The following is a 56,804-nucleotide window of genomic DNA, read 5'->3' as shown; positions in this document are numbered from 1 at the left end:
CGTCCTCTCCGCCCTCTTCATGGTCAGTTCGACCTCGGTGCCGCCGTCCGGCACCGCCCGCAGCCGGGCCGTCCCGCCGTTGCGTTCCATCCGGCCGATGATCGATTCTCTTACGCCCATGCGGTCCGCGGGGATCGCGTCGGGATCGAAGCCGGGTCCGCGGTCGCGTACGGACACGAACACCTCGTCGCCCTCCACCTCCGCGAAGACCTGCACGGCCCCGCCCTCGCCACCGTACTTGGCGGCGTTCACCATGGCTTCCCGCGCGGCCTGCATCTGGGCGGACAGCGCGTCGTCGAGCGGGCAGTCGCCGACCACGACGACCTCCAGGGGCACACCGTGCTTGTCCTCGACCTCCGCCGCGTTGCGCTTGACCGCCTCCGCGACCGTCTCCGGCTCCCCGGCGTCATCGGCGGCGGCCGGCTTGTACAGCCACGCCCGCAGATCGCGCTCCTGGGCTCGGGCGAGGCGCCTGACCTCGCCCGCGTTGTCCGCGTTGCGCTGGATCAGGGTGAGGGTGTGCAGCACCGAGTCGTGGACGTGGGCGGCGACCTCGGCGCGCTCCTGGGCGCGGATGCGCATCAGCCGCTCCTCGGACAGGTCCTGCGTCATCCGGATCAGGTAGGGGCCGGCGAGCAGCGCGATGCCGACGAGGACCGCGAGCGCCGCCTGAAGGATCGAGCCGAGGTGTTCGGTGGCGCCCTGCGTGACGAAGATGCCGGTGACGCCCGCGCCGACGAGCAGCACCCCGGCGGCGGCCCGCGCCAGGTTCAGGGTGCGCCTTCGGCGGCCGACCTCGGCCCAGCGGGCGCGGCGCGCGTTGTCCGCCTGCCGCCACACGAGGGCGACGCCGGCGCCGACGAGGACGGTCGGGATCAGATACGCCTTGGTGTTGCCGGTGAGGTTCACGTTCTGCACGAAGATCATCGCCACGACGACCATCAGCAGCAGCGCGAGGATCTGCCCCTTGTCGGGGCGGCGGGCGACCAGTCTGCGGCGGCCGTCCGACGACGTCTCCGTGGTGGGCGCCGGGGGGCGGTCCGCGCCGACCCCGCCGACGCCGAGCGGCACGAAGAACCAGAACGCCGCGTACAGCAGCGCCCCCAGTCCGTCCGCCATGAACAGGCCCATGAACACCAGCCGCAGCCACACCACCGGCAGCCCGAGGTGACCGGCGAGCCCGCGCGCGACCCCGCCGAGCCAGCGTCCGTCGCTGGAACGGTAGAGCCTGCGCGGCGGCCTCGGGTCCCGCGCCTCGCGCGGGTCGTCGGTCAGGGGGAGGGTCGCGGCGTCCGGCATGCACAGATCGTCACACGAGGGGGACCGCCGGGGCATCAGGGTCGGGCCCCGAGACGTCCCTGATCCCGCCCCGCGCTCCGGGCCGGGAGCCCCGGCCGGCCTCAGGGGCGATCTCAGGGTCCAGCCAGGGTCGTCCCTGCTCCCGCCGCCGCCCGCCGCCCGTCACCATGGACGCATGACCCAGCAGCCTCACCACGCGGTACCCCACGCCGGGCAGGAGTCCGGCGCGGGACAGGAGAGCGGAGCGGGCGGCGGCGCGGGGCCGGGCCGGGAGCCCGCCGCCGTGCTGCGCCGGTTCCGCAGGGACCCGCGCCACAAGACGTTCGGCGGGGTGTGCGCGGGCCTCGGCCGGCAGTGCGACATGGACCCGGTGATCTTCCGGATCGGTCTCGCGGTGCTCGCCGTGACCGGCGGCGTCGGCCTCATCTTCTACGGCTTCGCATGGCTCCTCGTGCCCTGGGAGGGCGAGGAGGAGAACGAGTTCCGCAAGCTGCTCACCGGCCGCGTCGACGGCTCCGGGCTCGCCGCGATCATGACGGCGCTGGTCGGCTGCGGCGTCTTCCTGTCGATGCTGAACAACGGCAGCGCGCTCACCTTCTCCGCCGTCCTCTCCCTGCTCCTCGCGGGCGCCGGGTACTGGTCGCGGCAGCGCCATGACACCCCCCGCCCCGACCCGGTCGCCGAGCGGGCCGTCGCCGACGCGCCGCCCGAGGCGCAGGCGCCGCCGGTCGCGGGCGCGCCCTCGTGGTGGCGGGACCCGATCGTCAAGGACGGCTCGCACGTCGGCGGCACCGGCTACTTCTGGGGGCCGCCTGGCGCCGAGGAACTGTCGCCGGCGTACGCGGCCGCGCACGGGCCCGCCCCGGCCCGGCCGCCCGCGCCGCCCCTGCCGCGCGGGCCCCGGGGCATCGGCGCGCTCACCTTCCTGCTCGCGCTCGTCGCGGGCGCCCTCGGCACGGGCCTGACCTGGCACGACCGTACGCTCGGCGGGAGCCTTCAAACCGGGTTCGCGTGCGCGCTCGGGGTGTTCGGGCTCGGCATCGCGCTCAGCGCGTTCCTCGGCCGTACGAGCGGCGGCTCGATCGTGCTCGCGCTGCTCACGGCGGGCCTGCTGACGACGTCGGCGGCGCTGCCCTCGGACATCACCACGCACTGGATGCGGACCACGTGGGCCCCGGCGGGCGCGCAGCGGCTGCACGAGCGCTACGAGGTGGGTTCGGGCGTCGGCACGCTCGACCTGTCGAAGGTGGCGGTACGCGAGGGCGCCACCGCGCACACCTCCGTCGAGGTCGGCGCGGGCCGGGCGCGGATCGTGCTGCCGCACGGCGGGACGGTGAAGCTGCGCGTGGAGGTGGGCGTCGGCGACCTCCGGCTGCCCGGCGATCCCCCGCAGGACGTGGACGTGCGGCCGGGTCTGGAGAAGACGGTGACGCTCGCGCCGCCCGCAGGCGCGAAGGACGCGGGGGTCCTTGAAGTGCGGGTGCAGGTCGGCATCGGACAGGCGGAGGTCTCTCGTGCGGCATGAATTCCAGCCGGGGCGGCTCCTCGCCGGCCTGGTCCTCGTCCTGACGGCGGTGCTGTACGCGGGCGACGCGGCGGGCGCCTGGTACACGCCCTGGTACGTGGCGATCCCGCTGGTGTGCGGCGGGCTGTGCGGGGCCGCGCTGCTCGGCTCGACGGTCGCGCTCGTCCGCGCCAGGGGCCGCGCCCGCGAACGGCGCGCCCAGGACTCCGTCTAGTCCGGGTCCCCGGTCCTTCGGGTGCGCCGGGTGCGCCACCAGGCGTCCAGGGACCAGCGGGGGGCGCCCGCGAGGATCAGCGGCAGCCAGGCCATCAGGTACGCGAGGTCGTTGCCCAGGTAGTACGGGTGGGCTGCCCAGCTCACCGTCAGCCACAGGCTCAGGGAGATCAGGGCGCCGCCCAGGGCCGCGATGCGGGCGAGGACGCCGAGGAGGGTGCCGAGTCCTACGGCCAGTTCGCCCAGCGCCAGCGCGTAGCCGGAGGCGGCGGGGGCCTTCAGGGCGAGGTCCACCAGGGCGGGGAGGGCGGAGATGTTCCGTACGGCGTGCATCTGGTCGCCGATGGAGCCGGGGCCCGTCGCCCGGAAGAACGCGGGGTCCGTCAGTTTGTCGAGGGCGGCGTAGACGAAGGTGACGCCGAGGAAGAGCCTCAGCGGCAGCAGGGGGTTTCGGGCGAGCGCCTCACGCCATCCGCTTACGTACGTCACAGCCGCCGCCCTCCGCGTCGCGCGTCCCCCTGACCTTATGTACGCCGAGCCCCCACCCCGCGTTCAACAGGCCCCCCGCTCCTCAATCGCCGGAGGGGCTGGGAGTTTGGCGCAGAGGTCAGCCCCCTCAGGGGCGCGGGGCGCCTGGAGATCGGCGCTGAGGTCAAGCCCCGCAAGGGGCGCGGGGAACTGCGCGAGAAGCCCCACCGGGGCTGCACCCGAGGCACAACGTGCACTTACCCCGCGCTGGGGGCCGCCTTGCCCACCCGTGCCGCCCCAGGCGGCAGACTGCCCAAGGCGGGGGCGGCTCCCCACGGCACCGGCGTTGAACGCCCCGTAAGGGGCGCGGGGAACTGCGCGGCCAGCCACGACGAAACCCAGTGAAAGGAACCGGACGGTTCAGGACATGGCCTGCCAGAGGGGCTGGTAGTTGATCCAGGCGACCAGGTCGGAGCCTGTTTGATCGCGCGTGGCGACCGCGAGCCGCCGCTCGATGAACACCACCCTCCCCGCGGCCCGAGCGGCAAGCTGCACCCGCGCACACCGCTCCATGGCGATGAACCACCAGGCCGCCGCGTCCACGGACTCCCCGACGGTCAGCACCCCGTGATTCCGGAGGATCAACGCCTTGTACCCGCCGAGCGCGACAGCGACCCGCTTGCCCTCCCCCGCGTCGACCCCGACCCCCGTGTACTCGTCGAGCAGCGCGTGATCCTCGTAGAAGGCGCACGCCTCCTGCGTGATCGGTTCGATCAGCTCGCCGAGCGCGGACAGCGCCCGCCCGTACGTGGAGTGGCAGTGCGCGACCGCGACGAGCCCGGGCCGCGCCCGGTGCACCTCGGCGTGCACGGTGAACGCCGCCTGGTTGACGTGGAAGCGGCCCTCGACGACCTGCCCGTCCCCGTTGGCGAGGACGAGGTCGTCGGCGGTGACGTGCGCGAACGGCACGCCGAACGGGTTGACCCAGTAGCAGTCGTCGTACTCCGGGTCGCGCGCGGTGATGTGCCCGGAGACCCCGTCCTCGTACCCGAGCCGCCCGAAGATCCGCAGCGCGCCCGCGAGCCGCTCCTTGCGGTACCGGCGTTCGTCCGCGGCGGAGTCGTGCACGGGCGGCAGCGCGAAGTGGAGCCGGTCGGTGGGGATCGGGGCGGGGGGCTGCGTCGACATGCTGCGGAAGGTACCTCCGCCGCCGCGAAGACGACAGGGGCCGCCCGTGAAGAAAAAGGGACGAAAGATGTCGGGTTTCCGCGTCAGACTCGGCGTATGACGTCGAACGAGACATCCTGGGCCGCCTTCTCCGCCGCCGAACCCGCGCTCGCCACAACCGTGGAGGAGCGTTTCACCGCCTACGTGCACCATGTCCTCGCCACGCTCCGCAAGGACGGCTCCCCGCGCACGTCCGGCCTTGAGGTGCGGTTCCTGGACGGCGAGCTGTGGCTCGGCATGATGCCGGGCTCGCTGAAGGCGCGGGACCTGATGAGCGACCCGCGTTTCGCGCTCCAGGCCAACCCCGGCGAGGGCCAGGGCATGGGCGGCGGCGACGCGCGGATCAGCGGCCGGGCCGTCCTCGTCACGGACGCGGCGACGCTGGAGCGCTACACCGGCCAGGTCGAGGTCCCCGACCCGGGCGACTTCCACCTCTTCCGCGCCGAACTGTCCGAGGTCACCCGCACGTACGTGGAGGACGACCGCTATCTCGTCGTGCGGGTGTGGAAGCCGGGCGAGCCGGTGCGCACGATGAAGCGCGCCTGACCGCTCCCGGCGCCGAAAGCGGACGTGCCGCCCACCCGGCTGGGGTGGACGGCACGTCCGCGGTGCGTACGGGAAGGACTACTCCCACTCGATGGTGCCCGGGGGCTTGCTCGTGACGTCGAGGACGACGCGGTTGACGTCCTTGACCTCGTTGGTGATGCGGGTGGAGATCCGCGCGAGCACGTCGTACGGCATCCGCGTCCAGTCCGCCGTCATGGCGTCCTCGGAGGAGACCGGGCGCAGCACGATCGGGTGGCCGTAGGTGCGGCCGTCGCCCTGGACGCCGACCGAGCGGACGTCGGCGAGCAGCACGACCGGGCACTGCCAGATCTCGCGGTCGAGGCCGGCCGCGGTCAGCTCCTCGCGGGCGATGGCGTCGGCCTCGCGCAGCAGGTCAAGGCGCTCCTTGGTGACCTCGCCGACGATACGGATGCCGAGGCCCGGGCCGGGGAACGGCTGGCGCTGGACGATCTCGTCCGGCAGGCCCAGCTCGGCGCCGACCATGCGGACCTCGTCCTTGAACAACTGGCGCAGCGGCTCGACGAGTTCGAACTCGATGTCGTCGGGCAGGCCGCCCACGTTGTGGTGGGACTTGATGTTCGCCGTGCCGGTGCCGCCGCCGGACTCGACGATGTCCGGGTAGAGCGTGCCCTGGACGAGGAAGGCGACCTCGGGGCCCTCCTCCTGGAGGATCTCCAGCTGGGCCTGCTCGAAGACGCGGATGAACTCGCGGCCGATGATCTTCCGCTTGGTCTCCGGGTCGGAGACGCCCGCCAGCGCGTTCAGGAAGCGCTCGGAGGCGTCGACCACCTTGAGGTTCGCCCCGGTCGCGGCGACGAAGTCCTTCTCGACCTGCTCCGTCTCGCCCTTGCGCATCAGGCCGTGGTCGACGTACACGCAGGTGAGCTGCGAGCCGATGGCCTTCTGCACCAGGGCCGCGGCGACCGCGGAGTCCACGCCGCCGGACAGGCCGCAGATCGCGCGCTTGTCGCCGACCTGGGCGCGGATCGCCTCGACCTGCTCCTCGATGACGCTGCCCGTGGTCCAGCTCGGCTCGATGCCGGCGCCGCGGTACAGGAAGTGCTCCAGGACCTGCTGGCCGTGCGTGGAGTGCATGACCTCCGGGTGGTACTGGACGCCGTACAGCTTCTTCTCGTCGTTCTCGAAGGCAGCGACCGGGACGACGTCCGTGGACGCGGTCACGGTGAAGCCCTCGGGGGCGGCCGAGCAGGCGTCGCCGTGCGACATCCACACCGACTGCTCGGTGGGGGTGCCCTCGAAGAGCGTGGAGCTGGCCTTGGAGACGGTCAGGGGCGTACGGCCGTACTCGCGGGCGCCGTTGTCGTCGACGGTGCCGCCGAGGACCTGGGCCATGAGCTGGAAGCCGTAGCACATGCCGAAGACGGGGACGCCGGCCTCGAAGATCTCCCGGTCCAGGCGGGGGGCGTGCTCCGCGTACACCGACGACGGGCCGCCGGAGAGGATGATCGCCGCCGGGTTCTTGGCGAGCATCTCCGCGACCGGCATGGTGCTCGGCACGATCTCGCTGTAGACCCGGGCCTCACGGACTCGGCGGGCGATGAGCTGGGCGTACTGCGCACCGAAGTCGACGACCAGGACGGTGTCGGGGGTGGCGGGGGTCGCTGATGACACGGGTTGCCTTCCGGCGGCTTAGCGGGGGTCGTACCCCGGATTCTACCGGGTCGCTGCGCTGGGCTTGGTGGTGGTGAGCGGGGCGTGGGGTGGGGGTGCGGGTGTGGTCCCCGGCGCCCTTCGCGCCGCCCGGCACTGGGGTAGTCGCCCACCTTTCGGCCGGCGGGACCCGATCGCGCAGTTCCCCGCGCCCCTATCGGGGTGCACCTGTGCGTTGTCTGCTGCGGGCCGGTGGGGCTTCTCGCGCAGTTCCCCGCGCCCCTGAAGCATGCACTTCGTGCAGCTTCCCCAGGGGAGGAGGTGGCGACGCAGTCGCCCCTCCAGGGGCGCGGGGAACTGCGCGGCCAGCCACGACGAAGCCGAAGACGACGAACCCACCCGAAGGGGCACTTCCTCAGGGGCGCGGGGAACTGCGCGATCAGCCACGACGCGACCGTCAGACGGAGATCCCGCCCCCGGAGGGAGAAACGCGGAGCGTATAGTGCGGGGCATGTTCTTGAGCGTCTCGTTCTTTTTTGCCTATGGAAGCCGGCCCGCCGGTTGCCGTAGGCAAGACGCTTGAGCGCAGACAAGCGACTTCCCAGGCGCCCCGGGCCGACAAGGCCCGGGGCGTCTGGCGTTCCCGGGACATGTCGGACCCGAGGGCTCCCCCAGCACCCGAGGAGCCACAGATGACGAAGATGAAGACGGATACGGCGACCATCGACGCCGCCCGCGACCGCATCGACGCCCTGGACGACAGGATCATCGGCCTCGTCCAGGAACGGATGGCCGTGTCCGCCGTGATCCAGGAGGCCCGCATCACCTCCGGAGGCCGCCGCGTACACCTGTCCCGCGAGATGGAGATCCTCGCCCGCTACAGCCAGGCCCTGGGCAAGCCCGGCACGGCCCTCGCCATGACCCTCCTGGAGCTGAGCCGCGGCCGGATCTGACGGCCCGGGAACAGCTCGGGACCGGCCCGGGACCGGCCCAGGACCGGCCAGGGAAAAGGCCCCGGAACAGGCTCGGAATCCAGTTCGGATCCGTCCTCACCCGTACGGCGCGTGACCGCTCGCCGCGGCCTTCGTTGGTCCCGTTGTCCGTGCCAGCCAGGGGCGGGCCGATCGAACCACGCGTGGCTCCGCTGGAGCGATGAGACGCCACGGTCATCACGCCGTGCGCGTCGTGGGACCTCGCTTCAGTGCAGTGACCGGACCGCAGGGGACAGCAGCCCGGTCACCCAAGAGAACGGCCGGTCCCGGGGACGCCCGGGGCCGGCCGGCCTCCGGAACGAATCCGCGGAACCCCCCGTTCCGCACACCCCCGCACGGGGCGCCGGACTCCCCCACACCGGCACCCCGGGTCCCCTGCGCCCCCGTACCGCGTCCGTGCCCGAGCGCGTCCTCGTACGCCCGACAGACCACTCGCGACCACCCGTACCACCACCCCCCACCAGCGGCGCTACCCCCCGGCGCCGCTCGTCCGGCTCCGACGCCGCCCTGACGTCGGAGCCGGCACCGAAGGGCCCCGCGGCCAGCGACGCGGGGCCCTTCGGTCCGCCCGGGACCGCGTTACGCGGACCGCTTCTCGACCTTGGTGACCTGCGTCTTCAGGACGTCCTCGGGGACCTCGGCGTCCTTGCCGCCCAGCGCGTTCATCGCCTGGACGACGATCAGCGTGGAGCCGCTGCGCACGACGCTGTACGCGAAGCGCATCTTCTGGCCGTCGACCGTGCCGGCCATCGTGTACGCGACCGCCTCGTCGCCGAGCGCGGGCGCCTTCGCGGGCTTGACCTCGCGGTAGTGGTAGTCGGTGTGCTCGTAGCCGTCGCAGTGGGCGCTCTGGGCGCGCAGGTCGGCGACGATCTTCTTGGCGTCGGACTCCTGGTTGCCGAACAGTCCGACCCGGAGCAGCGTCGCGTCGGTCTCCTTCTCGGAGATCACCGAGCGGGCCACGCGGGCGCGGGCGTCGGGCTCGGTGCCGAGCAGGAACAGGTCGGCGAGCGCCTGGCAGGACGCGGGCTTGGCGGGGACGCTGACGTCGGGGATCTCGTCCTCGTCGGTGGGCGTCACGCGGTAGCCCTTGAGGTCGGCCTTGGTGACGGCGGCGGCGGTGAGCTGCGCCTTCGTGAGCGGCTTCGCGCCGGTGTCCGCGGGCTTCGCGGCGGTCGCGGACGGGCTGCCCGCCCCGGCACCGCCGGGCTTGTCACCGCCGGGCTTGTCGCCGCCGTCCGCCCCCGAGCCGCAGGCGGCCGTCGCGGTGAGCGCCGCCGCCACGCAGGCCCCTGCCAGTGCGCGTCCCAGAGCTGACTTCACCGTGATCCCACCTCGTCGTTCCGGGGCGCGGCCTCGACGGCGGCCGTGCCCGTTCCCTTTCAACGACACGGCAGCGGCGGAAAGGTTGTGGTGATCCACTTCACATAAAGATCCTGTGAGGTCGAGGACAACCTTGTTCGGGTCCGGCGGGTCACATCGGGCGTACCTACGGCCATGCCCGCGACCGCCACGCGGAGGGCTCCACCCTGAACATCGAGGTCCTGATGAAGCTCCGCCGCGCACTGGTGACGGCTGCCGCCACGGCCGCCATAGCCCCGATCGCCCTCCTGTCCGCCCCCGCCGCGTTCGCGGAGGGCCCGGACACGACCCCGGCCGCGGAGACGTCCTCCTCCGCCCCGGCGCCGTCCACCCCCGCGGCCGAGACGCCCGCCGAGACCCCGCCGAGCACCCCGGCGGTGACGCCGTCCGAGTCGACGCCGGTCGCGCCGGAGACGACGCCATCGGCGTCCGACTCCGTCACCACGACCCCGTCGGCGAGCGTCAGCACCTCGCCGTCCGAGAGCGACGAGCCGACGGACGAGCCCACCGACGAGCCGGGCGACATCTGCGCCGACTCCAAGGTCGACATCAGCATCACCGGCCTGCCCGGCAAGATCGCCCGGGGCAGCGGCTGGCACACGTTCTCCCTGAACGTGGCGAACGACTCGGACTCCACGCTCAGCGACCTCGGCTACTTCGCGGGCGCCTCGCCCGACAAGGACGGCGAGGACCTCTTCACCAGCAAGCAGGTCCGCCTCCAGGCGTTCGACCCGGAGAGCAAGACCTGGGAGAACGTCAGCGAGGACGGATACGCGGCCGGCTTCGTCGGCTACTCCGACACCCTGGAGCCCGGTTACGAGGCCCAGGTCCCGATGCGCGTGAACGTGACGTCCGCCGCCCCGGTCGGCGCCGCGTTCTCGCTCGGCGCCTCCATCTACGGCGACGCGGACGGCGAGTGCACCGGCTACGGCGAGGTCGCGTACAAGTTCCAGATCGTCTCGTCCGGCACCGACACCTCCGGCACCAAGCCGCAGGAAGGCGGCAAGGCCCCCGTCGCCGACAAGCCGGCCGACCGGTCGAACGCGCCGAAGGTCTCCGGTGAGCTGGCCGAGACGGGCTCCAGCTCCATGCTGCCGACCGTCGGTCTCGTCGGCGGCATCGCCGTCGTCGCGGGCGTGGGCGTCGTCTACTCCGTGCGCCGCCGCAAGGTGAGCACCGAGGTGTAAGGGCCCCGGCCCTGCCACGCGAAGGACCCGCACTCGGAGGGGGGTGCGGGTCCTTCGCGTTCCACGGGCCCTACGCGGGCGGGCCGTTCAGGAGGACAGTTCCTTCTTTGGCTCGTCCTTCGGCGGGACCTCGGGCATGCCGAGGAACGGCAGCCGCAGCGCCCCGAACGCCTCCTCCGGCACCGCCGGCGACTTCGGCTGCACGGGCGCGAGCCGCCGGTACGCCTCGCCGGGCGCCGGACGCGGGTCCTCCTCGCCCTTGTTGGGCCAGTACGACATCGCGCGCTCGGCCTGCGCCGTGATGGTGAGCGAGGGATTGACGCCCAGGTTGGCGGTGACGGCGGCGCCGTCCACCACCGAGATGCCGGGGTGCCCGTACAGGCGGTGGTACGGGTCGATGACGCCGGTCTCGGCGCTGTCGCCGATGGGGCAGCCGCCGAGGAAGTGCGCGGTCAGCGGAGTGCCCATCAGCTCACCGACGTTGGAGCCCGCGAAGCCGTTGATCTCGGCGGCGATGGCGGTGGCGCCGTCCGTGGCGGCCTTGATCTGCTTGGGGTTGGGCGCGCCGTGGCCCTGTTCGGCGGTGAGCAGTCCCTTGCCGACGCCGTCCGGTTTCAGGTACGTGGTCAGGGAGTTGTCCAGCGACTGCATGACGAGCCCGATGATGCTCTTCTCCGACCAGCGCCGGTTGGAGAGCGAACGGGCGAGCTGCGTCGGGTGCTTGACCGCGTTGGCGAGCCAGGCCGCGACCCGCGACGACCCTTCCGCGTACGGCACCTGGAGTACGGAGAGGCTGCCCATGGCGTTGGAGCCGCGGCCGTAACGCACCGGCTCGATATGGGTGTTCTCGTCCGGGTGGATGGACGAGGTGATGGCGACGCCGCGGGTGAAGTCGGGCCGCTTGCCGTGCCGCGCGCGGTATCGCCGGTCGGTGGTCTGCGCGCCGACGAGGGCCTCGGAGTTGGTCCGGGTCAGCTCCCCGAGCCGCTTCGACAGATACGGCAGCCGCCCGTCCGCCTTCATGCGGTGCAGCAGCGTCTGCGTACCGTACGTGCCGGCGGCGACGATCACCTTGGGGGCGGTGAAGGTGCGGCCTGCGCTCTTGGCGCGGTTGTCGGTGGGCAGGGTGGCGACCGCGTAGCCGCCGCGCGAGTCGTCCGTGACGGAGACGACCGTCGTCATGGGGTGGACGGTGGCGCCGGCCTTCTCGGCGAGGTACAGGTAGTTCTCGTTGAGGGTGTTCTTCGCGCCGTGGCGGCAGCCCGTCATGCACTCCCCGCACTCGGTGCACGCCTTGCGGGAGGGGCCCGCGCCGCCGAAGTACGGGTCGGCGACCTCGCCGCCGGGGGACGCCTTCGCGGTGCCGTCCGCGTCCTCGCCGTCACCGAAGAACACGCCGACCGGCGCCATGTGGAAGGTGTCGCCGATGCCCATCGACTGGGCGGCCGCCTTCAGGTGCACGTCGGCGGGGGTCATCGTCGGGTTGAGCCGCACGCCGAGCATGCGCCGGGCCTGGTCGTAGTACGGGGACAGCTCGTCCTGCCAGTCCGTGATGTGCCGCCACTGCGGGTCCTCGAAGAACGGCTTCGGCGGTACGTACAGGGTGTTGGCGTAGTTCAGGGAGCCGCCGCCGACGCCCGCGCCGGCGAGGACCATCACGTTGCCGAGCAGATGGATGCGCTGGATGCCGTACATGCCGAGCTTGGGCGCCCAGAGGTAGTTCTTCAGGTCCCAGGAGTTCTTCGGGAGCGTCGCGCGGGTGAAGCGGCGGCCCGCTTCGAGGACGCCGACCCGATAGCCCTTCTCCGTCAGGCGCAGGGCGGAGACGGCTCCGCCGAAGCCGGATCCGATGACCAGGACGTCGTAGTCGTACCCGGGGGTGTGCTCGGGCTGCGCCATGGGGCGTCTCCTTGTGCGGCGGGTCGGGCGGTTCTGGGCAGGTCTGGGTGCGGGATCGGTTCTGCGTGCGGGCGGTCTCGTCGCCGGGTGCGGGTGGGTGGGGGTTCTCGCGCAGTTCCCCGCGCCCTGGAGGGGCGGCTTCGCCGCCGCCTCCTTCCCCCGGACGACAGGACCGCTACTTCAGGCGGAGCTTCTTCATCAGGCTCAGGCTCGTCGTCATGAACTTGGCGTACGCCTCGTCGTCCATGCCGAAAGACGGTGCCATCGGCATCACCCGCTGGTGCGCGACCGTCTGCGCCTCTGTGTACTTGAGGATGCCCTCGGAGCCGTGCCGGCGGCCGAGGCCGGAGTCCTTCATGCCGCCCATGGGCGACTGGACGCTGCCGTAGGCGGGCGCGTAGCCCTCGTTGATGTTGACGGTGCCGGTGCGCAGGCGGCTCGCCACGTCGTGGCCGCGCTTGGCGTTCTTCGTCCACACCGAGGAGTTCAGCCCGTACGGCGTCGCGTTGGCGAGGGAGACGACCTCGTCCTCGTCGGTGAACCGGTACAGGGAGACGACCGGCCCGAAGGTCTCCTCGGAGCAGACCGCCATCGGCGCCTCGACACCGTCCAGGATGGTCGGCTCGAAGAAGTAGGGGCCGATGTCCGGGCGCGCGACACCGCCCGCGACGAGCCGGGCGCCCTTGGCGACGGCCTCTTCGACGTGCCGCGTGACGGTCTCCAGCTGCCGCTCCCCGACGAGGGATCCCATGTCGGCGCCGTACGCGAGGGAGCGGCCGAGGCGCATCGCCTTCGTACGGGCCGCGAACCGCTCGACGAAGGCGTCGGCGATGGCCTCGTGGACGTACAACCGCTCGATGGAGATGCAGAGTTGGCCGGCCGAGGAGAAGCAGGCGCGGACGGCGCCGGCGGCGGCCTTGTCGATGTCGGCGTCCTCAAGGACCACCATGGCGTTCTTGCCGCCGAGTTCGAGGGAGACGCCGACCAGGCGGGCGGCGGCGCCCTGCGCGACCTCGCGGCCGGTGCGGGTGGAGCCGGTGAAGGAGACGTAGTCGGCGTGCTTGACCAACTCGGGCCCCACGACCGGGCCTTCACCGAGCACGACCTGGAAGACCTCGGGCGGCAGGCCGGCCTCGATGAGCAGGTCGCGGGCCCACAGGGCGGTCAGGCAGGTCTCGGTGTCGGGCTTCATCACGACCGCGTTGCCCGAGACGAACGCGGGGAGCGCGTCACCGACGGACAGCTCCAGCGGGTAGTTCCAGGGCGCGATCTGGCCGACGACACCGCGCGGCTGGCGCAGCTCGGTGACCTTGGTGAGCGTGGGGACGGCGCCCGTGTGCCGCTTGGGGCGGAGGTAGGCGGGGGCCTTGCGCCCGTAGTGGCGGGCGGCGACGGCGACGGCCTGCACCTCCTCGTGGGCGTGGAGGCGGGCCTTGCCGGTCTCCAGCTGGATGAGGTCGAGGACCTCGGCCTGGCGGGCGAGGACGAGGTCGTGGAAGCGCAGCAGGACGGCGGCGCGGCGGCGGACCGGGGTCTTCGCCCACACCTCCTGCGCGGCGCGGGCCCGCTCGAAGGCGGTCGCCACGTCCTCGGGCGTCGACTCGGGCAGATCGGCCAGCTTCTCGCCGGTGAACGGCGTGTGGTTCGCGGTCCGGCCCGAACCGGCCACGCCCCGGGTGAGCTGGGCGACCAGCGTGGGCGTGACCACGTCGGCCGCGGTGCGCGCGCCGGCGGGGGCGGGGGCGACGGGGTTGGTACCGGTGATGTCCGTGTGGGGCTCGGCCTGCGACTGCGTCATGAGGGCGAGCGTATGCCGAAGGCGGCACTTTCGGTACCCACCGGTAACAGCCTTTCACCGACTGGACACACCCCGCCAGCGATCACTGGCAGCAAAGCCGCTGATCAGGGGCTCTCCCGCAGTTCCAGCAGTCTCAACCGGTCCCGGGCGCCCTTGAAGCAATCGGTGCCCTGCTTCTCGTACCCCTTGGCCCCCTTGGCCCCCTTGCCGCCCTTGGGCATGACGACGGCGAGGTCCCAGCGTCCGCTCGCGTCCACGACGTACAGCCGCAGCTCGCGCAGCACCCCGCTCGCGTCCGCGTTGGTGTACGTGATGTCGAGCTGCGCGGCGTCCTTGCCGTGGAAGCGCGTACGGGTGAGGGTCTTGCGGATGTCGCTGTAGCCCTGACCCGCGTACGTCCCGGCCGCGCTCGACGCCCACGCGTACGCGTCCGAGCCGCCCTTCCGCGGCGCCCAGCGCTTGAGCGACAGGGTCACCTCGCTGCGCGGGTCGGCGTACTGGACGCTGTCGCCCGAGGGGTCGTGGAAGACGTCGGTGAGCTTGTCCGGCGCCCACACCACCGCCTTGAGCCCGCGCTCGCGGTGCGCGCTCCAGCCGCTCGGCGAGGGGTCGGCGGTCCTGACGGGCTCACCCGGCACGTCGGTCGGCAGCTCGTCCGGGAGGTCGTTCGGCGGGTCGGGCAGCAGGGTCGCCGCCTCTCCCTCCGAGACCGCCGTCCCCTCGCTGAGGTCCGTGCCGGACCCGCCGAACGACGTGCCGAACCAGATCCCGCCCCCGACGAGCGCCGCCCCGGCCACCGCCGCGGCGAGCAGCGCGGGCAGCCGGCGCGAGGCGGTCCGGGTGGTCGCGGGGGCCGTCTGCGGGGCGGCGGCGGCCGGGGGCTTGCGAGGCTCGCTGGGGTCGCTGGGCTCGCGGCGGGCGCCCAGGCGGACGGTGCCCGGGTCGCCCCGCCACTCCCGCAGGCCCGCCGGGTCCTGCGCCGCCCGGCCCTCGTCGTCCGGCGCGGGCGGCAGCGGGCGGCCCTCCGCGACCGCCGCGAGCGTCGCCTGCGCGTACCCCGCGCCGGGGCGCCGCGCCGGGTCCTTGACCAGCAGGGCGGTGATCAACGGGCCGAGTACACCGGCCCGTTCGGGCGGCGGCGGGTCGAAGGAGAGGATCGCGGCGAGCGTCGACTCCAGTGTGGTGCGCCGGAACGGCGAGACGCCCTCCACGGCCGCGTAAAGCAGCACACCGAGGGACCACAGGTCGCTCGCCGGGCCGGCCTTCTCGCCGCCCATGCGCTCGGGCGCCACGCACTCCAGCGAGCCGACGAACTCGCCGCTGACCGTCAGCGACTCCTCGCCCTGGACGTGCGCGATGCCGAAGTCCGTGAGGACGACCCGGCCGTGCGCGCCGAGCAGCACGTTCGCCGGCTTCACGTCCCGGTGCACGATGCCCTTGGCGTGCGCGGCACGCAGCGCGCCGAGGACGGCCGCGCCGATCCGCGCCGCCTCCGCCGGCTCCAGCGGGCCCCGCCGCAGCGCCTCGTGCAGCGACTCGCCACGCACCAGCTCCATGACGATCCACGGCAGTTCGCCGTCCACGACGACATCGTGCACGGCGACCGCCGACGGATGCTCGACGCGGGCCGCCGCGCCCGCCTCCCGGCGCAGCCGCGCGTACGCGCGCCGCCGCTCCTCGCCGTGCGGGTCGCCGGGCAGCCGCGGCTCCTTGACCGCGACCTCCCTGCCGACCAGTTCGTCGACGGCCCGCCACACCGTGCCCATGCCGCCGCTGCCGATCCGCTCGGCCAGCCGGTAGCGGCCGCCGACGAGCCGGCCCGTCCCCGTCGCCTCCCGTGCTCCCCCGTCCACCACGTCAGAGCCGGTCGATCTCCAGGGCGGCGACGGCCGCGTCGGCGACCTGCCGGCCCCGGCCGACGAAGTCGCCCTTGGCGGGATAGTCGATCCAGAGCTGGTACATGTCGCCCCCCTCGGTCTTGACGTAGAAGACCTTCGCCTCGCGCGGTTTCGGCTCCTGCGAGCGCGAGTCGTCGGTGTACGTCACGGTGTTGACGGCCGCGCCCTTGCCGTGGAACGTCGTCTCGGCGGTGCTGCTGTGCGGCGCCGGCTTGCGCGCCATGCTGGTGTTGTCGCCCTTGTTGATCTCCTCGGAGTCCTTGTTGGCCTGCGCGCTCGCGGAGCTGGCGATCTGGTTCAGGCTGTCCTCGGACTTCTTGCTGAGGAAGAGGGTGATGCCGATCGCGTAGCTCGGATCGGTGTACGCCACCCAGTGTTTGGTCTTGTCGACGCTGTTGTCGACCTGCGAGCGCACGTACTGCGGCGGCGCGGGCACGGCCGCCGCGAGGCTCCGCTCGTGGTGGCGCCGCCAGCCGTCCGGCAGCGGCCCGGCGAACGGGTCCGCGATCAGCAGGTACGCCACCGCCGCGAGCGCCACCAGGCCCGCGCCGATCCCGAGCAGCGCCTTGCGGCCGAGCCGGAACGCGCGGGCGGGCGCGGCGGCGGGCGTCGTGGCCTGCGCCTGCGGGGCGGGCGGCGCGGGCGGCCGCGCGGCCCGTTCGAGCAGGGCGCGGACCCGCGCGGCGTCGGGCCGGTGCGCGGGGTCCTTGGCGAGCAGGCCGTTGATCGCGTCGGCGAGCGGGCCGTGGGCGGCGGCGGGCGCGGCCGGGGTCGCGTTGAGGACGGCCTGGAGGGTGGCCGGGGTGGTGGTCCGGCGGAACGGGGAGACGCCCTCGGTCGCCGCGTACAGGACGACCCCGAGGGACCACAGGTCGCAGGCCGGGCCGGGGCGCTGCCCGAGGACCCGCTCGGGCGCGATGTACTCGGGCGAGCCGACGAAGCCGCCGGTGTCGGTCAGGCTGGTCTCGCCCTCGATCTGGGCGATGCCGAAGTCGGTGAGGACGACGCGGTCGTGCCGGCCCAGCAGGACGTTGTCGGGCTTCACGTCGCGGTGCAGGATGCCGGCGGCGTGCGCGGCCTCCAGCGCGCCGAGCACCTCAAGGCCGATCCGGGCCGCCTCGCGGACGCCGAGGGTGCCCTCCTGGAGCGCGGAGCCGAGGGAACGGCCCTGCACGAACTCCATGACGATCCACGGCTGCCCGTCCTCGACGGCGACGTCGTGGACGTTGACGACGGCCGGGTGGTCGAGGCGGGCCGCGGCCCGCGCCTCGCGCCGCATCCGCTCGAAAACGGTGGCCCGCTCGCGCTCGGGCAGGTGGTCGGGGACGCGGGGTTCCTTGACGGCGACCTCGCGGCCGACCGTCTCGTCCTCGGCCCGCCACACCGTGCCCATGCCGCCGTGCCCCAGCTTGCCGAGCAGCCGGTAGCGCCCGGCCACCAGCCGCCCCGCCCCCGGCTCGGCCCCGGCGCCGGGCCGCGTCGCGCCGCGCTGGGTGGGCGGATGCGCGGGGTGGCCGCCGGGGGCGGGGGGTGCGGGGTGCGGCTCCTGCGGCTGCTGGGCCTGCTGTGACTGCTCGGCTTGATGCGTCTGCTGCTCGGGGTGCGGCGGCCGGGTCGGTTGTGACTGCTGCGCCGGGTGCGGCTGTTGCTGCGGCACATGCTGCTGGGGCTGCTCCGCCCCGGCGTACGGGTGGGGCTGCGCGGCGGGCCGCGGCGACGGCTGCCCGGGGGCCTGTGGGGCGGGCTGGGCATACGGGTTGCCCGGGTACGGGCGGGGCGGCTCCGGCGGTCGCAGGCCGTAGCTCGTCGGTTCGTTCGGGCCGTGCACAGGTCCCCCGGAGTCACTCATGCGTCCATCACTACCGCGCGAGGGCGCCCGGGTTCCACCCAGGTCACGGACTTGTGACCGCCCTGATGCGTGTACCCGGTCATTCCGGCGCCGCCGTGCCGCCCCCGCCCGCGCCGACCGGCTCGAACGTGTCGACGGCCGCGTCGAAGTGGGCCCGCGCCGCGCCCGCGTCACCGACCGGCGCCGACACCCACACGTCGTACAGCCGGCCGCCCTGGCTCCAGCACAGGTCCACGGTGTGCCGGGCGCCCTCGGCGGGGTCGAACCCGTCCCAGGTGAACTCCCACAGCGCGGCCGGCCGTCCGTCGTGGGTCGTGCCGGTGACGTGGCCGTCCCGGTAGCCGGGGTTGTGCTCGGGCCCCTCCGCGTCCGCCCGGCGCTGCACGTCGAGCGGCGCCCGCGCGGCGGACCGGTCGTCGCGCACCCCGATCCGGTACGTCCCGCCCGGCGACATGTAGAAGACGCGAGGCCCGTCCACGGACCGCGTGAACCCCTTCGGCACCGCCATCCGGAACCCGGCCGGGTCGGTGACGGTCCGATAGCCCGGCGGCGCCGTGGGGCGGGGCGTCGCGGTCCGCGTCTCCTGCCGGGTGACGGTCACCGTGGGCGTGGGCGTCACCGACCGCCCGCCCGTCGGCGCCGGTGAGGCGGTCGGCGCCGGTGAGGCCGTGGCGCCGGGCCCCGCGGGCGGTGCCTCGGGACCGCCCTTGCCCGCGAACAGGGCGACGGCGATGCCCGCTCCGGCGACCGCCGCGACCAGCGCCGCCGCCACGAGCAGCGTCCGGGGCGGCACCGGGCGCCCGCGCAGCACCACCGCGTTCCGCTCGGTCGGCGTGTACGGGAGGGCCCGCGCCGCCTGCTGCGGGGTCGCGCCGGTCGCCACGTACGCGCGCAGCATCCGCTCGGCCTCGTCCAGGGTGACGCGGCGGGCGGGCTCGCGCTCCAGGAGCCCCCGGACGACCGGGGCGAGCGGCGCGGCCTGCGGCGGCGGCTGTACGTCCTCGTAGACGACGGCGTGCAGGATGCCGCCGAGCGAGTCGCGGCGGAACGGCGACTCGCCGGTGAGGATCGCGCACAGCAGCGCGCCGAGCGACCACAGGTCGGCGCCCGCCCCGGCCCGCTCCCCCGCCATCCGCTCGGGCGCGGTGTACTCGGGCGAGCCGACGAAGCCGCCGGTCTCGGTGAGCGTGGGGGCGCCCGCCACCTGCGCGATACCGAAGTCGGTCAGGACGACGCGGCCGGTGGCGCGCTCCAGGAGCACGTTCGCGGGCTTCAGGTCGCGGTGCAGCACCCCGGCGGCATGGGCGACGCGCAGCGCGCCGAGCAGCGCGAGCCCGATCCGGGCGGCCTCGACGGTGTCCACCGGGCCCTCGCGGGCGACGCGCTCGGCGAGCGAGAAGCCGTCGATCAACTCCATGACGATGTACGGGCGTTCCTCATGCACGACGACGTCATGGACGACGATCACGTTCGGGTGGCTGAGCCGGGCGACGGCACCGGCCTCGCGCAGCATGCGGGCGCGCTGGTCGAGGGCCTCCGCGTCGGACAGGCCCCCGTCGAGGGCGAGTTCCTTGACGGCGACCTGCCGTCCGAGCAGGGTGTCGGTCGCCCGCCAGACGACGCCCATGCCGCCGCGGCCGATCCTGGCGTCCAGCCGGTAACGCCCGCCGATCACGCGGGCGTTGTCCCCCTCGGTCCCCATACGCCCATCATGCCCCACGGGCGGCGGGCGGACCGCTGTCCCTTTCGGCCACGCCCGGACGGCCCAACGGGCCGGTCAGCCGTGCGCGCGCCAGCCCTTGAGGATGGCGTCGAACTGGGTGCGGGCCTCGTCCCAGTGCTCGGCAGGCACCGACAGATACAGGGAGTACTCGGTGCCGTCGGGGGCGCGGTAGGTCTGCTCGATGGCGTGGCGCGGGCCCGACGTGGTGTCCTTGTTCCCCGCCGTCCACGTGAACTCCCACAGCGAACCGGGCTGCCCGCGGAAGGTGTTGGACTGCAGCCGCACCCGCTGGTAGTCGGGCAGTTTGGTGACGGCCTTCTCCAGGGTGAGCTGGTGCTGGTAGGAGTCGGGCCACGCGGCGGCCCGGTCGACGGCGACGCGCAGGAACCGGCCGCCGTTGTCGGGCGTGTAGTCGATCTGCGAGCCGTCCATCTGCCGCTTCCAGCCCGGCGGCAGCATGAGGCTGAACCCGGCGTCGTCGCGCACCCGCACCCAGTTGTCCGGGATCGCCCCGGCCCGCGGCGGGCCCGAGGTCGCCCCGGCGCCCCCGCCGTCCTTACCGGTGCCGGAGCCCGCCGCGGCCGAACCGTCCGTACCCCGGTGACCCGCGTAGTACGTGGCGCCGAACGCGCCCGCGCCCGCGACGAGCACGGCGGCGACGAGCAGCCCGAGCGCCCGGGTCCACCGCCGCCGGGGCGCGGCGGCGGGCGCCTGCGGGGCATGACCGTACGGGGTGTGGGCGTACGGAGCGGGCGCGGCGGCCTGCTGGGCGGCGGGCTGCTGTGCCGCCGGCCCCGGCGTGGACGGGCCGCCCTGCCCGGGGAGTTCGACGGGCGTCGTCGTGGATTCGCCGGGCGCCGGGGCGGAGGCGGCCGGAGTGGCGTGCGCGGCGGACCCAGGCGCGGACTCGGGCGAGGGGTGCACCCGCGTCGGCACGTACGCCTGCGCGGCGCTGGAGCGGCGCCCCTCGGCGGCCTCGGCGAGCATGACCTCGGCCTCGTCGGCGCTGGGGCGGTCCGCCGGGTCCTTGCTCAGCAGCGCGCCGACGACCGGCGCCAGCGCCCCCGCGTGCCGGGGCGGTTCGGGTTCCTCCGTGACGACGGCCTGCATCGTGCTCAGCGGTGACGTACGGCGGAACGGGGAGCGGCCCTCGACGGCCGTGTACAGGGTCGCGCCCAGCGCCCACAGATCGGAGGCGGGGCCCGGCTCGGAGCCGCTGACGCGTTCGGGTGCGAGGTAGTCGACGGAGCCGACGATCTCGCCCGTACGGGTGATGGTGCTGTCGCCCTCGACCTGGGCGATGCCGAAGTCGGTCAGCTTGACCTGGCCGTCGTTGCCGAGCAGGACGTTGCCCGGCTTCACGTCGCGGTGCAGGACCCCGGCGGTGTGGGCGGCGCGCAGGGCCCGCAGCGTCCACAGCCCTATGCGGGCGGCCTCGGCGGGCAGCACCCGGCCGTGCTCCTTGACGGCGTCGGCAAGCGAGGGCCCCTCGACCAGTTCCATGACGATCCAGGGCCGGTCGTCGTGTTCGAGGACGTCGTGGACGGTGACGACGGCCGGGTGGTTGATGCGGGCGGCGGCGCGGGCCTCGGTCTGGGTGCGGGCGAGCAGGACGGCGCGGTCGGCCTCGGCGACCCACTGGGCGGCCGTCAGCTCCTTCACGGCGACGGTGCGGTGCAGCACCTCGTCGTGTGCGCGCCATACGCGGCCCATGCCGCCGCGCCCTATGGATTCCGCGAGCCGGTAGCGGCCGGCGAGAAGCTCGCCCTGCATCTGATTCACGTTCCCCCGCAGTGGTCTTGACAGGGCCACATTAGGGAGCGGGCCCCGGTCAAGGAACAGGCGGGGTGTCACGAAACGGCACGGCGGCGCCAGGCGCGGGCGCCCCGACGCCCCCGATTCACGGCTGTGACCTGGGCGTTCAGCGCACCCGGTAGGTGGCGAACGCCTGGTCGTACAGGCGTGTCACCTCGTCCCGCTCGGCCTCCGGGCCGCGCACCTGCACGACGTGGTACTTGCCGCCGACGACCATGGCGAGGTTGCGTACGTAGACCTCGCGGCCGTCGGCGCCCTGCCAGGTGAACTGGCCCTCCGCCATGGTGCGTCCGCCGACGTCGATGGTCTTCATGCCGCTGGAGGTCGCCCAGGTCGAGTCGCGGAAGGGCTGGAGCTCCCGCTCGTTCTCCCGCTGGTACTTCATGGGGTCGCTGCCGTACGCGGCGGTGGTGTCGCGGCCGGGGACCACGAGCAGTTCGAACGAGCCGTGGCGGTAGACGACCTGCCCCCGCCCGTTCCTCCCGTCCCGCTGCCAGCCCTTGGCGACGGCGACGTCGAACCCGGCCGCGTCCTTGCGGAGCGTGAAACCGGCGGCGACATCGGACTGCGCCTCCGTGCTGGAGGGCCGCGAACTGCTCTTGCCGTCCGGCGACTTGTCGGGCTTGCCCGTCTTGTCGGCACCGGCGGCGCCCGGGGCGCGGGACGAGCCGCCGTCGGCGCTCTCCCGCTGCTCGGGGGCGCCGCCCATCCCGTTCGCGTTCTGGCGGGCGCCGCCCGTGCTGGGCTCGGCCTTCGGCATGAACACCATGGCGTACGCGACCGCCCCGGCGAGCCCGAGCAGGACGAGCACGAGCAGCAGCTTCCCGAGGGAACGCGGGGCTGCGCGGCCCGTACCGGCGCGCTCCAAGTGTTCGGTGCGGGGCGCCCGCTCGGGGCGCGGGGCGGCTCGCTCGGGGCGCGGGGCCGCGCGCTCGGGCCGGGGCGCGCGCTCGGGACGCGGGGCGCGCTCGGCGCGGCCGCGCCGGTGGCGGGCGTGGCCTGCGGGGGCGGAGCGGGACCGGCGCCTGCGCCGCACCAGCTCGCCCCGGCGGCGCACGATGGGCAGCCGGGCGGCGTCGAACGCGGGCGCGGGCACCACGTCGACCCCGGCCTCGGGCTCGGGCGCGGAGCGGACGAGAGAACGCAGCCAGCCGCGCAGCTCCTCGAAGTCGAGCCGCTCGGTGGGGTCCTGGCGCAGCAGCGACTCGACGACGGGCCGCAGCGCCCCGCACTCCTCGGCGAACGCGGGCGGCTCGGCGCACACCATCTGCACCAGCTCGGCCGTCGACTCCTCCGGGTAGGGCGCGTGCCCCTGCACGGCGCGGAACAGCAGCGCCCCGAGCGCCCACAGGTCCGTCGCGGGCCCTACGGGCGCGGCCAACTGCCAGCTGTCCTGCACCGGGTACGCCTGCTCGGGCGCCCAGCGCTCGGTGACGGGCCCGACGACGGTCATCCGCACCTGCCGGGCACGCTCGGCCCGCACCCCGGCGACGGGACCGCCGCGCTCCCCCGGCCTCTCGCGCCCGCCCGGCGCCCCGCCCTGCCCGGATTCCTGAGGCTCTTCGCCCTCCTGGTCCCCGGCGGCGGCTTCGGCGCCCGGTATCAACTCGTTCCACCGGGTCGGCTGGACGGGCAGGCCCGGCGCGGTCCGCACCCCGTACGGGTCCTCGATGCGGCCTGCGGCGGCGCGGGCCCCGGCGCGGTAGGCGGCGATGGCCCCGGCGCGGGCGGCGCGGTAGTCGCCGGGGTCGGCGGCGCCGGGCGCCGCGGGGGCGCCGAACGCCTCGGACGGCACCGGCGCGGACGGCACGGCGGGCGCCCCGGAAGCGGACGCGGGCCCGGCGGGGCCGGGGACGCCGGGTGCGGCGGGGGCGGGCGGCGCACTGGTCCCCGTACCGGAGCCGGGAGGGGTACCGAAGCCGGGAGTCTCACCGAAGCCGGGGGCGTCGTCGTCCGCGCCGGGCGGGCGGGGGTCGTAGCCGCACAGGGCCTCTTCGGCGGCGCCCGCGGCGAGGCCGGTGAGGACGACGCGGCCGTCTTCGCAGACGAGGACGGTCCGCTCGGTGATGTTGCGGTGGACCCAGCCGTGGGCGTGCAGCGCGCGCAGCGCGGTGAGGACGTCGGAGGCGACCTCGGCGGCCCGGTAGGGGCTCAGCGGCGCCTCGGCGAGCAGCGCGGCGAGCGGGCGGGCGGCGACGACCTCGCTGACGATCCAGAGTGAGCCGTCCTCGGCGAACACGTCGAAGACCTGGTCGAGCCGGGGGTGGTCGGGTATCTGGGCGGCGGCCTGCGCGGCCTCGATGGCGCGGGCGACGGCGGGCTCGGCGGTGGCGCGGGCCGCGGGGGCGCCGGGACGGAACCCGGCGGGCAGCCCGTCCGCGTCGAGCACCTCGGCCTCGACGACCTCGGGCAACGGCACCTGCCGGACGAGGACTTCCTGCCCGCTGTAGGTGTCGAAGGCGCGCGTCTCGGCGAACTCGTAGGCGTCGGCGGGCAGCAGCGGCAGGCGGTAACGGTCGGCGAGCACTCGCCCCGCGTACTCGTCCACGATGCCCCCTCGCGTCGGCCGACGGTCGATTCCGTTCCCGTAGTGCCCAGTTGTACGAGCTTGTCACGTACCGACGCTTCCTGATCCGGCTGCGTACGGTCCGCGAGCACTCACGATACGTGCACCCGGCGCGGTGCGCTCAGGACTTGGGCTTGAAGGTCTCGGTCAGCGTCCGCCAGGTGTCCTTGCGGGCCGCGCTGTCCCAGTCGCCGTCCTTCGCCGTGTACATCAGGCCGTACCCCAGCGAGCCGTTGACCACGAACCCGCGGTCTATCGCCCGCCACTTGGTACCGCCGTCGACGTAGGTGAACTCCCAGTCGGCCGTGTTCCAGCCGCGGTAGTCCACCGACGCTATGCGTACGCGGTCGTACTGCGATCGGCGCATGTAGCGCTCCTGGGTCTGCCAGTCGCGCACCGGGTCGGACTTCGGGGTGCCGGTCCAGCCGACGAGCAGCTTCTGTCCGCGCGGGCCGGTGAAGCGGGCGCCGGCCCCGCTCGTCGAGACGTACTTCCAGCCCTTGGGCAGCCCGATGGAGAAGCCCTGGGAGTGGCGGTAGGTGGCGGCGGACGCGGAGGTGTCGGCGCCGGGCTCCTTGCCGTCGCTGCCGGGCGAGGCGCCCTGGCCCGCGTCGGAGGAGGCGCCGGAGTCCCCGCTCGGGGTGGCCTTGCCGGTGTTCTTGTCGTCGTCCTTGCCGTCCGCGCCGGAGCCCTTGTCGTCCTTCTTGTGCCCGGCATCCTTGCCGCCGGTGGCGCCGGAGGTGGCGGACGTGCCGCCGGACCCGGCCTTGTCGCCGTCCCTGCTGAACGCGACGGCGAGGACCGTGCCGAGGACGGCGAGGACGACCACGACGGCGGCGACGACCAGCGCGCGCCGCGAGACGACGTCGGTGAGGGAGGCGCGGGGCACGGGCCGGCGCGGCGGGGTGCCGGGCTGCGCGGGGATACGGGCGCCCTCGGCGGCGCCGGCCGCCCCGGGCTTCTCGCCGGGCTTCTCGCGGGCGGCGGTGGCGGACGCGGCGGCCCTGCGCACCGACTTGAGGGCGCCGCGCAGCTTCTCGGCGGCCTCCTCGCCGCGCGCGGCGACGGCGGCGGAGGCGGCGGAGGCGGCCGCCGCCTTGTCCCGGTTGTTCTTGACGGGGCGCTTGCGCAGCTCCGGCGGCGCGGGCGGCAGGGGGACGACCTTGGTGGCCTCGACCGCCTCGGAGGCGGGGGCCGGCTTCGGTACGGGGGCGTGGATGACGTCGTTGAGCAGGGCGCGGGCGCCCGCGTCGTCGAGGCGGTGGGCGGGATCCTTGGCGAGCAGCCCGTAGATGACGGGCTCCAGCGGGCCCGCGTTCTTCGGCGGGTCGACGGACTCGGTCATCACGGCCGTCAGCGTGGCGATGGCGGAGCCCTTGTCGTACGGGGGGACGCCCTCGACGGCCGCGTACAGCAGACCGCCGAGCGACCACATGTCGGCGGCGGGGCCCGGCTTGTGGCCGCGGGCCCGCTCGGGCGAGATGTAGGAGGGGGCGCCGACGAGCATGCCGGTCGAGGTGATGGACGGGTCGCCCTCGACCTGCGCGATGCCGAAGTCGGTGAGGACGACGCGGCCGTCCTCGGCGATCAGCACGTTGGACGGCTTCACGTCGCGGTGCAGGATGCCCTCGCGGTGCGCGGAGCGCAGCACGTCGAGGACGGCGAGCCCGACCTCGGCGGCCCGCTCCGGTTCGAGCAGGCCGTCCTCGCGGATGACCTCGGCGAGCGACTTGCCCTCGACCAGCTCCATGACGATCCACGGCCGGTCGTCCTCGTCGACGACGTCGAAGACGGTGACCGCGCCGTTGTTGCGGATGCGGGCGATGGCCTTGGCCTCGCGCAGCGTCCGGGTGATCAGGCGGCGCTTCTCCTCCTCGTCGATGCTGGAGGGGAAGCGGAGTTCCTTGACGGCGACCGTGCGGCCGAGCGTCTCGTCCTTGGCCCGCCACACGGTGCCCATGCCGCCGCGCCCGAGGACGTCGCCGAGCCGGTAGCGCCCGGCGAGCAGCCGCCCGCCCGTGCCGCCCTCGGGCCGCTCGGCGACGGCCTTGCGGGGGTCCTCGGCCCGGTCCGCGGGCTCGTGGTCGGCGCCGCTGTCGTGGTCGTCCCGCACAGAAGAGTCCTCACGAGCGCTCTTGTCCTGTCGGGCCTCGCCCGCCCGCTCCGCCTCCGACACTGCGTCCCCTCTGCAACCCGCCCTGACAGAGCCTTCATTGTCCCTCACCCGGGGACCGCCCGGTGCCCAGGGTCACCCGGCGGGCGGCTCCTGCGGGTACGTCCCGCATGGTGGACTTCGCCGGTCGGCAAACGCTCCCGGCGGCACTTGGGACACTCCCGGCCATACCGATGGCGGACGCCCTTCTGTGCCGGAACCCGGGCAGGCCACCCCCGCGCCGGGCGTCCGTGCGGGCCACTCTCGCGCCGTACGGCGCCGGGGGCAAGGCCGCCTCCGGGGAGAGGGCGGCCGGCCGATCTCCCTGGCCCCTGCGGTCCGTTGAGCTTCTCGCGCCCCACCGGCCCGCCCGGTCCCACGGGCCTCGCGCGACGCGGGGCGGGCCGGGGCGGGCGGGGGCGTCCGGGGACGCCCCTGGGGGTGTCCGGGGACGACCTGGCGGGGACGTCCGGGGGGGCGTCCGGGAGCGCTCAGAGCGGCACGATGTCCGGCGCGCCGAGGCGGGCCGCGTCCGCCGTCTGGTCGTCGGGCTGGAGCTGCGACTCGCGTTCGGCCTCGACGCGCTTCTCGTAGTGCTCGACCTCGCGCTCCACCTGGTCCTCGTCCCAGCCGAGGACCGGCGCCATCAGAGCGGCGGCCTCCCGGGCGCAGCGCGTGCCCCGGTCGAACGTCTCGATGGAGATACGGGTCCGGCGCGTCAGCACGTCGTCGAGGTGGCGGGCGCCCTCGTGCGAGGCGGCGTAGACGACCTCGGCGCGCAGGTAGTCGTCGGCGCCGCCGAGCGGGGCGCCGAGCGCGGGGTCATCGGCGATCAGCGCGAGGACCTCCTCGGCCAACGCGCCGTACCGGTTGAGCAGATGCTCGACGCGCACCACGTGCAGCCCGGCGCGGGCGGCGATCCTCGCCCGCGCGTTCCACAGGGCGCGGTAGCCCTCGGCGCCGACGAGCGGCACGTCCTCGGTGACGCACTCGGCGACGCGCTGGTCGAGCCCGTGCACGGCCTCGTCGACGGCGTCCTTGGCCATCACGCGGTACGTCGTGTACTTGCCGCCCGCGACGACGACGAGCCCGGGCACCGGGTGCGCGACGGTGTGCTCGCGCGAGAGCTTGCTGGTCGCGTCGGACTCCCCGGCGAGCAGGGGGCGCAGCCCCGCGTACACGCCCTGCACGTCGTCGCGCGAAAGCGGCACGGCCAGGACGGAGTTCACGTGTTCGAGCAGATAGTCGATGTCGGCGCTGGAGGCGGCGGGGTGCGCCTTGTCGAGGTCCCAGTCGGTGTCGGTGGTGCCGATGATCCAGTGCCGGCCCCAGGGGATGACGAACAGGACGCTCTTCTCCGTACGCAGGATGAGGCCGGTGGTGGAGGTGATGCGGTCCTTGGGGACGACGAGGTGGATGCCCTTGGAGGCGCGCACGTGGAACTGGCCGCGCTCGCCGACCATGGCCTGCGTGTCGTCGGTCCACACGCCCGTCGCGTTGACGACCTGCTTGGCGCGGATCTCGTACTCGCCGCCGCCCTCGACATCGCGCACGCGCGCGCCGACGACCCGCTCGCCCTCGCGCAGGAAGCCGGTGACGCGGGCCCGGTTGGCGGCCTTGGCGCCGTACATGGCGGCGGTGCGCACGAGCGTGGCGACATAGCGGGCGTCGTCCATCTGGGCGTCGTAGTACTGCAACGCGCCGACCAGGGCGTCCTTCTTCAAGCAGGGCGCCACGCGCAGCGCGTGACGGCGGCTCAGGTGACGGTGCGTCGGCAGGCCGCGCCCGTGTCCGCGCGCCATGGACATGGCGTCGTACAGGGCGACGCCGGAGCCCGCGTACAGCCGCTCCCAGCCCTTGTGCTGCAAGGGGTAGAGGAACGGGACGGGCTTGACCAGGTGCGGCGCGAGCCGCTCCAAAAGCAGGCCGCGCTCCTTGAGGGCCTCGCGGACCAGGGCGAAGTCCAGCATCTCCAGATAGCGCAGACCGCCGTGGATCAGCTTGCTGGAGCGGCTTGAGGTGCCGGACGCCCAGTCGCGGGCCTCGACGATGCCGGTGGCCAGGCCCCGGGTCGCGGCGTCGAGCGCGGTGCCCGCGCCGACCACGCCGGCGCCCACCACGAGGATGTCCAGTTCGTGTTCGGCCATGGCGGCCAGGGCCTCCGCGCGCTGCTCGGGTCCCAGTGTCGCTGCCTGCACTGCTGCCTCCCGCTGTCGTCGGCGCCGGCCCACCCGCGGGTGTACCCGGGGTCGGCCCCCGCAAGCGGCCGGTCCGGTACGCCCGCGGCCTCTGTGTCGATTCTGGCCCGTGGGGCCGGTGACGGCCACCACCGCTCGCCCACCTGTGGACAACCCCGGGCACGGCACCGGCGATATGGCGCGGCCCAGGCGACATGGCGCGCCCCGCGGACCCGCAATGCCGCATATCGGTCATATTTACTCCTAGTCTGACAGTGCGCTCGCTCGTTCTGTCCACAGGGCTTGCGCACTCGTCCCGTTCCGGCTAGCCGCCGGTTCCGTCTCCCGGGAAGGACGGCCACCGCCATGCCCGCAGACCTCGCCGTCATCGGCCTCGGCCACCTCGGCCTGCCCCTCGCCCAGGCCGCCGTCGCCGCCAGGATCGCCACGGTCGGCCACGACCCGGCCCGCGCCCGCGATCTCGCGGCCGGCCGGCTCCCCGGCGACTGGGGCAGCCTGCGCACCGAGGTCGGCGGCAGCGCCCTGCCCACCGCCGCCGACGTGCGCCGCATGCTGGCCGCCGGCTTCCGCCCCACCGCGAACCCCGCCGAACTGGCCCGCGTCCGCACCGCCGTCATCTGCGCCCCCACCCCGCCCGGCGCCGACGGCACCCCCTCGCTCGCCCCCGTCGTCGAGGCCACCCGCACCCTCGCCGCCCATCTGCGCCCGCACACCACGGTCATCGTGGAGTCCCCTGTGCCGCCCGGCACCACGGAGACCGCGCTGCTGCCGCTGCTCGAAGAGGGCTCGGGACTGCGCGCCGGCCGCGACTTCCACCTCGCGCACGCCCCCGGCCGCGTCGACCCCGGCAACCGCCGCCACACCTACACCTCCACCCCCAAGGTCATCGGCGGCTACACCCCCGCCTGCACCGAGTCCGCCGCCACGTTCTACGGCCGCCTCACCGACAAGGTCGTCCGCGCCCGCGGCCCCCGCGAGGCCGAGACCGTCCATCTGCTCGAAACGAACTACCGGCACGTCAACATCGCGCTCGTCAACGAGATGGCCGTCCTCTGCCACGACCTCGGCGTCGACCTGTGGGACGTCATCCGCTGCGCCGAGACCAAGCCGTTCGGCTTCCAGGCGTTCCGCCCCGGCCCGGGCGTCGGCGGCCACGCGCTCCCCCAGGACCTCACCGCCCCGCACCTGGCGGCCCGCCCGCTGCGCCTGGTCGAACTGGCCCGCCAGGTCAACGACCACATGCCCGCCTACGTCGTCCAGCGCGCCGCCACCCTCCTCAACGAGCACGGCAAGTCCGCCCGAGGCGCCCGCGTCCTGCTCCTCGGCGTCACCTACAAGCCCGACCTCGCCGACCAGCAGGCCAGCCCCGCCGACGAGATCGCCACCCGCCTGATGGGCCTCGGCGCCGCCGTCAGCTACCACGACCCGTACGTGCCGTCCTGGAACGTCCTGGACCGCCCGGTCCCGCGCGCCGACTCGCTCTACGAGGCCGCCGCCGACGCCGACCTCACGATCCTGCTCCAGCACCACCGCACGTACGACCTCCAGGGCCTCGCCGTGAAGGCGCAGCTCCTCCTGGACACCCGGGGGGCCACTCCGGCGGGGGCCGCGCACCGACTCTGACTGCTACTGTGCGGCCACTCTGGGCACACACGTGCCAGGGTTCACTCATCAGGGGGACCGCATGACCCAGCCGCCGCAGCCCTACCCGCCGCAGGACGGCAACCCGTACGCCCAGGAGCAGCCACCGCAGTCCGGCTACGGATATCCGCAGCAGGGCGGCCCGCAGCAGGGCCCGCCGCCCGGCGCCCCGCAGCCCTACGCGCCGTTCCCGCAGCAGCAGGGCGGCGGCCCGGCCCCGATGGGCTTCCCGCCCCCGCCGGCCGCGGCCCACAACCGCAACGTGCCGCTCGGGATCGCCGCCGCGTTCGTCACGATGGTCGTCGTCGCGGGTGCCTACGGCGGCCTGACCGGCGCCATCGAGCGCCAGATCGGGTACGCGGCCGTCGCCGTGGGTCTGCTGATCGGCCTGGTCGCGGGCAAGGTCGGCGGGCGCTCCCCTGTGATCCCGGTGGTCTCCGCCGTCTTCTCCCTGGCCGGCATCTACGCCGGTCAGATGCTCGGCGAGGCCATCATCGGCTCCAAGAAGACGAACCTGTCGGTCAGCCAACTGCTCCTGGACCACTTCGACCTCGTCAGCGAGGCATGGAAGTACGACGCGGACTTCCTCACCGCCGTCTTCTTCGTCGTCGCGGCGATCGCCTCGGTCGGCGCGGCCCGCAGGGCGGCCTCCTGAACAGCGCCCCGGCACGCACGAGGGCGGGCCCCCACCACATCGGTGGGGGCCCGCCCTCGTATCCGCCCGGGTGGGTCAGCGGCTGTGCTGCGCGTCCGCGACGGTGACCTCGACGCGCTGGAACTCCTTCAGCTCGCTGTAGCCGGTCGTCGCCATGGCCCGCTTCAGCGCCCCGAAGAAGTTCATCGAACCGTCCGGCGTGTGCGAGGGGCCCGTCAGGATCTCCTCGGTGCTGCCGACCGTGCCGAGGTCGACCTTCTTGCCGCGCGGCACGTCCTCGTGGACGGCCTCCATGCCCCAGTGGTGGCCCTTGCCGGGCGCGTCCGTGGCGCGGGCCAGCGGCGAGCCGACCATCACGGCGTCCGCGCCGCAGGCGATGGCCTTGGGCAGGTCGCCGGACCAGCCCACCCCGCCGTCGGCGATGACGTGCACGTACCGGCCGCCCGACTCGTCCATGTAGTCGCGGCGGGCGGCGGCCACGTCCGCGACGGCGGTCGCCATCGGGACCTGGATGCCCAGCACGTTGCGCGTGGTGTGGGCGGCGCCGCCGCCGAAGCCGACGAGGACACCGGCCGCGCCGGTCCGCATCAGGTGCAGCGCGGCCGTGTACGTGGCACAGCCGCCGACGATGACCGGCACGTCCAGCTCGTAGATGAACTGCTTCAGGTTCAGCGGCTCGGCGGCGCCGGAGACGTGCTCGGCGGAGACCGTGGTGCCGCGGATCACGAAGATGTCGACGCCCGCGTCCACGACCGCCTTGGAGAACTCGGCGGTGCGCTGCGGGGAGAGCGCGGCGGCGGTGACGACACCGGAGTCGCGCACCTCCTTGATGCGCTGCTTGATCAGGTCGGCCTGGATCGGGGCCGCGTAGATCTCCTGGAGGCGGCGGGTGGCCGTCTCGGAGTCCAGCTCCGCGATCTCGTCGAGCAGCGGCTGCGGGTCCTCGTACCGGGTCCACAGTCCTTCGAGGTTGAGCACGCCGAGGCCGCCCAGCTCGCCGATGCGGATCGCCGTCGCCGGGGAGACGACGGAGTCCATGGGCGCCGCCAGGAACGGCAGCTCGAAACGGTAGGCGTCGATCTGCCAGGCGATCGAGACCTCCTTCGGGTCGCGGGTGCGCCGGCTCGGTACGACGGCGATGTCGTCGAAGGCGTACGCGCGGCGGCCGCGCTTGCCGCGCCCGATCTCGATCTCAGTCACGTTGGGGAGCGCCTTTCCGTCTTGGGTCCCTCTTGGTCTTGCCCGTCCAGTATCCCCGACGCACACGGCGGGGGCGGCCCCGGGAACTCCCGGGGCCGCCCCCGCACGCGCGAGCCGCGGCTACCGCACGCTCACTTCCTGCTGTAGTTCGGCGCCTCGACCGTCATCTGGATGTCATGCGGGTGGCTCTCCTTGAGGCCCGCCGACGTGATGCGGACGAACCGCCCGTTCTGCTGGAGCTCCGGGACGGTGCTGCCGCCGACGTAGAACATCGACTGGCGCAGGCCGCCGGTGAGCTGGTGCACGACCGAGGAGAGCGGGCCGCGGTAGGGCACCTGACCCTCGATGCCCTCGGGGATGAGCTGCTCGTCGGAGGCGACGCCCTCCTGGAAGTAGCGGTCCTTGGAGAACGACTTGCGGTCGCCGCGCGTCTGCATGGCGCCCAGCGAGCCCATGCCCCGGTACGACTTGAACTGCTTGCCGTTGATGAACATCAGCTCGCCCGGCGACTCCTCGCAGCCCGCGAGCAGCGAGCCGAGCATCACCGTGTCGGCGCCGGCGACGAGCGCCTTGGCGATGTCGCCGGAGTACTGCAGGCCGCCGTCGCCGATGACCGGGACGCCGGCTTCCTTCGCGGCGAGGGACGCCTCGTAGATCGCGGTGACCTGCGGGACGCCGATGCCGGCGACGACGCGCGTGGTGCAGATCGAGCCGGGGCCCACACCGACCTTGATGCCGTCGACACCGGCGTCGATGAGGGACTTGGCGCCGTCGCGGGTGGCGATGTTGCCGCCGATGACGTCCACGCCGTTCGCGTTCGACTTGATCTTGGCGACCATGTCGCCGACCAGCCGGGAGTGACCGTGCGCGGTGTCGACGACGATGAAGTCGACGCCCGCCTCGATCAGCGCCTGGGCGCGCTCGAAGGAGTCGCCGGCCACGCCGACGGCCGCGCCGACGAGCAGCCGGCCCTCGGCGTCCTTCGCGGCCCGCGGGTACTTCTCGGCCTTGACGAAGTCCTTGACCGTGATGAGGCCCTTGAGCACACCGGCGTCGTCGACGAGCGGCAGCTTCTCGATCTTGTGGCGGCGCAGCAGCTCCATGGCGTCCACGCCGGAGATGCCGACCTTGCCCGTGACCAGCGGCATCGGCGTCATGACCTCGCGGACCTGACGCGTGCGGTCGGACTCGAAAGCCATGTCGCGGTTGGTGACGATGCCGAGCAGCTTGCCCGCCGCGTCGGTCACCGGCACGCCGGAGATGCGGAACTTGGCGCAGATCGCGTCGGCCTCGCCGAGCGTCGCGTCCGGGTGGACCGTGATCGGGTCCGTGACCATGCCGGACTCGGAGCGCTTCACGAGGTCGACCTGGTTGGCCTGATCTGCGATCGAGAGGTTGCGGTGCAGGACACCGACGCCGCCCTGCCGCGCCATGGCGATGGCCATCCGGGACTCGGTGACCTTGTCCATCGCGGCGGACAGCAGCGGAATGTTCACGCGCACGTTCTTCGACACGTACGAGGAGGTGTCGATGTCATCGGGCGCCATGTCCGACGCGCCCGGCAGCAGCAGCACGTCGTCGTAGGTCAGCCCGAGTGTCGCGAATTTCTCGGGCACTCCGTCGACGTTTGCAGTCATGACACCTTCCCCAAATGGCCTTGATCGGTGCGGATGTCCATGCTAACGGCCCGGAGAGGTGTCTCATTCCACGAGCAAGATCATCGGGCTTCTTCGTACGTTCCCACGTACCCGCCGCCCGCCTTGTGCTACTGCTCGGCGAGCGCCCTGAGGCGGCTGAGCGCCCGGTGCTGGGCGACCCGGACGGCCCCGGGTGACATGCCCAACATCTGGCCCGTCTCCTCCGCGGTCAGCCCGACGGCGATCCGCAGGAGGAGCAGCTCCCGCTGGTTCTCCGGGAGGTTGGCGAGGAGTTTCTTGGCCCATTCGGCGTCACTGCTGAGCAGCGCGCGCTCCTCGGGCCCGAGGGAGTCGTCGGGCCGCTCGGGCATCTCGTCGGAGGGCACGGCCGTCGATCCGGGCCCGCGCATGGCCGCGCGCTGGAGATCGGCGACCTTGTGCGCGGCGATGGCGAAGACGAACGCCTCGAAGGGGCGCCCGGTGTCCTTGTAGCGCGGCAGCGCGAGCAGCACCGCGACGCAGACCTCCTGGGCGAGGTCCTCCACGAAGTGCCGCGCGTCGCCAGGCAGCCGGGACAGCCGCGTGCGGCAGTAGCGGATGGCGAGCGGGTGGACGTGCGCGAGCAGATCGTGTGTCGCCTGCTCGTCGCCGTCGACGGCGCGCCCGACGAGCGTACTGATGGCCCCCTGCGGAGCCGCTGCCTCGTCGTCACGCATCGGTCCATGGTGCCTTGCCGACGCGCTGTCCGCGGCACCCTGCCCCTGGTTGTGCACCGAAGCGTTATGGACAGGTGCGCCGGAACCCATCTCCCGCGCCCTCCCCTCTCGCTGACCCTGCTCGCCCGACTCGTCGTCCCCGAGGAACTCCACACCTCAAGGATGCGTCATCCGCCCCGAAACGAGACAGCACCTCCACGCGGGAGCCCCGAGGGCGCACGAAGTGCGCCCACAAGCGACGCGGAACCGCGTGCGCCGGCGGCCTCCGCCGCACGGCGCGACCGGCCACGGCGGCGCGCGGGCCGCGTGACGGCGGCCCCGCCCCGGACCGGGCGTCTAACGGACGAGCCCCCACCGGAACCCGAGCGCGACCGCGTGCGCCCGGTCGGAGGCCCCGAGCTTCTTGAACAGCCGCCGCGCGTGCGTCTTCACGGTGTCCTCGGAGAGAAAAAGCTCACGCCCGATCTCCGCGTTGGACCGTCCGTGGCTCATGCCTTCGAGCACCTGGATCTCGCGCGCGGTGAGCGTGGGCGCCGCGCCCATCTCGGCCGACCGCAGCCGACGCGGCGCGAGCCGCCACGTCGGGTCGGCCAGGGCCTGCGTCACCGTGGCCCGCAGCTCGGCGCGGGAGGCGTCCTTGTGCAGATAGCCGCGGGCACCGGCGGCGACCGCGAGGGCCACACCGTCCAGGTCCTCGGCGACGGTGAGCATGATGATGCGCGCACCGGGGTCGGCCGACAGGAGCCGCCGGACCGTCTCGACGCCGCCCAGGCCGGGCATGCGTACGTCCATCAGAATCAGGTCCGAGCGGTCGGCGCCCCAGCGGCGGAGGACTTCCTCGCCGTTGGCCGCGGTGGTCACGCGCTCGACGCCGGGCACGGTAGCGACCGCGCGGCGAAGCGCCTCTCGGGCAAGCGGGGAGTCGTCGCAGACGAGGACGGATGTCATGACCGTCCTCCGCAGCAGATGCGCGTCACCTTGGGCCTCCAGGCTGGTACGAATCGTCACCGGTGCGGTCGACACTCTCGAGCGGTTTCGGACAGATGCCCGAGCGCTCGTTCTTCCAACCGCCTCTGCACCCTCAACGATGGTCACCCGAAAGAGTTACGGGCTGGACGGCCTTCTTCGGCACTCTACGTGAGGGACCGGACACAGCGGGGATGCCGCATCGGACCCACAAGGTTTCACCACAAGCTATGCCCCATTCAGCCCTTTTTCTTCCCTTTTACTGGTGTCTGTAGCTAGATTCTCAATGAGTCATATTTTCATCTCCTTAGACAGTAGATGTACGGTCATGGGCACCGTATCCGCGTCACAACGGCTACAAGGGGACATAGCAATGGCAGATTTCTCCCGCCTTCCAGGGCCGAACGCAGATCTGTGGGACTGGCAGCTGCTCGCGGCCTGCCGCGGGGTGGACAGCTCTCTCTTCTTCCACCCGGAGGGCGAGCGCGGCGCGGCCCGCAGCGCCCGTGAGACCTCGGCGAAGGAGGTCTGCATGCGGTGCCCGGTGCGGGCGGAGTGCGCAGCTCACGCGCTTCAGGTGCGCGAGCCGTACGGCGTGTGGGGCGGCCTGACCGAGGACGAGCGCGAGGAGCTGATGGGACGGGCGCGCAACCGGCTCGTCACGGCTTCGTCGGCACCGAGCAGGAACGTTTCTTCGGCGGCTTCCTAGCCGCGTGGGCTTCCTGGGTGCGGCCCACGCGCCACGCGCGGGGCCTCCCGGGGGCCGCCGGACGCGCGGGCGCCGGGCAGCCGGACGACGGCCGTGAGCGCGGTGCCGTACGGCCTCAGGGATGCGCGCTCAGCGCGTCGCGGCCTTCGCCAGATGGTCGAGGGTCGCGGCGACGGCGGGCACCTGGGCGAGATCGGGCAGCGTCAGCGCCACGATCTCGCGCTGTACGGCGGGCTCCACCGTCACTGTCCGTGCACCCTTGGGGCGAACGGACTCGATCGCCAGTTCGGGCAGGACCGCCACGCCGAGGCCCGCGCCGACGAGTCCGACCACGGCCGGATAGTCGTCGGTGGCGAAGTCGATGCGGGGTACGAAGCCCGCGCCCTCGCACACCTCCACCAGCTGCCGGCGGCAGCGCGGGCAGCCCGCGATCCACGGCTCGTCGGCGAACGCGTCGATGGTGACGGACGGCGCGCCCGCCAGCGCGTGCCCCTCGGGGACCAGGCCCACCAGGCGGTCCGCGAGCAGCGGGCGGACGACGAGGTCGTCCCACTCCTCCGCCGCGTGCGCTCCCGCGTACCGGAAGGCGAGTGCCACGTCGCAGTCGCCCTCGCGCAGCATCTCCACCGAGCGCGGCGGCTCGGCCTCGACCAGCGAGACCCGGGTGCCGGGGTGCTCGGCGCGCAGCGCGGCCAGCGCGGTCGGCACCAGCGTGGAACTGCCGCTCGGGAAGGACACGAGCCGCACCCGGCCCGCGCGCAGGCCCGCGATGGCGGCGACCTCCTCCTCGGCGGCGGTCAGCCCGGCGAGGATGCCCGCCGCGTGCCGCACCAGCGCCTCGCCCGCCTGCGTGAGCCGCATCTCGCGCCCGGTACGGATGAGCAGCGGGGTGCCTGCCGAGGCCTCCAGGGCCTTCATCTGCTGGCTGACGGCCGGCTGGGTGCAGCCCAGCTCGCGGGCCGCCGCGGAGAAGGAGCTGGTGGCGGCCACGGCGCGCAGGACACGGAGGTGACGGGCCTCGATCATGCCTCCATCATAAGCCGCACTTGGGGCAAACACGATGGATACGGGAAATCCTTTGAGGTTGCGTGGTGGGGCACGCCCGACGAGAGTGACGTCATGAGCGACGAAGCGACCCCGCGAGGCTGCCCGGTGACCCCGGACAACACCCGCGCCCTGGAGGACGGCATCCACACCGACCTCCGCGAGGAGATCACGTACGGCGGCTATCTCGGCCTGGACAAACTCCTGACGGCCCAGCATCCGCTGAGCGATCCTCCGCACCACGACGAGATGCTGTTCATCATCCAGCACCAGACGAGCGAGCTGTGGCTCAAGCTCGTCATCCACGAACTGCGGCACGCGATGCGCCAGTTGGCCGGGGACCAGCTCCAGCCCGCGCTGAAGTCGCTGGCCCGCGTCAAGCACATCCAGAAGCAGCTGCTCGAACAGTGGTCGGTGCTCGCCACCCTCACGCCGAGCGAGTACGCGCAGTTCCGCGGCGCCCTCGGGCACGCCTCCGGGTTCCAGTCCGCGCAGTACCGGGTCGTCGAGTTCCTGCTCGGCAACAAGAACGCGAAGATGACGCAGGTCTTCGCCCACGACCCCACCGCCCTCGCCGCTCTGGACGAGGCGCTCAAGTCGCCGTCCCTGTACGACGAGTTCCTGCACTACCTCGCCCGCCGGGGCCACGCCGTGCCGCGCGAGCTGCTGGAACGGGACGTCACCCTCGCGCACACCTTCAGCGAGGGCCTGATCCCCGTCCTCAAGCGGATCTACGAGCACCCCGAGGAGAACTGGGGCGCGTACGAGACCTGCGAGGAACTGGTCGACATCGAGGAGAACTTCCAGCTCTGGCGCTTCCGGCACCTGAAGACCGTGACCCGCGTCATCGGCTTCAAGCAGGGCACGGGCGGCTCCAGCGGGGTGTCCTTCCTCAAGGCCGCGCTCGACCTGACGTTCTTCCCCGAACTGCTCGCGGTGCGCACCGAGATCGGCTGACGCGCGCGGTGCCGTACGCGGTATGTCCCGTGGTCGTATATCCCGTGGTCGGGGCCGTGCGGGGGCCCGTAATCTGCCGGGCATGAAGCTTCTGTCGCTGAACCTCGGCCGCGCCGTCCCCGTCCTCTACACCGACCAGCCCGAGGGCGTGACCGGCATCGACAAACGGCCCGTCGACCACCCCGTGCTGGTCAGCGCGCCGGGCGTGGCGGGCACGGGCGGGAGCGGGCTCGCCGGGGACGCGGTGTGCGACACGCGGCACCACGGCGGCGACGACCAGGCGGTGTACGCGTTCGCGCGCGAGGACCTCGACGCGTGGGAGCGGGAGCTGGGGCGGCCGCTGCGCGCCGGCGTGTTCGGCGAGAACCTGACGACCGAGGGCGTCGACGTGGCCGGCGCGAAGATCGGCGAGCGCTGGCGGGTAGGCCCCGACCTGCTCCTCGAAGTGACCTCGGGCCGCATCCCGTGCCGCACCTTCCAGGGCCACCTCGGCGAGTCCGGCTGGGTCCGGCGCTTCACCTCGCAGGCGTCCCCGGGCGCGTATCTGCGGGTGCTGGAGCCCGGGCGCATCCAGGCCGGCGACGCGATCGAGATCGTCCACCGCCCGGACCACGAGGTGACGGTGGAGCTCCAGTTCCGGGCGGTCACCACCGAGCGCACCCTGCTCCCCCGCCTCCTCGCGGCGGGCGCCGCCCTCCACCCCCTGGCGGCGGAGAAGGCCCGGGCGTACGTGGCGAAGCAGGCGTCCGTCTGAGCGGTCCTGGGCGCGGCGGCGGGTCACTAACCTGGGGTCATGACTACGGCACTGATCACGGGATCCACCGCGGGCATCGGCGCCGCGTTCGCCCGGCGGCTCGCCGCCGACGGGCACAACCTGGTCCTCGTCGCCCGCGACACGAAGCGGTTGCGCGAGCAGGCGACGGAGTTGCACGACCGGCACGGCATCGAGGCGGAGGTGCTCACCGCCGACCTCGCCACCGACGCGGGGATCGGCGCCGTCGAGGAGCGGCTGCGGGACCGGCGGGCGCCGGTCGACCTGCTCGTCAACAACGCGGGGTTCGGCAACAAGGGGCGCTATCTGGAGGTGCCCCTCGCCGACGAGCTGACGATGGTGAAGGTGCATATCGAGGCGGTGCTGCGGCTGACCTCGGCGGCGACCGAGAGCATGCGGGAGCGGGGGCGCGGCGGGGTCGTCAACGTGGCGTCGGTCGCGGCGTTCGTGCCGCGTGGCACGTACGGGGCTTCCAAGGCGTGGGTCGTGCAGTTCACGCAGGGCGTGGCGAAGGATCTGGCGGGGAGCGGGGTGCGGCTGATGGCGCTGTGTCCCGGGTTCGTCCGTACGGAGTTCCATCAGCGGGCCGGGATGGGGACGGACGGGATTCCCGGGTGGATGTGGCTGGACGCGGACAAGGTGGTCGCGGCGGCGCTGGCGGATCTGGCGCGGGGCAAGTCCCTGTCCATCCCGGACCCCCGCTACAAGGCGCTCATGGGCGTAGCCAAACTCACCCCCCGCGCCCTCCTCTCCGGAGTCACATCAAGCACCGGCCGCAAATACGGCCCCCAGTAACCAGCCCCTGAGAACTGACGCTCAGATCAGCCCCCTAAGGGGCGCGGGGAACTGCGCGAGAAGCCCCACGGGGCTGAACTGAACCCTCGACCTTTACGCACCCGGCGCTCCCCCTGGGGCTCCGCCCCAGACCCCGCTCCTCAATCGCCGGAGAGGCTTGATTTACCGGCGCTGAGATCAGCCCCGCCAGGGGCGCGGGGAACTGCGCGAGCGGCCACGACGCAACCGGCACTCTGGGGCTCCGCCCCAAGCCCCGCTCCTCAAGCGCCGGAGGGGCTGGGAGTTGGCTGCGAGGCCCGCGCCCAGGCGCCCCGGGTGCGCGGAAGGCCCGCCGTTCCCGGTGAGGGAGCGGCGGGCCTTCGGGCGACTGACGCGACCAGAGGTCAGTGCGAGTGACCGTGGCCGTGGCCGTGACCGGCGTCGGCCTCGTCCTCGGCCGGCTTCTCGACGACCAGCGTCTCGGTCGTCAGCAGCAGCGCGGCGATGGACGCCGCGTTCTCCAGCGCGGAACGCGTCACCTTGACCGGGTCGATGACACCGGCCTTGACGAGGTCCTCGTACTCACCGGTCGCGGCGTTGTAGCCGGAGCCCTTCTCGAGCTCCTTGACCTTGGAGACGATGACGTAGCCCTCCTGGCCGGCGTTCTCACCGATCCAGCGCAGCGGCTCGACGACGGCGTTGCGGACGACGGCGACACCGGTGGCCTCGTCACCCTCCTTGCCGAGGGAGCCCTCGAGCACCTTGGAGGCGTGGACCAGGGCGGAGCCACCACCGGAGACGATGCCCTCCTCGACCGCGGCGCGGGTCGCGGAGATGGCGTCCTCCAGACGGTGCTTCTTCTCCTTCAGCTCCACCTCGGTGGCGGCGCCGACCTTGATCACGCACACGCCGCCGGCCAGCTTCGCGAGGCGCTCCTGGAGCTTCTCGCGGTCCCAGTCGGAGTCCGTGTTCTCGATCTCGGCCTTGATCTGGGCGACGCGGCCCTGGACGTCCTCGGACTTGCCGGCGCCGTCCACGATGGTCGTGTCGTCCTTGGTGACGGTCACGCGGCGGGCGGAGCCCAGCACGTCCAGACCGGCCTGGTCGAGCTTGAGGCCGACCTCCTCGGCGATGACGGTGGCACCGGTGAGGGTGGCCATGTCCTGGAGCATCGCCTTGCGGCGGTCACCGAAGCCGGGGGCCTTGACCGCGACGGCGTTGAACGTGCCGCGGATCTTGTTGACGACCAGCGTCGACAGGGCCTCGCCCTCGACGTCCTCGGCGATGATCAGCAGCGGCTTGGAGCCACCGGCCTGGATGACCTTCTCCAGGAGCGGCAGCAGGTCCTGGATGGCGCCGATCTTGCCCTGGTGGATCAGGATGTACGGGTCGTCGAGGACGGCCTCCATACGCTCCTGGTCGGTGACGAAGTACGGGGACAGGTAGCCCTTGTCGAAGGCCATGCCCTCGGTGAAGTCCAGTTCGAGACCGAAGGTGTTGGACTCCTCGACGGTGATGACACCGTCCTTGCCGACCTTGTCCATCGCCTCGGCGATCAGCTCGCCGACCTGCGTGTCCTGGGCGGAGAGCCCGGCGACGGCGGCGATGTCCGACTTCTCGTCGATCGGGCGGGCCGTGGCGAGCAGGTCCTCGGAGACGGCCTTGACGGCGGCGTCGATGCCCTTCTTCAGGGCGGCCGGGGAGGCGCCGGCGGCGACGTTGCGCAGGCCCTCCTTGACCAGGGCCTGGGCGAGCACGGTGGCGGTGGTCGTACCGTCACCCGCGATGTCGTTGGTCTTGGTCGCCACCTCCTTCACGAGCTGCGCGCCGAGGTTCTCGTACGGGTCCTCGATCTCGACCTCGCGGGCGATCGTGACACCGTCGTTGGTGATGGTGGGGGCGCCGAACTTCTTGTCGATGACGACGTTGCGGCCCTTGGGGCCGATCGTCACCTTGACCGTGTCGGCCAGCTTGTTGACGCCGCGCTCAAGGGCGCGACGGGCGTCCTCGTCGAACTTCAGGATCTTCGCCATGGGAGCGGTTCAGCCCTCTCGGAAAGCTAGGGGTGAAGCTTGCGATGAAGCCTCGGTGAAGCGTGGGATGAACGAACCGCGCCCCTGACCCCGGCTCGATAGTCGTCGCGGGTGCCAGGGGCGCAGCTCGAAGCAAAAGCGTTCTGCTTCGGTGAAGCGAGGTAATCCGAGGTGGATTACTTCTCGACGATCGCGAGCACGTCGCGGGCCGAGAGGACGAGGTACTCCTCGCCGTTGTACTTGACCTCGGTGCCGCCGTACTTGCTGTACAGCACGATGTCGCCGGTGTTCACGTCGAGCGGCAGGCGCTCGCCGTTCTCGAAGCGGCCCGGGCCCACGGCCAGGACGACGCCCTCCTGGGGCTTCTCCTTCGCGGTGTCCGGAATGACCAGGCCAGAGGCCGTGGTCTGCTCGGCGTCGAGCGGCTGGACCACGATGCGGTCCTCAAGCGGCTTGATGGCAACCTTGGAGCTGGCGGTCGTCACGATCCGACCTCCCCCTTCGGTGATCTCACGGGGTTAACTGTCTGAGGTGGCGACCAGGAGGACCGTCGTCGCGGGTGCCGGACCTGCCCGTCGCTGTTGGCACTCTCCTACGGGGAGTGCCAGAGCCGAGACTATGACTGCGATTAGCACTCGGTCAAGCGGACTGCTAATTCCGTCCCGCGCGCCGCCCCCGGCCGCGCCCTCACGCCTCACCCGCGGGCTCCCCCAGCCGCCCCCGGCCGCCTCCTCAGAGGTAGTCCTCCAGGCGGCCCGCCGCGAGGTGCCGGGCCTCCAGCGTCCGCAGCAGCCGGACCGTCCGCGCGGCGAGCCCCGGGCCGCTCCCGGCGCCCGCGCCCTCCCCCGCGCGGGCCAGCACGATGTCCCCGGCGCGCGGCCCGGCCGCCCCCCGCGCGTACCGGGGCCCGCCCGCGTCCAGCACCGCCCGCCAGAGCACCACCGCGTCGGCGCCGCACGCCCCGGCCGCCCGCAGGGTCGCCGCGTCGTACTCGCCGTAGGGCGGCCGGAACAGGCGCGGGGCCGTGCCGAGGCGGGCGCGTACGCGGTCGCGCTGGCCGCAGACCTCGGCGCGCTGCCCCCGCTCGCCGAGGCCGGGCAGCCAGCGGTGGCTCAGCGTCCCGTTCTGCACGCCCGCGCCGAGCGCAGGCAGGGCGCCGAGGCCGTGGGCGGGCCCGGACAGGAACACCGTCAGCGGCAGGTGCCGGGCGCGGACCAGGCGGACGAAGGCCGGGTCGCGCAGCGCGGCGGCGCCGGCCGGGCCCGCGTCGACGGTGAGGAAGACGACCCGGTCGCGGGTGGGCAGGTGGTCGAGGACGCGGGGCAGCGCGCCCGGCGCCCCCGGGTGCGGGCCGCCGGGCCGGCCGCCGAGGACGCCGGTGCGTGCCGCGCCGGTGGCGTGCGCGGACGGGCTCGGGGAGCCGGTGCGGGCGGGCGCGGTGGCGGGCGGGCGCACGGGGTGGCGCGCGGGGTGGCGGCGGACCTTCTGGGCGGCCTTGCGGCCCATCCGCTCGATGGGGTCGACGGACTGCGCGCATCCGGTGAGCCCGGCGAGCAGCGCGGCGGCCAGCGCCCAGGCGGCGGCGCGCCGGACCGCGCGGGCCGCCCTCTCCCCCGTACGGGAGGCAGCCGTGCCCGGGCGGGGCGTCACAGGTAGTCCTCCAGGCGGGCCACCGCGTACCCCTTGGCGGTGACGGTACGCAGGAACGTGCGGAGCATGTCGGTCATCGTGCCCTTCCAGTCCTTACGGCCGCGGAAGTGTGTGAGGACGATGTCGCCGGGGCGCAGGGCGCGGTCCCACTCGCGGTAGTCCATGCGGTCGGCGAACATCTCCTCGTTCCACAGCGGCACATGCGTGATCCCGCACGCCTTGGCGGCTACGAGGGTCGTGCGGTCGTAGTTGCCGAAGGGCGGCCGGAAGAGGGTGGGGCGCGCGCCGAACTTCCGTGCCATCAGGTCCTGCATGCCGCAGATCTCGCGCCGCTGCCCGGCGCGGGAGAGAGCGGGCAGGTAGGGGTGGTGCAGCGTGTGGTTGCCGAGGGTGGTGCCGAGGGCGCGCATGCGCCGGAAGTAGCCGTAGTGCGGGCGGATCTCGGCGTCGGTGAGGAAGGCCGTGTACGGGACGCGCAGCTCGCGCGTCATGCGCAGGAACGCGGGGTCCTGCTCGGCGCCGTCGTCGACAGTGAGGAAGACGACCCGGTCGCGGGTGGGGACGGTGGTGAAGACGGGCGGCAGGCCGTCCGCCCGGTGCCGCTCGACCTCGAAGCCCCTGCGGGTGGTGAGTACGGGCTTGCGGGCGGGCGGCGCGGGCGCGGTGAGCGGTGCTCGCGGAAGGCCCCAGCGGCGGGCGGCGGCCTGGAGGCGGGCGCGTTCGGCGGTGAGGCGGGTGGCGTACGCGTCGAGGGCGCGGGCGGCGGGCAGCCGCGGCGCCCGCCCTGCGGCGCCGGGTCCGGCGGCGCCCGCCGAGGGGGCGACCAGGGTGGACGGTGCGGCCGGGCGGGGTTCGGCGGCGCAGCCGCAGACGAGCGCGGCGGCGGCCAGCGCGGCGAGCGTCCCGCGCAGCAGCGGGCCCCGGGCGCGGAACGCCTCCGCGTGCCGTCGCGGGGCGGGCGGGACCGCGCGGCGGTCCTCTTGTCGTACTCGTCGCATGGCGCCGCATCCTCGCAGCTCAGAGCGGTGTCCTTGGGGGCGACACCAGCGCCGGGCGCGGAGCGTCCACCGACTGGCCCACAATGGGCCGGTGAGTGCCAAGCCCCCAGCCGATGTCCCCGCCGGTGCCTCCGCCGGCTCCTCCGCCGGTGACCCCGCCGGTGCCTCTGTAGGCGCCTTCGCCGCCCTGCTGACGCCGACCGGGCGCGCCCTGCTCGACGAGCTGCGCGACCACGACCCCGCGCGGGAGCTGGCGCTCGCCACCCGCCTGCGCCGCGACCACCCCGCGGAGCTGGTCTCGGCGGCGCTCGCGCAGGCGCGGCTGCGGCAGCGGGCGGCGGCGAAGTTCGGGGCGGACGCGGCCCGCATGTACTTCACGGCGAACGGCGTCGAGCAGGCCACCCGCACGTCCGTCGCCGCGCACCGGGCCGCCGCCTTCCGCGCGCTCGGCGTCACCTCGGTCGCCGACATGTGCTGCGGCATCGGCGGGGACGCGCTGGCGCTGGCCCGCGAGGGCGTACGCGTGCTCGCCGTCGACCGTTCCCCGCTGACCTGCGCGGTCGCCCGCGCCAACGCCGAGGCGCTCGGGCTCGACGGGCTGATCGAGGTGCGGGAGGCGGATGTGACGGACGTGGACACCTCCGCGTACGACGCCGTGTTCGTGGACCCGGCGCGGCGCGCGGGCGGGCGGGGCGGCGGGCGGATCTTCGACCCCGAGGCGTACTCGCCGCCGCTGTCCTGGGCGGTCGGCGCCGCGCTGAAGGCCCCGCACGCGGCGCTGAAGATCGCGCCGGGCATCCCGCACGAGGCGATCCCGGCCGAGGCGGACGCGGAGTGGATCTCCGACGGCGGGGACGTGAAGGAGGCCGTGCTGTGGTTCGGCACCGTGCCGGGGCGGATGCGGGCGACGCTGTTGCCGGGGGCGCGGGCCCTTGCCGGGCGGGGGTTGCCGGATCCTCAAGTACGGCCCGTGGGGCGGTACTTGTACGAGCCGGACGGGGCCGTCATCCGGGCGCATCTGGTCGCGGAGGTCGCCGAGGAGGTCGGCGGGGGGCTCATCGACGAGACCATCGCGTACGTCACCGCGGATGAGCTGCGGCCGAGTCCGTATGCCGCCGCTTACGAGATCACGGATCAACTGCCGTTCAACGTGAAGAAGTTGAAGGCGTTGCTGCGGGAGCGGGGGGTGGGGGTGCTGACGGTGAAGAAGCGGGGGTCGGCTGTCGAGCCGGAGGAGTTGCGGCGGAAGGTCATGCCGAAGCGGTACGGGAGTGCGGCCGTGACGGTGTTTCTGACCCGCGTCGATGGCGCCCCGAGCATGCTGGTGGGCGCCCCCGTGGGCTGACGACACGGGGCTCCACCCCGGACCCGGCTCCTCAATCGCCGGAGGGGCTCGGGTGTTCCTGTCGGCGGGGCTGACCTTTCCTGCCGATACTTCAGGCTGACGACACGGGGCTCCGCCCCGGACCCCGCTCCTCAATCGCCGGAGAGGCTTTCATTCGGGGGCTCGTGCCGGAGGGGCTGACCTTTCCGGCCGGCGCGTCAGGTGGACGTCACGGGGCTCCGCTCCTCAATCGCCGGAGGGGCTCTTATGTGGGGGCTCGTTGGTTGTGGCTCTGGTGTGGAGGAAGGCGCGTTCCTGTTCGTTGCGGGTGAGGGCCGCCGCCCGGTGGAACTCCCGCGCCGCCTCCTCCCGGCGGCCCAGCCGCTCCAGCAGGTCCCCCCGTACGCTCGGGAGCAAGTGGTAGTCCCGCAGGGCCGGTTCGGCGGTCAGCGCGTCGACCAGGGCGAGCGCCGGGGCCGGGCCCTCGGCCATCGAGACGGCCACCGCCCGGTTCAGCTCCACGACCGGTGACGGGCTGCGCGCGGCGAGCAGCGCGTACAGGGCGGCGATCTGGCGCCAGTCGGTGTCCTCGTAGCGGTGGGCGCGGGCGTGGCAGGCGGCGATGGCGGCCTGGAGGACGTAGGGGCCCGGCGGGCGGCCCGGGGCGACGGCCTCGGCGCGGGTGAGGGCGTCGAAGCCGCGGCGGATCAGCAGCGCGTTCCAGCGGGCGCGGTTCTGGTCCTTGAGCAGCACGGGCGAGCCGTCCGGCGCGGTACGGGCGGCGGAGCGCGAGAACTGGAGCTCCAACAGCGCGGCAAGGCCGTGCACTTCGGGCTCCTTCGGCATCAGCGACTGGAGCACGCGGGCCATGCGCAGCGCGTCCTCGCACAGCGCGGGCCGCAGATAGTCGTCGCCCGCGGTGGCCGCGTACCCCTCGTTGAAGACCAGGTAGAGGACTTCGAGGACCGAGCCGAGACGGGCCTCCCGGTCGGGCCCGTACGGCACTTCGAAGGCGACGTTCTTCGTGGCGAGGGCCCGCTTGGCGCGCACGACGCGCTGGGCGACGGTCGCCTCGGGCGCGAGGACCGCGCGGGCGATCTCGGCCGTGGTCAGGCCGCCGAACAGGCGCAGCGTCAGCGTGACGCGGGCCTCGGCGGAGAGCACCGGGTGGCAGCTCATGAAGACGAGCCGCAACAGGTCGTCGTCGATGTCGTCGGGGTCGTACGCGGCGAGGGCCCGCTCCTCGTACGCGAACTCCGTGGCCCGGCCGACCTCCTGGAGCTTGCGGGCGTAGTTCTCGCGGCGGCGCACGAGGTCGATCGCGCGGTGCTTGGCGGTGGCGGTGAGCCAGGCGCCCGGGTTGTCGGGCACGCCGGTGCGGGGCCACGCCTCCAGGGCGGCGACCAGCGCGTCCTGGGCGATCTCCTCCGCGATGCCGACGTCCCGTACGACGCGCGTCACCACGGCGATGACGCGGGGCGCCTCCATGCGGAAGACGGTCTCGATGGCGCGGCCCGCGTCGGTCTCGGCGTTCAGGGGGTCTGTCACCGGCCCATCACACACCGTGCGCGCCGCGCCGCCAAGCATCGCCCCCGGGACGGTGCTCAGCCCTCGGCGATCTCGCGGATCTCGGAGGTGACGGTCCAGAACTCCTCGTGGGCGCGCAGGAACCGCTTGGTCCACTCCAGCGCCTCCGCCTCGTCCTTGGCCTGGATCAGCGCGTAGCCGCCGACGACCTCCTTGGCCTCGGTGAACGGGCCGTCGGTGACGGTGATCTCGCCGTTCTCCCAGCGCACGCGCTTGCCCTGCGCGCTCGGGGTGAGGCCGGCCGTGTCGAGCAGCACGCCCGCCTTCGTCATCTCCTCGATGAGGGCGCCCATCCGCCGCATCAGCTCCTCGCTGGGGCCTTCGGGGGCGGTGCGCTCGTCGAGGCGGACCATGGTCAGGTAGCGGGGCATGACGTTCTCCGTCCGGTACGGGCCGCGCACTGCTCGCGGGGCCCTGTCATCCGTACGTCGAACGGGCCCGGCCGGGATCGACACCCGGCCGGAACTTTTTCCGGGTACTTCTCCGGGGAGTTCTCCGGGGACTCCTCCGCGGCCCGCCCGGGCGTCCGCTCAGACCTGCTCGAAGCGCCAGCGGTGGACCGGGCGGGTGAGCAGGCCGGCGGGCGGTTCGGGCAGCTCGGGGACGTCGGCGTCCGGCTCCGCGTCCCACCAGGTGATGACGAGGACGCGGTCCTGCGGGGCGCGGAACGTCTCCCGGCGCAGCGGCTCCGCCGCGAGCGGCTGCTCCTTGGCCCAGGCCAGCAGGTCACCGCCGGCGCCCTCGGCGGCGCGGGCCTCCCACATCAGTGCGAGCGTCACGAGTACAGGTTCTCCTTGCTGACCTCATGGACGTGGTCGTGGTGGTGGTGGCCGGGCACATGCGGCTCGGTCACCGGCAGGGAGGAGTCCGCGGGCAGGTCCCAGGACGAGGGCGTGCGGTTGCGGGCGACCATCTCTGCGCCGAGGGCGGCGACCATCGCGCCGTTGTCCGTGCACAGCTTGGGGCGCGGGACGCGCAGCCGGATACCGGCCCGCTCGCAGCGCTCCTCGGCGAGGGCCCGCAGCCGCGAGTTGGCGGCGACGCCACCGCCGATCATCAGGTGGTCGACGCCCTCGTCCTTGCAGGCGCGTACGGCCTTGCGGGTGAGGACGTCGACGACGGCCTCCTGGAACGACGCCGACACGTCCCGCACCGGCACGTCCTCGCCCGCCGCGCGCTTGGCCTCGATCCAGCGGGCCACGGCCGTCTTCAGGCCCGAGAAGGAGAAGTCGTACGCGGGGTCGCGCGGGCCCGTCAGACCGCGCGGGAAGGCGATCGCGTTCGGGTCGCCCTCCTTGGCGTAGCGGTCGATGACCGGGCCGCCGGGGAAGCCGAGGTTCAGCACGCGGGCGATCTTGTCGAACGCCTCGCCTGCCGCGTCGTCGATGGTCGCGCCGAGCGGGCGCACGTCGGAGGTGATGTCCGTGGACAGCAGCAGCGAGGAATGACCGCCGGAGACCAGCAGCGCCATCGTCGGCTCGGGCAGCGAGCCGTGCTCCAACTGGTCGACGCAGATGTGCGAGGCCAGGTGGTTGACGCCGTACAGCGGCTTGTCGAGCGCGTACGCGTACGCCTTCGCGGCGGAGACGCCGACGAGGAGGGCGCCCGCGAGACCGGGGCCCGCGGTGACCGAGATGCCGTCGAGGTCCTTGGCGCTGACCCCGGCGTCCTTGAGGGCGCGCTGGATCGTGGGGACCATCGCCTCCAGGTGGGCGCGGGAGGCGACCTCGGGGACGACACCGCCGAAACGGGCGTGCTCGTCGACGCTGGAGGCGACGGCGTCGGCGAGCAGGGTGGTGCCGCGGACGATGCCGACGCCGGTCTCGTCGCAGGACGTCTCGATGCCGAGGACGAGGGGTTCGTCAGCCATGGTTCTTCTCTTCGGTCGCTTCGGTCTCTACGGGCGCGTCGGTCTCTACGGGCGCGTCGGTCTCTACGGGCTTCTCGGGCGCCGCGGTCTCGTCGGGCGCCGCCGCGGTGATCAGGCGCATCACGAGCGCGTCCACGTTGCCCGGCTGGTAGTAGCCGCGGCGGAAGCCGATCGGCTCGAAACCGAACCGCTCGTACAGCTTCTGCGCGCGCGTGTTGTCGACGCGCACCTCCAGCATCACCTCGGCCGCCTCGAAGGCGGTCGCGTGCCGCAGCAGCTCGGTCAGCAGCCGGGCGCCGAGCCCGGTGCCCCACTGGTCGCGGGCGACGGCGATGGTCTGGACGTCGGCGGCGACCGCGTCGCCGTCCTCGGTGGCGGCGCCGGACGCGGCGAGGCCGCCGTAGCCGACGAGGCGGCCGTCGTCGTCATGGGCGACGACGTAGCGGCGGGTGGAGCCGATGCCGCGCGCGTGCGCCAGCTCGGACCAGAACATGCCGCGGGACCAGGCGTCGTCCGGGAAGAGGTCCTTCTCCAGCGCGAGCACGGCGTCGATGTCCCACCAGCGCATCTCGCGCAACTGTGCGGTCGCCGTCGTCACTGGGGGGTGACCACCTTGTAGTTCTTCGGGACCTGCGCGTCGGGGCGGCGCAGGTAGAGGGGGCGCGGTTCGAGCAGGTCCTCGCCGGCGGCCAGCCTCTCGGCGGCGAGCGCGGCGAGCGCCGCCGCGGACACGTGCTCGGGGCCGTGCGCGTCGGGGAACGTCTCCGGGTACAGCAGCGCGCCCGCGCCCACCGCGGGCAGGCCCGCGACCTGCTCGGCGATGTCCGCGGGCCGGTCGACGGCGGCCTCGGTGACACGGGTGCGGCGGTCGTCGTAGCGCGCCCAGTACACCTCCTTGCGGCGGGCGTCCGTGGCGACGACGAACGGGCCATCGACGTCGGTCGCGTACGCGAGGCCGTCGAGCGTGCACACGCCGTGCACGGGCACCTCCAGCGCGAGACCGAACGTGTCGGCCGTCATCAGGCCGACGCGCAGTCCGGTGTACGGGCCCGGGCCGACGCCCACGACGATGCCCGTGACGGCGTCCAGCGTGACGCCGGCCTCGCCGAGCACGCGGTCCACGGCCGGCAGCAGCAGCTCCCCGTGTCTGCGGGCGTCGACCTGACCCGACTCGGCGACGACGGCGGAACCGTCGTGCAGGGCGACGGTGACGGCGGGGGTGGCGGTATCCAGAGCGAGCAGAAGCACACGAACAGCCTACGGCGCCGCGGGGGCGTACACGTCCGCGCTCCGGCAACCCGGGGCGGGGCGCGGCGGCTGCTACCGTCAGCGCAGGTGTCGGACATGAGAGGCAGGATCCCCTGGTGGCACGGAGCAGCACCGGATTCGTGACCGCGCTGACGGCGGGCGCGCTGGCCGTGGTCGGCTTCCTCGCGTTCCAGGCGTCGGCGAGCGTGCCGTCGACCCTCACCCAGCCGAAGCAGAAGCCCTCCGCCTCCGCGTCGCCGCACTCCCCCCGGCACAAGACCGACGCGAAAGCCGTGCCGGCGCAGTCCGGCGCCGGGGACCGGGTCGTCTACGCGCTGAGCGAGCACCGCGTGTGGCTCGTCGGGCCCGGCAAGTCCGTCCGTACGTACGAGGTGACGCCGGGGACGGTGAATCCGCCGGCCGGGACGTACGCGGTGAACTCGCGGTCCGGGGCGATCACCGGGACGGACGGGGTGCCGATCGAGCACGTCGTGCGGTTCGCTTCGGCGGGCGGGGTCGTCATCGGGTTCAGCTCGGCGGTGGACGGGGCGACGGGGGAGCCGGATCCGTCCAAGCAGACCGGGGGGATTCGGCAGTCTCGGGCTGACGGCGACGCGATGTGGCAGTTCGCCACGATCGGCCGCAAGGTAGTAGTCGTCCCTTGACCTAATCGCCCCGGCGCGGGTGAGCGGTCGCCCCCGCCCGGCGGACACCCTCAACTTTCGTCGTGGCCGCTCGCGCAGTTCCCCGCGCCCCTGAGGGAGCGGGGCTCCGCCCCAGCTCCCCAGGGGAGGAGGCGGCGACGCAGTCGCCCCGACAGGGGCGCGGGGAACTGCGCGACCAGCCCCCACCCACCCGCGGACGAAGTACGACCCAGGGGCGCGGGGAACTGCGCGGGTTTGTTGGGGGCGGCCGCCGAAAAACCTGCCGTCAGCGGAGCGTCAGGGCGTTGGTCCAGCGCCCCCCAACCCCTTCGAGCCGCACGACGCGGACCTCGTCGGACGTATCCCCGACGGCCCGCTCGATCACCACCCGCAACCGCTCATCGGCCAGCTCCTCCACCTTCCCGTCCCCCCACTCCACGACCACGACGGACTCCGGCAGGGAGACATCCAGGTCGAGGTCCTCCATCTCGTCGAGCCCGCCGCCCAGGCGATACGCGTCGACATGCACGAGCGCCGGCCCCGCCCCCAGCGAGGGATGCACCCGGGCGATCACGAACGTCGGAGACGTCACCGCCCCGCGCACCCCGAGCCCCTCCCCGAGCCCCCGCGTGAGCGTCGTCTTGCCCGCGCCCAGCTCCCCCGTGAGCATGACGAGGTCCCCGGGCCGCAGGAGCGCGGCCAGTTTCCGCCCCAGATCCTGCATCTCGGCCGGTGAGCCGATGGTGAGGGTGAGGGTGGATACGGGGGTGTGCGGTGCTGCCGGTGTCTCCATGGCACCCCACGGTAGCGCCGCCGCTCACACCGCCGCGCCGCGCGCCTTCTCCTTGGCCCGGGCGAGCAGATCGGCCAGCCGGTCGGTGACGGCCTCGGGGTGTTCGAGCATGACGAGGTGCCCGGCGTCGGGCACGAGCACGAACTCCGCGTCGGGCAGCAGCGCGGCGATGGCCTCGCTGTGCTCGCTCGGGGTGACGAGGTCGCCCTCCCCGGCGAGGACGAGCGTGGGCAGGCCGGTGAAGCGGGCCAGCGCGGCGGTCTTGTCGTGGTCCTGGAACGCCGGGTAGAACTCGGCGACGACGTCGATGGGCGTGCTCTCGATCATCCGCTCGGCGAACCGGGCGATGGCCGGATCGACGTCCCGGGACGCGAACGAGTACCGCTTGATGACCCCGGCGAAGAGATCGGCGGTGGCCCGGCGACCCTTCTCGACCCAGTCGGCGCGCCGCCCGAGCGCCTTGAGCACGCCCGGCAGCACCCTGCGTACCGCGTTGACCCCGGCGACGGGCAGCCCGTAGTTGACCTCGCCGAGCCGCCCGGAGGACGTGCCGACGAGGGCGACGCCGACGACGCGGTCGCGGATCAGCTCGGGGTACTGGTCGGCGAGCGCCATGACGGTCATGCCGCCCATGGAGTGGCCGACGAGGACGAGCGGGCCCTCGGGCGCGGCCGCGTCGATGACGGTCTTCAGGTCGTGCCCGAGCCGGTCGATGGTGACGGGCTCGCCGCCGTCCCGCTGTCCGGCGCCGCGCCCGGAGCGGCCGTGGCTGCGCTGGTCCCAGTAGACGCTGCGTACGACACCGCGCAGGGCCTGGCGCTGGAAGTGCCAGGAGTCCTGGTTCAGGCAGTAGCCGTGGCTGAAGACGACGGTGACGGGGGCGGGGGCGCGGCGCCCGAACAGCCGGCGCCTGCGCGCCCCGCTGCCCTCGCGCTCGGCGCCCGCGTCGTCGATCTCGTCGACCTCGTAGTACAGCTCCGTGCCGTCCTGCGCGTACGCCTTGCCGGGTGTCCCGCGCAGCGAGCCGTAGGGCGCGGACGCGTCGAGGGCGAGGCGGGCCTTGCGGCGCATGCCGCGTCCGACGGTGAGCCGTTCGACGGCGACCCCGGCGGCGGCGCCCGCCGCGACGACGCCTATCGCCGCGCCGGCGAGCCCGGCGCGCCGCCAGCTCCCGGCGGCCGCTGAGGCCACCGCGTCGGCGACGGCCCCGGTGGCCGGTGCGCTGCTCTCGCTCACGTGCCGCTCCCTCGTTCCTGCCCTGCCTGCCCTTTTCCCCCGCGTACGGGCGTCACACGGGCCCGGGGCCCGGCGCCCGCCCGCGCGGACGGCGCCCTCACGCGTGCGGCGCCTCGTCCACGTAGACGCGCGGGACCCGCGGTCCGATCCGCGTGACGATCTCGTACGCGATGGTGCCCGACGCCGCCGCCCAGTCCTCGGCGGTCGGCTCGCCCCGGTCACCGGGCCCGAACAGCACCGCGTCGTCGCCGGCCTCGGGCGTGTCGCCGCCGAGGTCCACGACGAACTGGTCCATCGCCACGCGCCCCGCGACCGTGCGCCGCTTGCCGCCGATGAGGACGGGGCCGGTGCCTGAGGCGTGGCGCGGGATGCCGTCCGCGTAGCCGAGGGGGACCAGGCCGAGGGTGGTGTCGCCGGGGGTGACGTAGTGGTGGCCGTAGCTGACGCCGAGGCCGCCGGGCGCGTGCTTGACGAGCGCGAGGGACGCGGTGAGCGTCATGACCGGGCGCAGTCCGAAGTCGGCCGGGGTGCCCAGCTCGGGCGCGGGCGAGATGCCGTACATGGCGATGCCCGGGCGGACGAGGTCGAAGTGGGTCTCGGGGAGGGTGAGGGTGCCCGGCGAGTTGGCGATGTGCCGGACCTCGGGGGTGACGCCGGCGGCCTCCGCGTCCGCGACCATCGTGCGGAAGGTGGCGAGCTGGGCGGCGATGGAGGGGTGGCCCGGCTCGTCGGCGCAAGCGAAGTGGGACCACAGGCCGGTGACGGTGACCAGGCCCTCGTGCTGCGCGGCGAGCGCCTCACGGACCAGCTCGGGCCAGTCGGCGGGCAGGCAGCCGCCCCGTCCGAGGCCGGTGTCGGCCTTGAGCTGGATACGGGCGGCGCGGCCCGCCTCGCGCGCGGCGGCGCACACCTCGCGCAGCGCCCACAGGCCGCTGACCGACACGTCGATGTCGGCCTCGATCGCCTCGCGCCAGGGCCCGCCGGGCACCCACAGCCAGCACAGGACGCGGCCGGTCAGCCCGGCGGCGCGCAGCTCCAGGGCCTCTTCGGGGGTGGCGGTGCCGAGCCAGTCGGCGCCTGCCTCCTTGGCGGCGCGGGCGACCGGGAGCATGCCGTGCCCGTACGCGTCGGCCTTGACGACGGCCATGAACGCGGCCCCCGGCGCGTGCGCGCGCAGGGACCGGACATTGGCCTTCAGCGCGGCCAGATCGATCTCCGCGCGGGCGCGGAGCGGGGCAGTCACGTTCTCGTTCATCGTGCGCCCAGTCTCTCAGAGGGGTCGGACAGCCCCTCAGGTGCCGGGCTCGCGCCGACGGTGGCGGGCGGCGCCGGGCGTGGGCGGGGCGGCCCGGCGGGCAGGCGGGCGCGCTGGGTGGTCCCCCGAAAAGCGGTGGCGTCGCCGCCCGCGTCTAGGTAGCGTAGGCAAAAACCTAGGGCTCCTAGGTTCGTAGGTTCGTACGGAGGGACGCGCGCGGATGATGGCCAGGGCGGGGCTGACGAGGGAGCGGGTGGTGGCGGCCGCCGCCGACCTCGCGGACGTGGTCGGCTTCGACCAGATCACCGTCGCCGCGCTCGCCCGCGGCTTCGGCGTGAAGGACGCGAGCCTGTACGCGCACGTGCGCAGCCTCGCCGATCTGCGCACCCAGGTCTCCGTCCGCGCCGGGCTCGACCTCGCCGACCGGATCGCGGACGCCCTCGCGGGCCGCTCCGGGCGCGCCGCGCTCACCGCGTTCGCGCACGCGTACCGCGACTTCGCCCTCGCCCACCCCGGGCGGTACGCGGCGACGCAGGCCGAGCTGCCCGCCTCCGCCCTGGACGAGCACCCGGGCCTGCTGCGCAACCTCACCTGCACCGAGGCCCTGCTGCGCGGGTACGGGCTGGCCGAGCCCGACCTCACCGACGCGGGCCGCCTGCTGCGCAGCACGTTCCACGGCTTCGTGTCGCTCGAACTCGCGGGCGGCTTCCGGCACACGCGCGAGGTGGACGTGACCTGGGACCGCTCCCTCACCGCCCTGCACACGACCCTGACCCACTGGCCCGGCCCGGAGGACGACGCATGAGCACGGCACCGACCACGCACCGGCTCCACGTCCCCGGCGCGACCCTCCACCACGAGGTGCGCGGCAGCGGCCCCACACTGCTCCTGCTGCCCGGCGCGGGCGGCGACGCGGCGGCCACCGTCCCGCACCTGCCGTCCCGGCCCGCGACCCTGCTCGCCGACCGGCTCGGCGCCCCGCTCGTCACGTTCCCTGGCGCGCACAACGGCTGGTCCACGCACCCCGCACAAGCCGCCGACCTGCTTCGCAGGCACCTTCTGGGGGAGACTCGATGACATGCGCACTGCTTACGACGTGGAGACGGTCAGGGACGCCGAACGCGCGCTGATGGCACGCCTGCCCGAAGGGGCCCTCATGCAGCGGGCCGCCGCCGGGCTCGCCGCCGCCTGCGCCGACCTGCTCGGCAAGGTGTACGGGGCCCGGGTCACGCTCCTCGTCGGCTCCGGGGACAACGGCGGCGACGCCCTGTACGCGGGCGCCCGCCTCGCCCGGCGCGGCGCGGGCGTCACGGCCGTCCTGCTCTCGCCCGAGCGGGCGCACACGGGCGGCCTGCGGGCGCTGCGCGCGGCGGGCGGCACGGTCGTGGACGGCGAGGCGGAGGCGGCCCTCACGGCGGTCGGCCGCGCCGATCTCGTGCTCGACGGCATCGTCGGCATCGGCGGCAAGGGCGGCCTGCGGCCCCGCGCCGCGCAACTGGCCGAGGCCGCGCGCGGGCCCGTCGTCGCCGTCGATCTGCCGAGCGGCGTCGACGCGGACACCGGCGAGGTCCACGGGGACGCCGTGCGTGCCGATCTGACGGTCACCTTCGGCACGTACAAGCCCGGCCTGCTCATCGACCCGGCGCACGAGTGCGCGGGCGCGCTGCGGCTCGTCGACATCGGGCTCGAACTGCCCGTCGCCGACGCGCGGGTGGAGGCGCTCCAGGACGCGGACGTGGCCCGGCTGCTGCCCCGGCCGTCCGGCGAGAGCGACAAGTACCGGCGCGGGGTCGTCGGCGTCGTCGCCGGCTCGGCCCGCTACCCGGGGGCGGCGGTCCTCTCGGTCGCGGGGGCGCTGCACGGGGGTGTCGGCGCGGTCCGTTACGTGGGGCCGGCCGCCGACGCGGTGATCGCCCGCTTCCCCGAGACGCTGGTGTCGGCGGGGCCGCCGGCGCGGGCGGGGCGCGTGCAGGCGTGGGTCGTCGGGCCCGGGCTCGGCGACGACGACTCCGGGCTCGCGGACGTCCTCGCCTCCGATGTGCCGGTGCTCATCGACGCGGACGGGTTGCGGCTGGCCGACGCGGAGGCCGTACGCGGGCGGTCCGCGCCCACGCTCCTCACGCCCCATGCCGGGGAGGCGGCGGCGCTTCTCGGCTGCGCGCGTGAGCGGGTCGAGGGGCAACGGCTCTGGGCGGTACGGGAGTTGGCCCGGCAGTTCGACTGCACCGTGCTGTTGAAGGGCTCCACCACGCTGGTGGCGTCCGCCGGTTCCGGGGTCGTCCGGGTCAACCCCACGGGGTCCGCGTGGCTGGCCACGGCCGGGAGTGGTGACGTGCTGTCCGGGCTTGCGGGGGCGTTGCTCGCGGCGGGGCTGGCGCCTCTCGACGCGGGTTCTGTGGGCGCGTATCTCCACGGTCTGGCGGCGCGCCAGGCGTCCCGGGGCGGTCCCATCACGGCCCCCGACGTAGCGAACGCCCTCCCCCAAGCCTGGCCCACGTAACCACCAGCTCCCCGCGCCCCTAGGCAGGCGGGCGGCCCCGCCCGGTGGGTCACCTCGACTCTCGTCGTGGCTAGTCGCGCAGTTCCCCGCGCCCCTAGGTGAGTGGGTGGCCCCGCCCGGTGGCTTTCCTCGACATTCGTCGTGGCTGATCGCGCAGTTCCCCGCGCCCCTGGAGGCGGGGCTTCGCCCCTGCCTCCCCCGATAGAGGTAGCGCACGAAGTGCGCACCGAAGGGGCGCGGGGAACT

The 56,804-nt window shown here is 73.7% G+C and carries 47 protein-coding genes and 1 pseudogene (1 of these 48 running past the window's edge); 16 read left to right on the top strand and 32 right to left on the bottom strand.

Annotation, left to right across the window (positions count from 1 at the left end; all coding sequences use genetic code 11):
• Positions 1-1,299, bottom strand: partial view of a PspC domain-containing protein gene (locus ACZ7LY_RS28115; protein ID WP_471627527.1) — the 5' portion only. 6 nt of this gene lie to the left of the window's left edge; 1,299 of the gene's 1,305 nt are visible here — the first part of the coding sequence; the start codon lies at positions 1,297-1,299; the stop codon falls past the left edge of the window.
• A 175-nt stretch (positions 1,300-1,474) separates the two neighbouring features.
• Between ACZ7LY_RS28115 and ACZ7LY_RS28110 the strand changes: the two genes are divergently transcribed.
• A complete protein-coding gene (locus ACZ7LY_RS28110) occupies positions 1,475-2,824 on the top strand; it encodes a PspC domain-containing protein (protein ID WP_471627526.1) in 1,350 nt (449 codons plus the stop codon).
• Positions 2,814-3,038: a hypothetical protein gene (locus ACZ7LY_RS28105; RefSeq protein ID WP_471627525.1), complete on the top strand. Its 225-nt coding sequence runs from the start codon at positions 2,814-2,816 to the stop codon at positions 3,036-3,038. Before ACZ7LY_RS28110 ends, ACZ7LY_RS28105 begins: the two co-directional genes overlap by 11 nt.
• Here the strand turns inward: ACZ7LY_RS28105 and ACZ7LY_RS28100 are convergent.
• Positions 3,035-3,526, bottom strand: a complete 492-nt coding sequence (locus ACZ7LY_RS28100; RefSeq protein ID WP_471627524.1) for a DoxX family protein — start codon at positions 3,524-3,526, stop codon at positions 3,035-3,037. The genes ACZ7LY_RS28105 and ACZ7LY_RS28100 overlap by 4 nt on opposite strands.
• Before the next feature lie 399 nt (positions 3,527-3,925).
• Positions 3,926-4,693, bottom strand: coding sequence for a class II aldolase/adducin family protein (locus ACZ7LY_RS28095; RefSeq protein ID WP_471627523.1), 768 nt, complete (start codon positions 4,691-4,693; stop codon positions 3,926-3,928).
• Positions 4,694-4,789: 96 nt separating this feature from the next.
• Between ACZ7LY_RS28095 and ACZ7LY_RS28090 the strand changes: the two genes are divergently transcribed.
• Entirely contained in the window at positions 4,790-5,278 is a 489-nt protein-coding gene (locus tag ACZ7LY_RS28090; RefSeq protein WP_471627522.1) for a pyridoxamine 5'-phosphate oxidase family protein, read from the top strand.
• A 78-nt stretch (positions 5,279-5,356) separates the two neighbouring features.
• Here ACZ7LY_RS28090 and guaA read toward each other — a convergent pair whose 3' ends face one another.
• The gene (guaA, locus tag ACZ7LY_RS28085) at positions 5,357-6,931 is read right to left on the bottom strand and encodes a glutamine-hydrolyzing GMP synthase (RefSeq protein ID WP_471627521.1); all 1,575 of its coding nucleotides are present in this window, start codon (positions 6,929-6,931) and stop codon (positions 5,357-5,359) included.
• Between the two features lie 671 nt (positions 6,932-7,602).
• Between guaA and ACZ7LY_RS28080 the strand changes: the two genes are divergently transcribed.
• Complete coding sequence (locus ACZ7LY_RS28080) at positions 7,603-7,863, top strand: chorismate mutase (RefSeq protein WP_471627520.1); 261 nt, start codon at positions 7,603-7,605, stop codon at positions 7,861-7,863.
• Positions 7,864-8,481: 618 nt separating this feature from the next.
• On the opposite strand, the gene ACZ7LY_RS28075 is transcribed toward ACZ7LY_RS28080, so the two are convergent.
• Positions 8,482-9,225: a hypothetical protein gene (locus tag ACZ7LY_RS28075; protein WP_471627519.1), complete on the bottom strand. Its 744-nt coding sequence runs from the start codon at positions 9,223-9,225 to the stop codon at positions 8,482-8,484.
• A gap of 224 nt (positions 9,226-9,449) precedes the next feature.
• Between ACZ7LY_RS28075 and ACZ7LY_RS28070 the strand changes: the two genes are divergently transcribed.
• Positions 9,450-10,451, top strand: coding sequence for a hypothetical protein (locus ACZ7LY_RS28070; RefSeq protein ID WP_471627518.1), 1,002 nt, complete (start codon positions 9,450-9,452; stop codon positions 10,449-10,451).
• Between the two features lie 87 nt (positions 10,452-10,538).
• Here ACZ7LY_RS28070 and ACZ7LY_RS28065 read toward each other — a convergent pair whose 3' ends face one another.
• The 9 genes from ACZ7LY_RS28065 to ACZ7LY_RS28025 all read right to left on the bottom strand — a co-directional run bounded on the left by ACZ7LY_RS28065 (position 10,539) and on the right by ACZ7LY_RS28025 (position 28,349).
• Positions 10,539-12,350: a GMC oxidoreductase gene (locus ACZ7LY_RS28065; RefSeq protein ID WP_471627517.1), complete on the bottom strand. Its 1,812-nt coding sequence runs from the start codon at positions 12,348-12,350 to the stop codon at positions 10,539-10,541.
• Between the two features lie 175 nt (positions 12,351-12,525).
• Positions 12,526-14,148: a succinic semialdehyde dehydrogenase gene (locus ACZ7LY_RS28060; RefSeq protein WP_471627516.1), complete on the bottom strand. Its 1,623-nt coding sequence runs from the start codon at positions 14,146-14,148 to the stop codon at positions 12,526-12,528.
• A gap of 104 nt (positions 14,149-14,252) precedes the next feature.
• Positions 14,253-16,004, bottom strand: a complete 1,752-nt coding sequence (locus tag ACZ7LY_RS28055) for a serine/threonine-protein kinase (protein ID WP_471627515.1) — start codon at positions 16,002-16,004, stop codon at positions 14,253-14,255.
• Between the two features lies 1 nt (position 16,005).
• On the bottom strand, positions 16,006-17,895 hold the full coding sequence (locus tag ACZ7LY_RS28050; RefSeq protein WP_471627514.1) for a serine/threonine-protein kinase: 1,890 nt from the start codon (positions 17,893-17,895) through the stop codon (positions 16,006-16,008).
• Positions 17,896-17,974: 79 nt separating this feature from the next.
• Complete coding sequence (locus ACZ7LY_RS28045; protein ID WP_471627513.1) at positions 17,975-19,597, bottom strand: serine/threonine-protein kinase; 1,623 nt, start codon at positions 19,595-19,597, stop codon at positions 17,975-17,977.
• Between the two features lie 75 nt (positions 19,598-19,672).
• The gene (locus ACZ7LY_RS28040; protein ID WP_471627512.1) at positions 19,673-21,391 is read right to left on the bottom strand and encodes a protein kinase domain-containing protein; all 1,719 of its coding nucleotides are present in this window, start codon (positions 21,389-21,391) and stop codon (positions 19,673-19,675) included.
• A 148-nt stretch (positions 21,392-21,539) separates the two neighbouring features.
• Positions 21,540-23,981: a protein kinase gene (locus ACZ7LY_RS28035; RefSeq protein ID WP_471627511.1), complete on the bottom strand. Its 2,442-nt coding sequence runs from the start codon at positions 23,979-23,981 to the stop codon at positions 21,540-21,542.
• A 139-nt stretch (positions 23,982-24,120) separates the two neighbouring features.
• Positions 24,121-26,175, bottom strand: a complete 2,055-nt coding sequence (locus tag ACZ7LY_RS28030) for a serine/threonine-protein kinase (RefSeq protein WP_471627510.1) — start codon at positions 26,173-26,175, stop codon at positions 24,121-24,123.
• A gap of 467 nt (positions 26,176-26,642) precedes the next feature.
• On the bottom strand, positions 26,643-28,349 hold the full coding sequence (locus ACZ7LY_RS28025; RefSeq protein ID WP_471627509.1) for a glycerol-3-phosphate dehydrogenase/oxidase: 1,707 nt from the start codon (positions 28,347-28,349) through the stop codon (positions 26,643-26,645).
• A gap of 345 nt (positions 28,350-28,694) precedes the next feature.
• On the opposite strand from ACZ7LY_RS28025, the gene ACZ7LY_RS28020 reads away from it, so the two are divergent.
• Positions 28,695-29,972 carry a nucleotide sugar dehydrogenase gene (locus ACZ7LY_RS28020; protein WP_471627508.1) on the top strand — a complete coding sequence of 426 codons (1,278 nt, stop codon included), beginning with the start codon at positions 28,695-28,697 and terminating at the stop codon, positions 29,970-29,972.
• A 61-nt stretch (positions 29,973-30,033) separates the two neighbouring features.
• Positions 30,034-30,645: a hypothetical protein gene (locus ACZ7LY_RS28015; RefSeq protein WP_471627507.1), complete on the top strand. Its 612-nt coding sequence runs from the start codon at positions 30,034-30,036 to the stop codon at positions 30,643-30,645.
• A 75-nt stretch (positions 30,646-30,720) separates the two neighbouring features.
• Here the strand turns inward: ACZ7LY_RS28015 and ACZ7LY_RS28010 are convergent, their stop codons facing one another.
• The 4 genes from ACZ7LY_RS28010 to ACZ7LY_RS27995 all read right to left on the bottom strand — a co-directional run bounded on the left by ACZ7LY_RS28010 (position 30,721) and on the right by ACZ7LY_RS27995 (position 35,146).
• A complete protein-coding gene (locus ACZ7LY_RS28010; RefSeq protein ID WP_471627506.1) occupies positions 30,721-31,845 on the bottom strand; it encodes a GuaB3 family IMP dehydrogenase-related protein in 1,125 nt (374 codons plus the stop codon).
• A 131-nt stretch (positions 31,846-31,976) separates the two neighbouring features.
• Positions 31,977-33,482 (bottom strand): IMP dehydrogenase, encoded by a 1,506-nt coding sequence (guaB, locus tag ACZ7LY_RS28005; protein ID WP_471627505.1) that lies wholly within the window; start codon positions 33,480-33,482, stop codon positions 31,977-31,979.
• A 128-nt stretch (positions 33,483-33,610) separates the two neighbouring features.
• Complete coding sequence (locus ACZ7LY_RS28000; RefSeq protein ID WP_471627504.1) at positions 33,611-34,198, bottom strand: sigma-70 family RNA polymerase sigma factor; 588 nt, start codon at positions 34,196-34,198, stop codon at positions 33,611-33,613.
• Positions 34,199-34,534: 336 nt separating this feature from the next.
• Positions 34,535-35,146 (bottom strand): response regulator transcription factor, encoded by a 612-nt coding sequence (locus ACZ7LY_RS27995; protein WP_003948568.1) that lies wholly within the window; start codon positions 35,144-35,146, stop codon positions 34,535-34,537.
• 391 nt (positions 35,147-35,537) lie between these two features.
• Here ACZ7LY_RS27995 and ACZ7LY_RS27990 point away from each other — a divergent pair, with 391 nt between their 5' ends.
• Positions 35,538-35,873 carry a WhiB family transcriptional regulator gene (locus ACZ7LY_RS27990; RefSeq protein WP_471627503.1) on the top strand — a complete coding sequence of 112 codons (336 nt, stop codon included), beginning with the start codon at positions 35,538-35,540 and terminating at the stop codon, positions 35,871-35,873.
• Between the two features lie 129 nt (positions 35,874-36,002).
• Here the strand turns inward: ACZ7LY_RS27990 and ACZ7LY_RS27985 are convergent, their stop codons facing one another.
• On the bottom strand, positions 36,003-36,899 hold the full coding sequence (locus tag ACZ7LY_RS27985) for a LysR family transcriptional regulator (RefSeq protein ID WP_471627502.1): 897 nt from the start codon (positions 36,897-36,899) through the stop codon (positions 36,003-36,005).
• 93 nt (positions 36,900-36,992) lie between these two features.
• Between ACZ7LY_RS27985 and ACZ7LY_RS27980 the strand changes: the two genes are divergently transcribed.
• The 3 genes from ACZ7LY_RS27980 to ACZ7LY_RS27970 all read left to right on the top strand — a co-directional run bounded on the left by ACZ7LY_RS27980 (position 36,993) and on the right by ACZ7LY_RS27970 (position 39,441).
• Complete coding sequence (locus tag ACZ7LY_RS27980) at positions 36,993-37,874, top strand: tryptophan 2,3-dioxygenase (RefSeq protein WP_471627501.1); 882 nt, start codon at positions 36,993-36,995, stop codon at positions 37,872-37,874.
• An 82-nt stretch (positions 37,875-37,956) separates the two neighbouring features.
• Positions 37,957-38,628 (top strand): MOSC domain-containing protein, encoded by a 672-nt coding sequence (locus ACZ7LY_RS27975; RefSeq protein WP_471627500.1) that lies wholly within the window; start codon positions 37,957-37,959, stop codon positions 38,626-38,628.
• Positions 38,629-38,667: 39 nt separating this feature from the next.
• Positions 38,668-39,441 (top strand): SDR family NAD(P)-dependent oxidoreductase, encoded by a 774-nt coding sequence (locus ACZ7LY_RS27970; RefSeq protein WP_471627499.1) that lies wholly within the window; start codon positions 38,668-38,670, stop codon positions 39,439-39,441.
• Positions 39,442-39,824: 383 nt separating this feature from the next.
• Here ACZ7LY_RS27970 and groL read toward each other — a convergent pair whose 3' ends face one another.
• The 4 genes from groL to ACZ7LY_RS27950 form a co-directional block, all read right to left on the bottom strand.
• A complete protein-coding gene (gene groL, locus ACZ7LY_RS27965) occupies positions 39,825-41,453 on the bottom strand; it encodes a chaperonin GroEL (RefSeq protein ID WP_471627498.1) in 1,629 nt (542 codons plus the stop codon).
• Positions 41,454-41,629: 176 nt separating this feature from the next.
• Positions 41,630-41,938 (bottom strand): co-chaperone GroES, encoded by a 309-nt coding sequence (gene groES / locus ACZ7LY_RS27960; RefSeq protein ID WP_108013273.1) that lies wholly within the window; start codon positions 41,936-41,938, stop codon positions 41,630-41,632.
• A 247-nt stretch (positions 41,939-42,185) separates the two neighbouring features.
• Positions 42,186-43,103, bottom strand: a complete 918-nt coding sequence (locus tag ACZ7LY_RS27955; RefSeq protein ID WP_471627497.1) for a polysaccharide deacetylase family protein — start codon at positions 43,101-43,103, stop codon at positions 42,186-42,188.
• Entirely contained in the window at positions 43,100-44,101 is a 1,002-nt protein-coding gene (locus ACZ7LY_RS27950; protein WP_471627496.1) for a polysaccharide deacetylase family protein, read from the bottom strand. The genes ACZ7LY_RS27955 and ACZ7LY_RS27950 overlap by 4 nt, the downstream gene beginning before the upstream one ends.
• A 91-nt stretch (positions 44,102-44,192) precedes the next feature.
• On the opposite strand from ACZ7LY_RS27950, the gene ACZ7LY_RS27945 reads away from it, so the two are divergent.
• A complete protein-coding gene (locus ACZ7LY_RS27945; RefSeq protein WP_471627495.1) occupies positions 44,193-45,446 on the top strand; it encodes a class I SAM-dependent methyltransferase in 1,254 nt (417 codons plus the stop codon).
• A gap of 225 nt (positions 45,447-45,671) precedes the next feature.
• Here ACZ7LY_RS27945 and ACZ7LY_RS27940 read toward each other — a convergent pair whose 3' ends face one another.
• The 6 genes from ACZ7LY_RS27940 to tsaB all read right to left on the bottom strand — a co-directional run bounded on the left by ACZ7LY_RS27940 (position 45,672) and on the right by tsaB (position 50,130).
• Positions 45,672-47,033 (bottom strand): RNA polymerase sigma factor, encoded by a 1,362-nt coding sequence (locus ACZ7LY_RS27940; protein WP_471627546.1) that lies wholly within the window; start codon positions 47,031-47,033, stop codon positions 45,672-45,674.
• Positions 47,030-47,383, bottom strand: a complete 354-nt coding sequence (locus tag ACZ7LY_RS27935) for a YciI family protein (RefSeq protein ID WP_471627494.1) — start codon at positions 47,381-47,383, stop codon at positions 47,030-47,032. Before ACZ7LY_RS27935 ends, ACZ7LY_RS27940 begins: the two co-directional genes overlap by 4 nt.
• 159 nt (positions 47,384-47,542) lie before the next feature.
• Positions 47,543-47,791: a hypothetical protein gene (locus ACZ7LY_RS27930; RefSeq protein ID WP_471627493.1), complete on the bottom strand. Its 249-nt coding sequence runs from the start codon at positions 47,789-47,791 to the stop codon at positions 47,543-47,545.
• Positions 47,788-48,882 (bottom strand): tRNA (adenosine(37)-N6)-threonylcarbamoyltransferase complex transferase subunit TsaD, encoded by a 1,095-nt coding sequence (gene tsaD / locus ACZ7LY_RS27925; RefSeq protein ID WP_471627492.1) that lies wholly within the window; start codon positions 48,880-48,882, stop codon positions 47,788-47,790. Before tsaD ends, ACZ7LY_RS27930 begins: the two co-directional genes overlap by 4 nt.
• A complete protein-coding gene (gene rimI / locus ACZ7LY_RS27920; protein WP_471627545.1) occupies positions 48,875-49,450 on the bottom strand; it encodes a ribosomal protein S18-alanine N-acetyltransferase in 576 nt (191 codons plus the stop codon). The genes tsaD and rimI overlap by 8 nt, the downstream gene beginning before the upstream one ends.
• Positions 49,451-49,476: 26 nt before the next feature.
• Positions 49,477-50,130 carry a tRNA (adenosine(37)-N6)-threonylcarbamoyltransferase complex dimerization subunit type 1 TsaB gene (gene tsaB / locus ACZ7LY_RS27915; RefSeq protein WP_471627491.1) on the bottom strand — a complete coding sequence of 218 codons (654 nt, stop codon included), beginning with the start codon at positions 50,128-50,130 and terminating at the stop codon, positions 49,477-49,479.
• 116 nt (positions 50,131-50,246) lie between these two features.
• Between tsaB and ACZ7LY_RS27910 the strand changes: the two genes are divergently transcribed.
• A complete protein-coding gene (locus ACZ7LY_RS27910; protein WP_471627490.1) occupies positions 50,247-50,795 on the top strand; it encodes a L,D-transpeptidase in 549 nt (182 codons plus the stop codon).
• A gap of 265 nt (positions 50,796-51,060) precedes the next feature.
• Here ACZ7LY_RS27910 and tsaE read toward each other — a convergent pair whose 3' ends face one another.
• The 3 genes and pseudogenes from tsaE to alr all read right to left on the bottom strand — a co-directional run bounded on the left by tsaE (position 51,061) and on the right by alr (position 54,058).
• On the bottom strand, positions 51,061-51,567 hold the full coding sequence (tsaE, locus tag ACZ7LY_RS27905) for a tRNA (adenosine(37)-N6)-threonylcarbamoyltransferase complex ATPase subunit type 1 TsaE (RefSeq protein WP_471627489.1): 507 nt from the start codon (positions 51,565-51,567) through the stop codon (positions 51,061-51,063).
• Positions 51,539-52,803: pseudogene (locus tag ACZ7LY_RS27900) on the bottom strand (alpha/beta fold hydrolase); the annotation flags it as partial. The gene tsaE and the pseudogene ACZ7LY_RS27900, both read right to left, overlap by 29 nt.
• 97 nt (positions 52,804-52,900) lie before the next feature.
• Positions 52,901-54,058, bottom strand: a complete 1,158-nt coding sequence (gene alr / locus ACZ7LY_RS27895) for an alanine racemase (RefSeq protein WP_471627488.1) — start codon at positions 54,056-54,058, stop codon at positions 52,901-52,903.
• Positions 54,059-54,281: 223 nt separating this feature from the next.
• On the opposite strand from alr, the gene ACZ7LY_RS27890 reads away from it, so the two are divergent.
• The 3 genes from ACZ7LY_RS27890 to ACZ7LY_RS27880 are packed head-to-tail and all read left to right on the top strand — an operon-like array spanning position 54,282 to position 56,558.
• The gene (locus ACZ7LY_RS27890) at positions 54,282-54,863 is read left to right on the top strand and encodes a TetR/AcrR family transcriptional regulator (RefSeq protein ID WP_471627544.1); all 582 of its coding nucleotides are present in this window, start codon (positions 54,282-54,284) and stop codon (positions 54,861-54,863) included.
• Positions 54,860-55,135 (top strand): alpha/beta fold hydrolase, encoded by a 276-nt coding sequence (locus ACZ7LY_RS27885; protein ID WP_471627487.1) that lies wholly within the window; start codon positions 54,860-54,862, stop codon positions 55,133-55,135. The genes ACZ7LY_RS27890 and ACZ7LY_RS27885 overlap by 4 nt, the downstream gene beginning before the upstream one ends.
• Before the next feature lies 1 nt (position 55,136).
• A complete protein-coding gene (locus ACZ7LY_RS27880; RefSeq protein ID WP_471627486.1) occupies positions 55,137-56,558 on the top strand; it encodes an NAD(P)H-hydrate dehydratase in 1,422 nt (473 codons plus the stop codon).
• Positions 56,559-56,804: the final 246 nt, after the last annotated feature.

Source organism: Streptomyces sp. NPDC107550, assembly GCF_055639095.1.
Note: the sequence above shows the minus strand (reverse complement) of the source record. Positions and strands in the feature narration are given on the sequence as shown.

Coding starts and splice junctions, on each gene's coding strand:
- ACZ7LY_RS28070 (WP_471627518.1), top strand. CDS start 9,450: ATGAAGCTCCGCCGCGCACTGGTGACGGCTGCCGCCACGGCCGCCATA.
- ACZ7LY_RS28090 (WP_471627522.1), top strand. CDS start 4,790: ATGACGTCGAACGAGACATCCTGGGCCGCCTTCTCCGCCGCCGAACCC.
- ACZ7LY_RS28040 (WP_471627512.1), bottom strand. CDS start 21,391: ATGCAGGGCGAGCTTCTCGCCGGCCGCTACCGGCTCGCGGAATCCATA.
- ACZ7LY_RS28000 (WP_471627504.1), bottom strand. CDS start 34,198: ATGCGTGACGACGAGGCAGCGGCTCCGCAGGGGGCCATCAGTACGCTC.
- ACZ7LY_RS27950 (WP_471627496.1), bottom strand. CDS start 44,101: ATGCGACGAGTACGACAAGAGGACCGCCGCGCGGTCCCGCCCGCCCCG.
- ACZ7LY_RS27975 (WP_471627500.1), top strand. CDS start 37,957: ATGAAGCTTCTGTCGCTGAACCTCGGCCGCGCCGTCCCCGTCCTCTAC.
- tsaE (WP_471627489.1), bottom strand. CDS start 51,567: ATGGAGACACCGGCAGCACCGCACACCCCCGTATCCACCCTCACCCTC.
- ACZ7LY_RS28050 (WP_471627514.1), bottom strand. CDS start 17,895: ATGAGTGACTCCGGGGGACCTGTGCACGGCCCGAACGAACCGACGAGC.
- ACZ7LY_RS27880 (WP_471627486.1), top strand. CDS start 55,137: ATGCGCACTGCTTACGACGTGGAGACGGTCAGGGACGCCGAACGCGCG.
- ACZ7LY_RS27935 (WP_471627494.1), bottom strand. CDS start 47,383: ATGCCCCGCTACCTGACCATGGTCCGCCTCGACGAGCGCACCGCCCCC.
- ACZ7LY_RS28015 (WP_471627507.1), top strand. CDS start 30,034: ATGACCCAGCCGCCGCAGCCCTACCCGCCGCAGGACGGCAACCCGTAC.
- ACZ7LY_RS27985 (WP_471627502.1), bottom strand. CDS start 36,899: ATGATCGAGGCCCGTCACCTCCGTGTCCTGCGCGCCGTGGCCGCCACC.
- ACZ7LY_RS27885 (WP_471627487.1), top strand. CDS start 54,860: ATGAGCACGGCACCGACCACGCACCGGCTCCACGTCCCCGGCGCGACC.
- groL (WP_471627498.1), bottom strand. CDS start 41,453: ATGGCGAAGATCCTGAAGTTCGACGAGGACGCCCGTCGCGCCCTTGAG.
- ACZ7LY_RS27995 (WP_003948568.1), bottom strand. CDS start 35,146: ATGACATCCGTCCTCGTCTGCGACGACTCCCCGCTTGCCCGAGAGGCG.
- ACZ7LY_RS28020 (WP_471627508.1), top strand. CDS start 28,695: ATGCCCGCAGACCTCGCCGTCATCGGCCTCGGCCACCTCGGCCTGCCC.
- ACZ7LY_RS27990 (WP_471627503.1), top strand. CDS start 35,538: ATGGCAGATTTCTCCCGCCTTCCAGGGCCGAACGCAGATCTGTGGGAC.
- rimI (WP_471627545.1), bottom strand. CDS start 49,450: ATGCGCTGGTGGGACATCGACGCCGTGCTCGCGCTGGAGAAGGACCTC.
- ACZ7LY_RS28110 (WP_471627526.1), top strand. CDS start 1,475: ATGACCCAGCAGCCTCACCACGCGGTACCCCACGCCGGGCAGGAGTCC.
- alr (WP_471627488.1), bottom strand. CDS start 54,058: ATGAACGAGAACGTGACTGCCCCGCTCCGCGCCCGCGCGGAGATCGAT.
- ACZ7LY_RS28065 (WP_471627517.1), bottom strand. CDS start 12,350: ATGGCGCAGCCCGAGCACACCCCCGGGTACGACTACGACGTCCTGGTC.
- guaB (WP_471627505.1), bottom strand. CDS start 33,482: ATGACTGCAAACGTCGACGGAGTGCCCGAGAAATTCGCGACACTCGGG.
- ACZ7LY_RS27980 (WP_471627501.1), top strand. CDS start 36,993: ATGAGCGACGAAGCGACCCCGCGAGGCTGCCCGGTGACCCCGGACAAC.
- ACZ7LY_RS27890 (WP_471627544.1), top strand. CDS start 54,282: ATGGCCAGGGCGGGGCTGACGAGGGAGCGGGTGGTGGCGGCCGCCGCC.
- ACZ7LY_RS28095 (WP_471627523.1), bottom strand. CDS start 4,693: ATGTCGACGCAGCCCCCCGCCCCGATCCCCACCGACCGGCTCCACTTC.
- ACZ7LY_RS27970 (WP_471627499.1), top strand. CDS start 38,668: ATGACTACGGCACTGATCACGGGATCCACCGCGGGCATCGGCGCCGCG.
- ACZ7LY_RS28060 (WP_471627516.1), bottom strand. CDS start 14,148: ATGACGCAGTCGCAGGCCGAGCCCCACACGGACATCACCGGTACCAAC.
- tsaD (WP_471627492.1), bottom strand. CDS start 48,882: ATGGCTGACGAACCCCTCGTCCTCGGCATCGAGACGTCCTGCGACGAG.
- ACZ7LY_RS28045 (WP_471627513.1), bottom strand. CDS start 19,597: ATGGGGACCGAGGGGGACAACGCCCGCGTGATCGGCGGGCGTTACCGG.
- ACZ7LY_RS28080 (WP_471627520.1), top strand. CDS start 7,603: ATGACGAAGATGAAGACGGATACGGCGACCATCGACGCCGCCCGCGAC.